Below are 57,499 nucleotides of genomic sequence, written 5' to 3'. Positions count from 1 at the left end.
TGATATTCGCATAGACGAACGCTTTGCGGTCCGTGTTATCTGTTGAAGCAATGAACCCAGCCGTTCCGGAAATGGCGACAGGACCCACCGTACCGAACAGACCAGCGAAGAGTTGTCCGATACCAGCCGTGATACCAGCTGTTCCGACTTGTCCTTTGACGGTTTCACCACGCTTGGCACTGATGATCCGTTCGATGACCTTGATGTTCGCTAAGACGTTCGTCATTAACAACAACGAGATGATGAGAGCTGTCGGTAATAAGCTCCAGTCGACATGAATACCGCCGAACGGCAATAAACTCGGTAAAGTGAACAGTGGACCATCGAAACTTGGCATCTCGGCACGACCGATCAATGCAAACATGCTCCAACCGACGAGTAGCGTGATTAATAAAGCGTACTGGCGTAAGCGATCACTTCGTTCTAAATAAAGCGAGATCAAGACCGTCAGAATCGAGATGACGGCAGGTAATACTTGAATTCGTCCATCCTCGATATTGAGCAATCCTTTCATGACGGATCCGGACAGTTGTGCCGACAGCAGTAGCATGTAGACACCGATGACTTGCGGTGTAAAAAGAGGGACTAAGCGCCGTAAAACACCCGTCATCGTCAAGACGATACAGATGATACCGCTGAGTAGGAGTAAGAATCCAAGCGACTGTAAAGTGTTTGAATAACTGCCGTACAATGTGACACCAATCGACGAATAGAGGGCAAATACACCCCACCAAATTCCAGCAGGACCTTCCATGATCGGTAGACGGTGTCCGAGCAGGACTTGAAAGAGACTTAAGATGGCAAATACGAATAGACAACGAGATAAGAAGGAAAGCGTCTCGGCACCCGAGAGTTCAAACGATGCTGCGATGGCAAGGGGCGGGGCAATGTTAGTACAGATGATGAATAAAAACCATTGAATCGTAGACACAAGGGTACGCGGCAAAACGTGAATCTCCTTTCGAAAAAACAATATTGGTTTCATCTTAAACCAATTCATGAAAAAGCGATAGGGATGCTTACAATGACTGAAAATTCTAATATTTGTTTTCATATGTGATTTAACACATAATATGGGGTATAACGGTAACGGGAGGGAATGAAATGAAAAAATGGAGTATAAGAATCATTGGAACGATTGCTGCGCTGTTGGCACTGCTCGTATTTGCATTCATGATCTGGGCGCAGTTCGATTATGATGCATCTCCCCAAGCGATATCTTACGTGGAGACAGCTACACCACGTGAAGTGACATTTGGAAAAAAGACGAGTGACGTCGGATTCATCTTTTATCAAGGGGCAAAAGTCGATGCAGCGGCCTACAGTTATTACGGCAAGCAACTAGCGAAAGACGGGCACTTCGTCGTCATCCCGAAGCTACCGTTTCGGATTGCGTTGCTTGACTCAAGCGAAGGACTCGATGTCATCGAGGAGTATCCACAGGTCAAAAAGTGGTATCTGATCGGGCATTCGCTCGGTGGAAGCGCAGCTTCGACGATCGTCGAACAACATCCGAAAATTAAAGGAATCGTTTTCCTCGCGTCCTATCCGATTGATTCGATTGATGTGCCCTCGTTGACGATTTATGGTGGACGAGATGGTGTCTTACCAGTCGCTGATATCGAAAAAAGTAAACAGGACGTTCGAAAAGATGCCGTATTCCATGAAATCAAGCAAGGGAACCATGCGAACTTTGGTATGTACGGTCGACAAAAAGGGGATAACAGCAGCCCATTAACGCCAAAAGAACAACAGGACGAGTCGTTAGATGAAATCAAACGATTTATCGATACACCTTAATCAATTCTCTAGTGAATAAACGACTCATCAATCAAATGAAAAGGATGGAGAGATTCTGGCACTGGGTCCGGAATCTCTCCATCCTTATTTCTACTGAGTCATCGATTCAATTCAAGCGATGAGCGACTTCGTCGAGCGTTGGCAAAGCAGCCATCGCTCCTTTGACGGAAGCAGCAAGTCCGCCTGAAATCGCTGCGAATCGACCGATGTCGCGAAGTTCATCTTCAGACCAATCAAACGAAAAATCGCGTAACGCGCACTGGTAGAGTAAACCGGACATGAAGGCATCTCCAGCTCCTGTCGTATCGATTGCGTCGACCGTAATCGCATCGATGACAGCCATCGCACGATCCGTATAGAGAATCGATCCTTCACTTCCTCGCGTGATGGCAAGAAGACGAATCGGATATTCAGCTAACAATTCAGCAGCCCCGTCATCAAGATTCGTTTGTCCAGTTAGAAACGTCAATTCTTCCTCAGCAAGTTTGACGATTTGTGCATCCGGTAGGACAGACCGGATCGTCGTCCGCGCTTCGTCAAGATTCGGCCATAGCGACTCTCGTAAGTTCGGATCGTAAGAGACTGGTACTTGGTGCGCTTTTGCACGTGCGATGGCTTTTCGTGTCGCGTTGACGGATTCTCCAGTGATCAAAGAGATCGAACCGATGTGTAATAAATCGACGGACGTGAAATCCTCCGGTACATGTGTTTCGTGGAATTGCATATCAGCGCGCTCCGCGTTGATGAACTCGAACGACCGCTCTCCATCCTGACCGTTCGTAACGAGCACAAGTCCTGTTTTTTGCGTCGAATCGTGGACGAGATGATCGGTACGAACACCATAATGATGTAACGTATCTTTCAAGAAGTGTCCCATCGAATCATCACCGACAGCTCCAAGAAAATAACTATCAGCGCCTAATCGAGCGAGTCCGACAGAGACATTGGCAGGAGCACCTCCAGGATTTTTTTGAAACGTCATGTTTTCAGCATCAAGAGGAATCAAATCAATCAATGCTTCCCCTAAACTAAAGATTTTCATACGTAGAACTCCTTTCAAGATCCGGACGAATCCGTTCGATGTGTAAAGCCATATAGCCGATTTCTGATTCAGGTACACGTGTATCGAGTTCGACAGTCAACCAATTGCCCATTTGACTCGCACAGGCATAAGCCTCAGCATAACGTGTTTTGACGGCAGATAAAATCACATCATCCATGTCGTGTAAGGTTTCTCCTTGTTCAATCCGGGCGAGGACCAATTTCATGTGCGTAAAGAAACGATAATACGTCATCGATGAGGTCTCGATCGTTTGTCCAAAAAAGACTTCGATCTGTTCACGTAGTTCATTGAGTAACGTAACCGTCTGCAACGCAGTGGCCATATTCGGATGCGTTTGGCGTGCATTGTATAAGTGAAGCGCGATGTTCGCAGCTTCTTCTTTCGGTAGCGTGACCTGTAAGGCACGCTCGATCTCAAGAACTGCCCATTCTCCAATCGCATACTCCGGTCCATACAAAAGGCGAATCTCTTCTGCCAATCGATTATGCACGACGAGTTGTTCACGTGCTAATCGTACGGCATGAGCAAGGTGGTCCGTCAGACTGACGTGAATATAGTCATGAAACGGCGTTTGGAGCTCACCTTCTGCATGTGAGATGATGCGTTCCGATAAATCAATGATCTCAAGTGGTGTCGTTGTCAGAATCTCTTTGAACTGTTCTGCATTTTCAAATGAAGGGATGAACATTTTTTCGATCTTCGTCGCTTGAATCGGATCTTTTTTCTTTTTTCCAAAAGCAATGCCTGGTCCCATGACGATGCGTTCCTGTCCATTTTCTTTGACGACAACAGCGTTGTTATTGAGGATCTTATGAATAATCAGCCTGACGTCCTCCTTTCCGATCTTTTCTTTTATTATAAAGCGAACTTCAGCGCTTTGCGAACCGACAAATGCGACCACCGAGCCCGAGGACTCGGTTTGGTCGCATGAAGGATTAAGCAGCAACGTCCGTTTCTTTTTGTTTCCGTGCATCGAGACGCATCAAGACGACAGTCGAGATGAAAGCAGTGACGACTGCAATGGCGAACCCAACGAGATAGTTGATCAAGTTTGACGCACCGAGTGGCGCGACGATCGCAATCATCGGAATTCCAGTTAATCCATAAGCGTTCGCAGCGACTTGTGTCAAGACGACATAACCGCCACCGATCGCACCACCAATGGCACCACCGATGAATGGTTTTCCAAGACGTAAGTTGACACCGTAGATGACGGGTTCTGTGATTCCGAGAAATGCTGAGAACGCAGACGGTAGGGCGAGTGCTTTGAGTTTAACGTTCTTCGTCAAGAAGTAAACGGCAAGTCCGGCACCACCTTGAGCGACATTCGCCATCGACCAAATCGGTAAGAGGAAGTTCTTTCCGATACTCTTATCTGCAAGTAATCCTGCTTCAATAGCATGGAAACTATGGTGCATCCCTGTGATGACGATTGTCGAATAAAGTCCACCGAAGAGAAGACCGGCGACGACTGAGAACTGTTCATAGAAGAAGACGAGTACGAATGAAATGCCTTTTCCGAGTAACGTTCCGATCGGACCAATGACGATCAATGCCAGGAATCCAGTGACGAGAACCGTAACGAACGGTGTCACGAGTAAGTCAAGCGTTTCGGGTGTCCGTTTCCGGACTTGTTGTTCAATCTTTGCCATGACCCAAACGGTTAAGAGAACCGGGAAGACCGTTCCTTGATAACCGATCAACTCGATGTTCATTCCGAGGAACTTCATGACTTCCGGATCACTATTACCGAGCGTCCAAGGGTTTAAGAGGGACGGGTGTGTCATGATCCCCCCGATGACGGCACCGAGGTACGGGTTCGCACCGAATTCACGGGCTGCCGAGAAACCGATCAGGATCGGTAGGATGATGAAGGCAGAAGACGAGAACATATCCAGTAGTTGGACGATCGGTGAATCACCGTCAACCCAACCGAAGGCCTTGATCATACCGAGTAATCCCATCAAGAGACCGGCTGCGACGATTGCCGGAATGAGTGGAACGAAGACGTTCGAGAGCGAGCGGGCAAGACGGGCGAACGGATTTAATTTTTGCGATGCAGCCTTTTTAACGTCGAGTGGTTCTTCTCCATCGACCTTTACACCGGCAAGTGGTGCAAACGCAGCAAATACCTTGTTGACGGTACCGGTTCCAAAGATGATTTGGTATTGACCAGAACTTGAGAAGGCGCCGCTGACACCATCTAAGTCTTCAAGTGCTGCTTGATCGACCTTTGATTCATCATGCAAGACAAGACGTAAACGCGTCGCGCAATGAGCAGCAGTGATGATGTTCTCGCGTCCACCGACGAGTTCGAGCACACGTTTAGCAGTTTGTTGATAATCCATCGGAAAAGTCCTCCTTTTTCATAAAACGTGCTGAATGAGACAAAAAAAGGCAAGACCGAACAACACCTCTCCTAACGAGGTGTCATTTCGGTCTTGCCAGCCGTACTGTCACAATCCGCACTATTGATTTGATTTCATCTTAAAGGAGAAAAGAAAGCGTTGTCAATACTTAATGTTCATTTTTTTGAATCTGAATATCGACCTCAACACCGTAGTGATCGGAAACGACGGGACCGTGAATCCCATCGAATACGACCCCGACGCGTTCGACGTCAATTTTCCGATTCGATAAGACGAGATCGATCCGCAATCCTTGTTGATTGTCTTCCCATCCATCGATGTTGCCATTGATCGTCTCAATTCCGACCGTTTCCTTAGCTAGCAGGAAGACGTCGTGTAATCCTCGTTGCATCATATAGTCATAACCTGTATTTCGTTCTAAGGCATCGTTGTTGAAATCACCGAGGAAGAATGTCCATTCGAGTGGATCCATCCGGGCCATCAAATGATTGAATTGTTCCTGGAACGGTTCGACTTCATCTGCCCACCAGCCAAGATGGCATGTATTGAACGTAATCGGTGTACCGTCGACTTGGATCGTCGCACGGACGATTTTTCGCGATTTCCAATCGAATGTATCTTGACTGCGGCTGACATAATAACTGTCCGATTTTAAGATTGGGTGTTTCGTCAAAAGAGCGAGTCCTTCTTCATACTTATCATAGCCGATATGAGCAAAATCCCAGACGAGGGAGTAGGTTTGACCTTGTTCTTTTAACGCTTGCTGGATCAAATAGGCAAAGTTATCGTTGCGCACATCATCATAGACGATGGGTGTATCCATCAATTGACTCACTTCTTGCAGTGCGACGACATCATAATCTTGAGCGAGAATTTGTTGAACGATCTGGTTTAATTTTTCGAGTGGCTGTTCTTCCTGCCACGAATGACAGTTTAGTGTGAGTAGACGCATGAGTGGTCCTCCTGATTTTTCAAATAAGAAAGGTGAAACTCTTATAAAAGAGCTTCACCTTTAGGTAGTTCCCTAATCTCGCAGGTTTATGCGCCGATCCGGTCTTGGATATCTGATTTTAAGATATCGGCTTTTGGACCGTAGATGGCTTGCACGCCATTGTTCTTAAGGATCAGACCAAGTGCACCGTTTGCTTTCCAGTCTGCTTCTTTTGCAACAAGCGCTGGATCTTTGACAGTGACACGAAGACGCGTCATGCAGGCATCGACGTCCTCGATGTTTTGCTGTCCACCAAGCAAATCGATGATTTGTGAAGCTTGCGAACCGTCGGCAGGAGCTGATGTCGCAGCAGCCTCACCTGAAGCTTCAGTTGTAGATACGTTGATATCGTCAAGATAGTTCCCGTTACGACCTGGTGTCGCATAGTTGAACTTCTTGATGACGAAACGGAACGTGAAGAAGTTCAAGAAGAAGAAGAACACACAGACACCGATGAAACGAATTAAATCACCAATTAATCCAGCTTTTGCAATCAATGGAATCCGCGTCAAGAGTTCGATCGCACCGAATGCGTGAATCCGAAGATGCATGACATCTGCTAGTGCGAAAGCAACACCCGTGAGCACAGCATAGATGACGTAAAGAACAGGAGCGATGAACATGAACATGAATTCGATTGGCTCCGTGACACCTGTCAAGAAAACTGCAAGTCCAGCAGATAAGAAGACAGGTTTGTATGCTTTCTTCTTATCTTCATCAACTGACATGTACATTGCGACAGCGATACCGATCAATGAAGCAAGTGATGTGACGACTTGTCCTTCTTTAAAACGAGCAGGAACGACACTGTTGATCAAGTCATTGTATCCTTGTGTGTTGCCGGCTTGTTTTAAATTAACGAGGTCAGTGATCCAAGCTAACCAAAGCGGATCTTGACCAGCAACCGTCGATCCTTGAGCAGCACCTGTCAGGATTTTGTACGTTCCACCGAGTTCCGTGTAGTTCATCGGGACAGTCAACATGTGATGAAGACCGAACGGAAGTAATAGACGCTCGAGTGTACCGTATACGAACGGTGCAATGATCGGTGCAGAATCACGTGAAGAGGCAATCCAGCGACCGAAGTCATTCAATAAGCCTTGAACGAACGGCCAAACGAGTGATAAGGCGAATGCTGCAACGACTGATCCACCAATGACGACGAATGGTACAAAACGTTTTCCGTTGAAGAATGCAAGCGCATCTGGCAATTTACTGAAGTTATAAAATTTATTAAAGAGAACGGCACCAAGGAAACCAGAGATGATTCCGACGAATACTCCCATGTTGAGAGCAGGTGCCCCTAAAACTGAAGTGAAATAATCTTTTACGATGAGCTCAGAACCAAGTAATGAATCGACCGTTGCTTTTGGGTCCGCGATCATGTCAGCGTTGACACCGAAGATAGCTCCTGTGACACGGTTGATCAAAATGAAGGCGAGTAACGCTGCGAACGCACCACCAGCACGTTCTTTTGCCCATGACCCACCAATCGCGACGGCGAATAAGACATGAAGGTTCGTAATGATAGCCCAACCTAAATCTTCAACGATTCGAGCAATCGTTTGCATTAACGCGATATCGCCTCCATACATGCCGATCAGTTTCCCGACCGAGATCATGATTCCTGCAGCAGGCATAACCGCGATGACGACCATCAACGCTTTACCGAGTTTTTGCCAAAAATCGAACGAAATAGCATTTTTCAAGATCATTCACTCCTTTTTATCTCTTTTTCTCTAATATGTGTGTAAGAACAGTGCAATAATGTAAGCGATTAATGCAACCGTTTGCATATAGAATTGTAAGCGATAACTTTTTAAAAAGCTAGTGTTTTATAAGAAAAATATTTGAAATTTTATTTTGATTAAAAATTGATAGTTCGGAAAGGTATTCAGATTTAAAAAAAGTGGGAATAAGACTACAGTGAACGTTGTCTGGTTTTAAAAGAAGAAAGGATGTTTGAAGCGGATGAAAGAAGGGATTCAACCGATCGGACAGTACGGACAGCGGATTCGTACGTTACGAGAACGTCATCAGTTAGATCAAAATACATTAGCAGCGTTAACTGAGACGACACCTGAGATGATCCAGCGTATTGAAAGTAGCATTGCCCATCCCTCATTTTCAATGATTGAGCGACTGGCCCGTGTCTTACATGTCCCTTCGGATCACTTAATTCGGCATATCTGGCCACCTGAGGTCATCCGTCAGCAGGATAGCACGTCCTTGATCGACCTTTCATCTAGTTGATGGGCATCAAAAGGGGGAACAAAGGGATTTCTTCTTGTAGATTGTAGACAAATGGGCTGACTCAAAAAATGACGCGTCTTTTCACGCCCTTTCCTCAGGCGAGACACAAGCCAGTTTTCCCACTCTATTTGAGCAGAAAAACGGGTCTTGTTTGTCTCTGACAGCGCAAAATCGCGCTTTTTCCTGTAGGAGTGGCGTGTAACGCGTCATTTTTTTATATCGAAAGAACAATCAGGGAAGCGCCTTGTTCACTCGGCATCGATTCCTTGGGAAAAACAAGCAAGAGCGACCCTGCAGCGAAGTGAAGCGGCGCGATCTTGTCCCAGGAAAACGGTTCGAGACGAACAAAAAAGCGCAATCCTTCTCGTTAGAGAAAAATTGCACTTTGTCTTCAGTCTCAAAGGGATTTCCCCTTGTTCCTCTTTTAGTCGTCTTAACGATTATCGATCGTTTCAGGATAGAGATCGTGATTGAATAGACGATGCTCTGCCATTTGTTCGTATTTTGTACCAGGCTTGCCGTAATTGTAGTACGGATCAATTGAGATTCCACCACGTGGCGTGAATTTACCCCATACCTCAAGGTAACGAGGTTCCATCAATTTCACGAGATCTTTTCCAATGACGTTGATGCAGTTCTCATGAAAATCACCATGATTACGGAAGCTGAATAAGTACAACTTCAGTGATTTTGATTCGACGAGTTTTTCGTCTGGGATGTACGAGATGTAAATCGTCGCGAAGTCCGGTTGATTCGTGATTGGACAAAGACTCGTGAACTCTGGTGCATTGAATTTCACGAAGTAATCATTTTCTGGGTGACGATTCGGGAATGCTTCGAGAACTTCTGGTTGGTATTCAAAAATATATGGTACGGCTTTTTGGCCGAGTAACGATAAGTCGTTTAAATCTTCAGGTCGCATGAATCATTTCTCCTTAGACGCCACGATCGTTCGCGAAAACGAGGGCGTGTAGTTGTGGTAGGACGCGCGCATGATTGAAGCGTTCATCACGGGCGACGCGTTCCCAAAGTGTTTTTAAATCGTGTAGCATGCGTGGAGCGATCGTTCCTTCTTCATGCGGATCAGGATTACCGAGCGATAGATAAAGTGTCTTTAGCGCATATCGTTCTGAAATCATCGCTGCGAAGTCGAGGTCTTCCTCATTAAAGATGACGATTTTAACAGCACGCTGTTGTTCCGGTAAACGTTTAAAAAAGACATCCAAGCGATCGAAATCAATCTTCATCCCACTTGAAGGTGGTTTAGGACTGAGTGTGACGTCATCGATATCAATCAACCAATTTTGCCAGTAGGAGCCTTGGGTTTCGACAGACATCGTGATATTTCGTTCTTTTAATGCCGCAACCAATGTGCCGATTGATGCATGAAGTAACGGGTTCCCACCAGAAATCGTGACATGTCCGTAAGAGCCGAGTGCATCAAGACGTTCTATGATCGTCTCTGCCGTCAAGAGTTCGGGTTTTTCAGAACCATCCCATGTGAAGGCGGAATCACACCACGAACAAGAGTAATCGCAACCACCGGTCCGGACGAACATCGTCTTTTGACCAATCGATCGTCCTTCTCCTTGAAATGTTGGTCCAAAAATCTCGAGAACCGGAATTTTTGGTGTTTTCGTTAAGGCACTCATGCTTCGTTCATCCACTCACGACGGACTTCAGCAAAAGCAGTCGGTGTCTCATAGAGCTTAACGAATTCGACACGAAGTCCACGCTCATCCGGAAGGTGTTGTCCGAGCGTCTCGAAAATCCAGGCTGCCATGTTTTCAGCTGTCGTATTCATGTATGGTAACGATTCATTCAGGTAGCGGTGATCCAATAGTGGTTCGAGATGTGTTTTGAAGATTTTTTTGAGATCACCAAAATCGAGTGTCATACCGCGGTGATCCAGAAAACCACTGATCCCCATATCGACATGGTACGTATGACCGTGAAGGGCACGGCATTTTCCATCATAATCATATAGGTGGTGTGCTGAGTCGAACGTTAATTTTTTTACGATCATAACGCGGGATTTCGTATAGATAAGCGAGTCGCCAGTCGGGCGCTCGACCGTTTCAGGTGCTTCGTAATTGAATGTCATGTGTGTTGAACCTCCTTGATGTATGCATCTAAGCCATTTTTCCGTAATTCACAGGCCGGGCATTCGCCACAACCATCTCCAATGACGCCGTTGTAACACGTCAACGTGCGATTTCGAACGAAATCAAACGCACCGAGCGAATCGGCAAGCGCCCACGTCTCTTTTTTGTCGAGCCACATGAGTGGCGTGTGAAGTACGAATGGATAGTCCATCGCAAGGTTCAATGTCACGTTGAGTGACTTGATGAAGGCATCACGGCAGTCAGGATAACCGGAAAAGTCCGTTTCACATACGCCAGTGACGATATGACGGATTCCGCGTCCTTTCGCAAGGACGGCTGCGAACGAAAGAAACAGGTGATTTCGTCCATCTACGAAAGTAGAAGGAAGACCATCTTCATTCGTCGTGATGGTTTGGCTGTGGTCAGTCAAGGCGTTACTCGTCAGTTGACTGAGAAGAGAGAGATCAAGCTCATGGTGTTTGACACCGAGCTCAGAGGCGATGTCGCGTGCGACTTCGAGTTCTTGTGCATGACGTTGTCCGTAATTAAACGTCACGACTTCGACTTCTTCGTATTGTTTCAATGCCTGAAACAAACAAGTCGTTGAGTCTTGGCCGCCACTAAAGACGACAAGAGCACGTTCGTTTTTCATAATGTACACTTCCATTCCTAGTTTTTGTAACGGAGGAGGTTACGAACTCCGGAGACATAGTCTCAACTATTCACACTAGCAGAAGCCATTGAAAAAGTCGACGTTTTCTGATGAAGACAAAAAAAGAGATGCGTATCGTCGATCGGACGGTACGCATCTCTTGCAAGAAGATTAAAGTGGATAGTGATAGTAGCGTTCTTTGACGAGTAGATCTCGAATGTTCGAATCTTCCGAGATGACTTTCATCAGACCACCTGTTTGTGAAGCATGCGCTTCGAGTGCTTTGATCTTTTGATCCGTATAGGCACTGACATCATGAATGAACGTTCCTTCCCCGAGCTCTTCTTTCGTATTGTTCGCAAAAGCGACCGCAAGAAACTCTGGGCGATCAGCTGGATCCATCATCCGAAGGGCACGAACGACGGCACGAGCTGTCGCTTCATGATCGGGATGGACCGCGTAACCCGGATAGAACGAAATTAAACGAGTTGGTCGTGTCTGTTGAATCAAGGCAAGAATACGGTCAGCAAGTGCTGCTTCATCCTCGAATTCAACGGTCTTATCACGAAGTCCCCACATTTGGAGATCCGAAATCTTCATTTTTGCAGCAGCATCAATCAACTCACGTTTACGAATCGTTGCGAGCTGTTCCCGGTTCGTAAAGACAGGACGTCCCATGTTACGACCCATCTCACCAAGTGTCAGACAAGCGTATGTGACAGGACCACGGTTTTCAGCGTGTTCGATGATCGTACCGGCAGAACTGAAGGCTTCGTCATCCGGGTGAGGGAAGACGACGAGTAAATGATCTTCGTGTGTCATGCGTCTACCTCCTCTGCACCTTGAGCGAATGGTGTCGGGCTAAGTTCAAAAGCAATCGCAAGACGTCCTTCGATATCGTGACCGGCAATCAACAATTGATCCCCAGCAAATTCGAAGTCAGTCAATCCTTCACCGTATAACCAGCCGTGTGCAAGTTTCAAACCAATCCGGTAAGGTCCGTTTCCTGTGATCAGACCACGTTCGTAAGTGATTTCCGCATTACGGAAAAACATCCCTGCGCTATGGAAAGTTGGATCTTGGTGCGTCGCGTATGCACCGTTCGTCGTCTCGACGTGTACATATAACGGTGTATTCGCATGTTCGTCGATATAACGCTGTATTTCTTGTAAATCAATGGCTTGCATAAACTTTTCTCCTCTCCTATACAGAAAGAAGTCCGCGGATATCGCGGACTTCTTAAGCGGATCAAGACTGGACTGTACGATGTGCAGCGTGATCAGTTGGTCCGACGTATTCATTCAAACGGAATGAATGACGAATCGCGGAAGTGATGAAAGATTTTGCTGTACGGACAGCAGCTTCTACCGATGCACCTTTTGCGAGTTCGGCCGTGATTGCTGCAGAGTACGTGCAGCCAGCACCGTGCGTGTACGGTGTCTCGATTCGTTCGTCCTCAATCAGGATAAACTCTTTTCCGTCATAAAGCACGTCAACTGCTTGTGGATGATCAATCTTGCTGCCACCTTTGACAAGAACGTATTGCGCACCTTTTTCATGAATCCGCGCTGCTGCAAGTTTCATCTCGTCGATCGTTGCTGGTGTTTTACCAAGACCCGACAGTTGTCCGGCTTCGAAGACGTTCGGTGTGACGACCGTCGCAAGTGGTGTCAAGACATCACGAAGTGCGTTTGCTGTATCAGGGTTCAGCACTTCGTCTTCGCCTTTACAGACCATGACAGGATCGATGACGACGTTTTGAACGCCAGATGATTTGATTTTCTCAGCAACGGCTTCAATGATTTCGACAGTCGGGAGCATACCCGTCTTCATCGCATCAACACCAATACCTCCAAGGACCGTGTGAATTTGTGTCCGGACGAGTTCTGTGTCGATTGGGTAAACCGCATGGTGCCAAGAGTGATCAGGGTCTTGGGCGACGATGACCGTCAAAGCATTCATTCCATAGACACCAAGTTCTTGGAATGTTTTCAAATCGGCTTGAATACCAGCTCCACCGCTCGTGTCGGAACCAGCAATCGTTAAGGCTTTACGTTTTGTCATGGGGCATTCCTCCTAAAGAAATAGACAATCCTTCTTGTTCTTCATCATAGCGAATTATGGGAAAAACAACAACTATCGACGCTTCTGACGTACACAAAACCCCACCTCTTTTGAGTAGGCGGGGCAAGTACTTATTTAATGAATAAGAAGTCGAGAATATAGTAGATCAAGGCAGCGAAAGCCATCGAAATCGGCAATGTGATGACCCATGTAATGAGCATACGTTGTGCTGTTCCCCACTTTACACCTTTCTTACGGTGTGATGTACCTACACCCAAGATGGCAGAAGAGATGACGTGTGTCGTCGAAACCGGAAGATGAATCGCTGTCGCTCCAAAGATGATTGCTGCTGATGTTAAGTCAGCTGCAACCCCGTTGACTGGACGGATTTTCATGATTTGACCACCGACGGTCTTGATGATCCGCCATCCACCGACAGATGTTCCGAGACCCATCGCGATCGCACACGAGAGTTTAACCCAAGTCGCAACTTCGTGATCTGTTTGATAACCAGATGAGATCAAAGCAAGCGTGATGATCCCCATCGCTTTTTGTGCGTCGTTCGTACCGTGTGTATACGACTGCAAAGCAGCGGTTGCAATTTGAACATGACGGAAGCGACGATTCGTCTTCGCCAAGTTCCCTTTTTTGAAGATGACTTTAAAGATTGCATAAACGATGAAACCGAGTGTGAATGCGAGCACTGGTGAAATGAGCAAGGCTTGAACGATTTTCAAGAAGCCTTTTGCTTCGATTCCTCCGAATCCGACAGAGGCAACAGCGGCACCAGCAATCGAACCGATCAGTGTATGCGAAGAACTTGACGGAATACCGAAGTACCAAGTCAAAAGGTTCCAGGCAATGGCTGAAATCAAGGCAGCGATGACGACGTAGCTACCATGTTCAAGTGTTGACGGGTCAACGATGTCACCAGAGATCGTTTTTGCGACTCCAGTGAACGTGATTGCACCTAGGAAGTTCATCGATGCAGCCAAGATGATGGCATGACGTGGTTTCAAAGCACGAGTCGACACCGAAGTCGCGATCGAGTTCGCTGTATCGTGGAAACCATTGATGAAGTCGAAGCTAAGTGCGAGAATCACGATTATGGCGGTGATGATAAACAGGCTATCCATCTCGTTAGCTCCTCACTTAAGCGTTTTTCATGATGATCGTTTCAATGACGTTAGCTGCATCTTGGCAGTAGTCCGCGATTGATTCGAGCGATTCATAGATTTCTTTATATTGGATGATTTTGATCGGATCTGTTTCTGTTGCGAACAATGCTTTGATCGATTTACGGCGTAGGTTGTCACAAATCGTCTCTTGTTCTTTGATTTTGATGACGTGTTCACGCATCGGTTGCAATTTACGTGCAACAAGAAGATCCATTGACATCGCGAGTTCTGTGACAGCAATGTTGATTTCATCGACGAACTTGATCATGTGCTCGTCTGCTTGAACGATATTGTAGATTTCGAAGATCGCTGAACATTCTTCAAAACCGTCTAAGACGTCATCAAGTGCGTTAGCAAGTGCGAGTAAGTCTTCACGGTCGATCGGCGTGATGAACGCATTGTTCAAGTCGATGATCAACTGGTGCATCAAATCGTCCCCAGCTGTTTCGAAGTCTTTTACTTTATGTGCAAATTCTTTTACATCCGCGATGCCGTTGATTTTAAAGTCAACGAAGAATTGCGAAGTCGTTTTTAAGTGTCCTGCGATTTCGGATAATTTCACTGCGAATGGATCTTGTTTTTTACTAAACATTTCTTCTGCCTCCATATTAAGAACAAGAATAGAATAGTGAAGTAACTTCACGAGTTCGATTGTAGCAGACGATATTATAAAAGAATACATTTATGAAGCGTCTTTACGAAATCTTAATAAATCTTAATATGAAGGTGATTGTAGATTTAATAAATTGTCTGACAATGGAAAAATAAAGTGTACTTGATTGAAATGAGTTGGATTACGTTGTGATTGCAAGAAATTGTCTTGTGATTGTAAGAGTAGAAGCGCATCAGAAGTGGGAAAAGAGGATATGGCGCACGAAAATCGAATGATATGATTAAGTCTGCGTAATCAGGTAAAAGAGGAGGATTTTATTATGCTCGTACAAAGTTTATGTATTCCGAAGCATCAATGTGTCACGATTTCTGAAACAGCGACGATTCGGGAAGCACTCGACACACTTGAAAAAACCGGATACCGATGTGTCCCTGTCCTTGACCAATCAGGACAGGACTTCAAGGGTAACATCTATAAGATGCACATCTATCGGCATGGGATGAATGGTGGCAGTTTAGACGACAACGTCATGTCGCTGATTAAGAATACATCCAAATACATCTATACAGGAAGTAATTTCTTTGAAGTCTTCTTCTCAATCAAGGAATTACCGTATATCGCTGTCTTAAATGACGATGGTCATTTCTTCGGTATTCTACCTCACGGAAAAATGCTTGGAATGCTTGAAGAAGCGTGGAACCGTGATTCTGGAAGTTACGTCTTGACAGTAGCCCTAAGTGAACAAAAAGGGGCACTTGAGAAAATCTCGAAGATCGTCAACAAATATTCAACGGTCGCGAGTCTGATGACGCTCGATGCGAAGAGTAGCGTCATGCGTCGTGTATTGATTACATTACCGACGGATTGTGACGAGAAGACGAAGAAAAAAATCGTGAAGAAACTTGACGACAAGGGACTTCGTGTCGTTGCTGTCGAAGATTTAGCCGTTCGTGTATAATGGACCCGCACAAGACCAGTTCATGACTGGTCTTTTTTTGAGGGAAAGGAAGGATAGACGATGAAACTATTAATAGTAGGAGCCGGTGCGATGAGTGAGGCACTCGTTCAAGGATGGGTCACTTCTGGATTTGCACGAGAAGATATCACGATGACGAATCGAAGTGGCGGGGCACGTTTGACGGAAGTTGCAGCGCGACATGGCGTTCAAACGGTCGAGCAGGAGGACGTCTCCTTATACGATATCGTCATGCTGGGTATGCAACCCGATGGTGTACTCGACTATGTAGCGAATCAACAATGGACGAATCAGACGATCGTTTCGATTGCTGCACATATTACACCATATGAAATCGAACAGTTGGCAAAACGTCCGACAGTCGCTGCCATGCCGAATACTCCAGTCGCACACCGTTTAGGAATGACTGGACTATGGTTCGGCTCACGCGTGAATGAAGAGATCCGAAGTGTAGTCGAGGCATTATTTGGACGTGTCGGAGAAATTGCGGAAGCAAATGAATCGACGATGCCTGCATTCATGGCGGCAGCTGGATGTAGTCCTGCTTTCTTCTATGAAATCGTAGCTGGCATGGTGCCGGTTTTGACGGATGCTGGTTTTGAAGAAGAAAATGCACGCCGAATCGTTGCTCAAGCGATGAAAGGTTCGGCTGAAATTCTCATGCGCTCCGACGCAAGTAAGGATCGTCTCATTGCTGATGTTGCGGCACCTGGTGGACCGACAGATCGTGGCGTCCAAGTGCTACGGGAGCATCACTTATTCGATACGATGCAAGCGGCACTACGAGAGAGTGCACGCGAAGCAGACGAATAATGGATTCAAAAGAGGCTGACTCAAAAAGAATAACGCTTCTTTTCACGTCCTTATCTTTGTAGAGACTGACATTTGAGTCAGTCTTTTTTTCGTTCACGAAAGTTTCACGTGAAACATAAACAAAGCGATTGCATCTTCAAATAAGAATTCGTACACTGTAAAAAGAAACCGTCCAGACGGTACAGTAAATATGAGGGAAGGGGGAGACTATTGGCCAGTGCAAAAGCGCAAGAGACTCGTCGTCGGATTCTTGAAGCAACGACGACGATTATTTTGCAACAAGGATTCACCCAATTGACGCTTGAAGAAGTAGCGAAACAAGCAAATGTCTCAAAAGGTGGACTATTGTATCATTTCGCTTCGAAGGAAGCTTTATTAATGGGGGTCATCGAGGCGCAAGAAGCACGACAATTTGAACTATATGCCCAGCATCAGTTGACGATGGGACCGATGGAAGCGTTCGTGACGTTGCAAATCCAGCAACAAGAGGAGTTCCATCTCGACATGGATGCGCTTCTTTACTTGTTGTCCTTATTAAAGGATCATGCGGCGTTCGTCGAGGAACGAAAGCGACAAGCGGAGCAGTTCTTTCGCCAACTGACAGAACAGATGGATCCGGTTGAAGTGTTATCGATTCGCTTTACATTAGACGGTTTGAAATTGTCGGAGCATTTTCAGTTCGGTGCACCGTCTCCAAATGTGCGACAACGATTAATTCAGCAATTAATAGAACGTGCACGACGACTAGATAAACAAATTGAAGAGTGAGGGAGAACCATACGATGAAAAAGATCATCCAGTTTTCGGTGAACAATAAGTTTGCCCTCTGGCTCATGACGATCATTATCACGGTTGCCGGTATTTATGCGGGAACATCGATGAAGCTCGAGACATTGCCAGACATCACGACACCGACCGTGTCGGTGACGACGATTTATCCAGGTGCTACACCAGAACAGGTTCTAGATGAAGTCAGTCGAGAACTTGAAAGTAAGGTCGAAAATTTATCAGGAGTCGATACTGTACGTTCGACGTCCTTCCAAAATGCATCGAACCTACAAATCGACTATAACTTTAGTACGGATATGGAAGAAGCCGAGCAAAAAGTAAAAGAAGCTCTTTCAAACGTCGAACTACCAGAAGGTGTCCAGGAACCACAAGTATCACGGATCTCCTTTGATGCATTCCCAGTCATCGGTTTTGCCGTTTCGGATAAGGAACGTTCCCTATCTGAATTAACGAAACTCGTTGAAAACGAACTTCAACCGAAGCTTGAAGGAATCGAAGGGGCGCAGACGGTTCAAGTCGCGGGTCAAGAGATTCGCCGGATCGAAATTCGCTTCGATGAGAAAAAACTCGAACGTTACGGTTTGACCGAAGAGAATGCGAAACAATTGATCCAAGCTAATGATTCACGTTTAGCGCTTGGCTTGTACGAGTTAGGAGATAAAGAACAAGCGGTCGTATTAGATGGAAAAGCAACGACGGTCAAGGAATTAAAAGATCTTCGTCTTCCCTATACACCACAAGCATCGAATACTCCTGAAGCAGGACAAGCAGGACAAGCAGGACAAGCAGGACAAGCAGGACAAGCAGGACAAGCAGGACAAGCAGGACAAGCTCCATCGTCAGCTCCTGCGGCATCTCAAACGACACCATCGACAGGTGCGGTGTCAGGTCAGGCAACACAGACGGCGCCAACGCAAGTACCAACTGTCACGTTGTCGCAAGTCGCGACGATTGAAGATAAAGGAATCGAGGAATCGATCTCGCGTTCGAATGGTGAACGATCGATCGGTGTTCAAGTGACGAAGTCGCAAGATGCGAATACGGTCGATGTCGTCAATGCAGTGAAGCAGACGATCAAAGACTTTGAAAAAGAAAACGGTTCGGTCAAGGCATCTGTGACACTTGATCAAGGAAAACCAATTGAGGAATCCGTTTCGACGATGATCAGTAAAGCATTGATTGGTGCGTTATTTGCAATCGTCATCATCTTGCTGTTCTTGCGAAACATCAAATCAACGATCATCGCTGTTATTTCGATTCCGTTATCGCTTCTAATGGCAATTCTTGTGCTGAAGCAGATGGATATTTCCTTGAATATCATGACACTCGGAGCCATGACGGTCGCGATTGGTCGAGTCGTTGATGATTCCATCGTCGTCATCGAAAATATTTATCGCCGTTTAACGGATCCGACGGAAAAGTTAAAAGGAAAAGAACTGATCATCAGTGCAACACGAGAGGTCTTCATTCCAATCGCTTCGTCGACAGTCGTTACGATCGCGGTCTTCTTGCCACTCGGATTCGTTACGGGATTCGTTGGTGAGCTCTTCTTACCATTCGCTTTGACAGTCGTCTTTGCACTGTTCGCGTCCTTGATCGTTGCGGTTACGGTCGTTCCGATGTTCGCCGATTCGCTCTTTAAGCGTGGTAAAGCACCAAAACCGGAAAAAGAAGAGGGCGGAAAGTTGGCGAACGGATATCGCCGTATGCTGAATTGGTCTCTCAACCATAAACTCATCGTCTTTGGTCTATCAGTCTTGCTGTTGATCGGTAGTTTTGCTCTCGTACCAACGATTGGCGTCAACTTCTTGAATCAAGAAGGAGAAAAGACACTCTACGTCACGTACAATCCAAAACCAGGTCAAACGCTGGATGATTCGTTAAAAGCAGCTGATCAAGCAGAAGATTATTTCAACAAACAAAAAAATATCGATAATCTTCAGTTTACCGTCGGTGGAGAAAATCCATTGAATCCAGGGAATACAAAGCAAGGGGTCTTTATCGTCCAATACGATCCAGACACAGAAGATTTCGCAGATGTTAAACAGACAGCCATCAAACAGCTGAATTCTGACATTCCGACAGGAGAATGGAAAGAGCAAGACTTCAGTGGTGGCGCAGCTTCGTCAGGCGTCTCGTACTCGATCTTTGCGAATAATATTGAAGATTTAGAAGCAGTAACACCGAAATTCGTTGATGCGATCGAAGGTGAATCGAAGTATGTTCGAAAAGTAACGACAGATTTAAAAGAAGCGTATACGCAATATACGTTCGAAGTCGATCAGCAAAAAGCGGCTGAATTCGGCGTTTCAACAGCACAACTTGCGCAAGGCATTGCCAATGTCCAAGGAGAAGAAAAACCACTTTCTACTATTAAGGTAGATGGGAAGGAACTCGATGTCATCGTTCCAAACGAACAGACGACATACGATTCCGTTCAAGATTTGGAAGAGACGGATGTCGTGACACCGCTTGGCGTTCGCAAACTGTCCGATTTCGTTGAAGTGAAGAAAGGGACGACTCCTGATTCGCTCAACGAACGTGATGGAAAACTCGTCGCTACCGTTACAGCAGAACTAAAAACGGATAAAGCAACAGAGGCTTCTCAAGCGATTGAAAAGTCCGTTAAAAACATTGATCGTCCGACAGGCGTCTCGTATGAGCAAGGCGGAGTCACAGAGCAGATCCAAGAGTCGTTCACACAACTTGGTCTAGCAATGGCAGCAGCTGTAGCGATCGTCTATCTTGTCCTCGTCATTACGTTTGGAGGAGCATTGACACCACTCGTCATCTTGTTCTCACTTCCATTCGCCATCATCGGTGGACTGGTTGCCCTATTGATTACAGGAGAGACGATTTCTGTGTCATCCTTGATTGGTGCTTTGATGTTGATCGGAATCGTCGTGACGAATGCGATCGTCTTAATCGACCGTGTCATTCATAAAGAAGCGGAAGGTTTATCGACGCGTGAAGCACTACTCGATGCAGCAGGTACACGTTTACGTCCAATCTTGATGACGGCACTTGCGACGATTGGTGCACTTGCACCACTTGCGCTTGGACTCGAAGGTGGCGCATTGATTTCAAAAGGGTTAGGTGTGACGGTCATCGGTGGACTCACAAGTTCGACGTTGTTGACACTCCTCATCGTGCCGATCGTCTATGAATTCTTAGCACGTTTCCGTAAAAAGAAGTCAATTGATTCTTAAAAAAACGATTAAATGACTCAAACTGACAGGTATGTAGAAATGGCTATCTTAAGCCATTCTACATCCTGTTTTTTTTATTTTGTTACAAAAGTATTACGAAAAATAGTTCGCGTTAAAGAACTGTAATATGATGAAAATCTGGAACGTGATAGGATAAAAACAGAAATTATCTGACAATTCAGACGTACAATACATTCATACATAAGAGGAGAATGAATCGATGAAAGCTGTCACTCGTGTTTTGTTAACCTTAACGTTACTCATCAGTAGTTGGACACTCGTCCCAGCATCAACGCAAGCTGCAACAAGTAAAAAAGTAGTGGTGTCAGTGGATGTGCTGAATATTCGTGCAAAAGCTGCTGTATCGAGTAAACGAGTCGGGCAATTGAAACTTGGACAAGCTGTAACCGTCGTAGGTCAGGTCAAAGAATGGTATCAAATCCGTCATCAGGGGAAATCAGCCTATATCGCCTCTACATACACGAAAGAATATAACGCTAAAGCGACGAAAGGTCTTAGTAAAACAGGATCAACGATCGTTTCGGTAGCAGAAGGTCTCAAAGGACGTCCTTATGTTTTTGGTGCGACAGGTCCTGTTAGCTTTGATTGCTCTGGATTTACACGTTACGTCTATCAAGCACTAGGAAAATCACTCCCACGTACGGCAGCGGCTCAATACTCAGCAACAAAACGTACGGCACCTGGCGCTGGGGATCTCGTCTTCTTTACACATGGAAGTGGGATTCAACACGTTGGAATCGCTGTCGATGGCGGTACGATGATCAATGCGAACTCGTATTATGGAAGAGTCGTCAAAGAATCGTTCCGTGGCGGTTACTGGGGATCACGTTATGTAGCGGCAGGAACTCTGTAAACGAAATGAAGCGACGAATTCAAATCGATGAACTCGTCGCTTTTTTATATGGATTCAGGTATGAGGAAGAACGGTCGTTCCAGCAATGAACGCCGAAGGTACTTCGATTTGTGGACGAGCAACGAGATCTTCGCGGACGGTTAATTGAAAAGCATGTCGCCCGATCGTGGCATAAGGGATCGCGATCGTCGTCATCGCTAAGACTTCAGCGAGTTCACTTCCATCAAAACCAATGACAGACAGGTCTCCAGGAACCTGATAACCTTGTTTTCGGAGTTCCAAGATCAGACCTGCTGCCACGTGATCACTTGCGGTCAAAATAGCGGTCGGTCGTTGTTTTTGTTGCATCCAGCGTCTTGCGACGGTCGCACCGTCTTCAATCGTCAAGGTCTGTTCATAGACAAATTCGTCACGTACGACCTCTTGATACGCATGTTTACGCGCCAAGCTATTCGTACTATCTGGTCGCCCAAGACAGATGCCGATGCTCGTATGTCCTTGTTGTCGCAGATGTGCAAGTCCTTGTTGGAAGGCCGTATAGTGATCGATATAGACGGCAGCGACATCTTCATGATGTTCACAAAAGACGATCGGTCCATAACGTTCATACGATAAAATCGCTGATAAGGGAAGACTGTGCGACACGACGATGAGTGCGTCGATTTCCTGTTGCGCCAGCGCATCCAGTGCCAGTTGCTCATGCGTTTCCACATAATTCGTTTGCCACGTCAAGAACCGATAGCTCGCGTCAAAGGCAGCTTGCGCAATGCCCTGAAGAATGGCAGCGTGATACGGATGATCAACGAACGGGAGCATGACTCCGACCGTTTTTGTCATACCCGTCGATAGATGAACGGCAGTCTGATTACGGATATATCCGAGTTTTTCGATAGCTTCTCGAACAGCTTGTCGCTTCTCGTTAGCAACGTAAGGATGATCATTTAGTACACGTGAGACTGTCGTAACGGACACGTTGGCTTCACGTGCCAAGTCTCGGATGTTCGTCATCGCGCATCCCTCCTGGATTACATCTTACGAGATAATCGTCGTTCAAGTCGGCGCCAATCCTGTCGGGAGACGGGAGCCGAGAATGGAGCTGTCTGCTCAGCCAATTTATTGATCTTTGAGAGCAGTTGTGTTTTTTCTTGAGGAGACAAATCAGGGTATTGATCGACCAACGTGTGCTGACACAAATAATAGCCTGCTGGTGTATGCAATTGTTCGATGGCCCACTCAAAAGCAACATTTCGTTTAAACAGTTGTGTTAACCGTGTATGAATCGACATGATGATTACCTCCTTTTTAGTGTATATCAAGACGATAGGCTATGAAACGCGTTTCACGGCAAGAACTATTTTTACGCAGTGGATCGATTGGAAAAATTCAGCAAGAATTGACCAGTTAGACAAAGAAGTCTATGATTGTGACGATACAACACAAAGAGGGGCGAACGTAAAATGGAATCGACAGACTCGAAGCTGGCATTAAAAATGCTCGTTGTTCTATCTCGGACGATGCATGCGGTGACGGAGCAAGTGAAGGCAGACATCAAAACACATCAGTTGAATTTATCGGAATTCGGAGTTCTTGAATTGCTGTACCACAAAGGGGACACGCCTCTACAACAAATTGGCGATAAGATTCTATTAACGAGCGGAAGTGTGACATATGTCGTGGATAAACTTGAAAAGCGTGGGTTGATTGCGCGAAAATCATGTGCGACGGATCGTCGTGTCACGTTTGGGACATTAACGGAAGCTGGACGCGAACTAATGGAAGAGACATTCCCGAAACATGAAGCCTTTTTAGCAGACTTATTTAAGGATTTGTCGGTTTCTGAAAAGGAACAGTTGATTGATCAGTTGAAACGAATCGGTTTACGAGCCGAACATTATACGCCACTCGAAAATGTGTAAGAATTAGCACTCATAAGATCAAGAAAGCTCAGGTCACGGACTTGAGCTTTTTTTTATTCGTTTGGAAGTCAAACTGATTGACAAACGAAAAGGTGGTTGGTATGTTTAGTTACAGAATTTACTTTAAATAAAAGGGAGAAATAATAATGACTAAATTACTTTATGTAACTGTTAACCCGAAAGCTACAGAACACTCTTTCAGCCTTCAAGTCGGTGAAGCATTCCTCGAAAGCTACAAAGCGGCGAATCCTTCAGCTGAAGTAGAAGTTCTTGATCTATATAACGAAACAGTCCAAGAAATCGATACAGATGTTCTTAGCGCATGGGGCAAATTCGCAACAGGCGAAGAGTTAACAGAAGTGGAGATCGCAAAAGTCGGTACGATGACAAAACATCTCGAGCAATACATGGAAGCAGATGAGTATGTCTTCGTCACACCAATGTGGAACTTCTCTTTCCCAGCACGTCTCAAAATGTACATCGACAGCGTTCTTCTTGCAGGTAAAACATTCGCTTATACTGCAGAAGGTCCAAAAGGCTTGATGGAAGGCAAAAAAGCACTCCACATCCAAGCAACAGGTGGCGTCTACACAGGATCTGGTCTAAACTTCGGTGATGACTACCTCCGTCAAGCACTTGCTTTCACTGGTGTAACAGACTACGATGCACTCTTCATCGAAGGTATGGCAATGAACCCAGAAAAAGCAGAAGAGATCAAAGAAGCAGCAATCGCTAAAGCAAAAGAACTCGGTCGTTCATTCTCGACTGTCAACGCATAAGATAAGCGTCAAAAAGGCTCCCGCCGTGTCGGGAGCCTTGAGACTGAAGACAAAGCGTAATTTTTCTCTTAACGAGAAAGATTGCGCTTTTTTGTTCATCTCGCATCGTTTTCCTGGGACAAGCATCGTGCTGCTCCTACAGAAAAAAGCGCCATTTTGCGCTGTCGAGACAAACAAGAGCCGTTTTCCTGCTTGAATGAAGCGGAAAAACTGGCTTGTGTCTCGCCTGAGGAAAGGGTGTGAGACGCGTCATTTTTTAAGTCAGCCCTTTTTGTGTGCGCTCAAGAGAGCGTTGATTTTTTACGAAGCACGAGCGTCAGGAAAAGTAACAAGTCCTTGAGTTTCTCGAATCCACGAGGATGCGTCGAGATACGATAGAGCCACTCTAGCTTGAAGCGACGGAATAATTTAGGCGCGCGTTTACTGTGTCCGGACCAGACGTCGAACGCACCACCGACACCGATGAAGATACCATGATCGACTTGATCATAGATGGAAGCAATCCATTCTTCCTGTTTTGGCGCACCGAGTGCGACGAGAACAAGATCAGCGTCTGCTTCTGTGATCGCTCGCGTAGCTTCTTCTGTCTTTCCAAAACCATGAAACGTTCCAACGAAGTGGATGTTCGGAAAACGAATCGATAACTGACGGATCAACGATTTCATGACTTCCGGACGTCCACCGAGTAAAAAGACGCGCTTCTCGAGTGCGTCTGCCGTCCGCAATAGTTCACGTGCGGTCTCGATTCCCGGCAATGTCGCAGTGAGCGGTGCTCCCATCCGTTTACTGGCAGCCGTTACACCGATCCCGTCTGGTGTAATGAACGTCGCCCGTCGTAAGATGGCATCGTAAGAAGGTTCACGCAATGCACGCAACACGAGCTCGGGATTCGCCGTGACAATAAAGGCTTTTCCGCGGTCGTGTAAGATTGTTTTAATATGGGTATACCATTGCGAAGGTGTCGCATCGACGAATGGTAGTCCGAATAATTGTTTTGTCTGAATCATAATTTTCCACCTCATCATCCATCATAGCAGAATCAAGACGGACGAACAGCGACTTGAGACTGAAAAAGGAGCGGATTCACGTGCATCCATCTTGGCAAACCGTGTTAAAAGAAGAAAAGGAAAAACCCTATTTTCAAGAACTGTGGGCTTTTTTGAAGGAAGCCTATCAAACGACGACCGTCTATCCTCCGAAAGAGCGGATCTTTCATGCGTTTGATGCAGTCGCGCCAGAAGACGTCCGGTGCGTCATCTTAGGGCAAGACCCCTACCATGGTCCGCGTCAGGCGAATGGACTCAGCTTTTCCGTCCACGACGGAGTTCCGATTCCTCCATCCCTTCGAAATATGTATAAGGAACTTGTCGCGGACATCGGTTGTCCAGCACCGACATCCGGCAATCTCGAAGCATGGTCCCAGCAAGGAGTATTCTTGCTCAATACGTCGCTAACGGTTGAGGAGGGGAAAGCGGGATCCCATGCTAAAAAAGGCTGGGCATCGTTCACGGATCGGGTCATCGAAGTATTAGGAACACAGACACAACCGATCGTGTTCATCCTCTGGGGAAATCATGCGAAAAGTAAAAAAGCACTGATCGATACGGATCGTCATCTTGTTCTTGAAGCCGTCCATCCGAGTCCCTTATCCGCGAGTCGTGGATTTTTCGGTAGTAAACCGTATTCTCAAACGAATGCTTGGCTGAAAGAGCAGGGAAGAGAGCCGATTGACTGGTGTTTGTCGTAAATCAAAAAAGGCTGACTCAAAAGTCAGCCTGAGACTGAAGACAAAGCGCAGTTTTTCTCTTAACGAGAAGGATTGCGCTTTTTTGTTCGTCTCGAATCGTTTTCCAGGAACAAGCATTGCGTCGCTGCAGGGTCGCTCTTACTTGTTTTTCCCTAGGAAGCGATGTCGAGTGAACGAAACGCTTCCTAAATCCTTCTTCCAGGTATAAAAAAATGACGCGTCACACGCAACTCCTTCAGGAAAAAGCGCATATTTGCGCTGTCAGAGACAAACAAGACCCGTTTTTCTGCTTGAATGAAGCAGGAAAATTGGCATGTGTCTCGCCTGAGGAAAGGGCGTGAAAAGACGCGTCATTCTTTTTTGAGTTACTTAGCGGCTTGAGATCGCCGGTTCTTCATCCATCATGAACTTTTCGACGACGAGAGCAACACCATCTTCATCGTTCGAAGCGGTCATATACTGTGCCTTTTCTTTGACGGTATCGGCTGCATTCGCCATCGCGACACCAAGACCTGCCCATTCGATCATCGATAGATCGTTGTTGCCGTCTCCACAAGCAATGACTTCTTCTTGAGCGATTCCCAGTTTTTCAGACAGTAAGGCAAGGCTTGTGCCTTTTGTGACACCATCTTCTGTGAATTCAAGGAAAAATGGCTTCGAGCGAGCCACCGCGAGTTCACCCTCAAGTTCCTGTTGAAGCGTCTGTTCGACGCGCGCGAGGTGCGTCTCTTCTGCCATCATTAAACACTTGACGACAGGTGTTTGGATCGCGGCTTTAAAATCAGCGACAGGGATGACCTCCATGCCTGTCAGTTGTCCTTCGAGAGTCGTATATTCATTCGGTTCCTCTGTCAGAATTTCATGTCCGACATACGTGTGGATGTAGACACCCTCCCGTTTACTCAAATCGTCGAGGCGGTGGACCGTCTCCGGGGAAAGTGTGCTGAGGAAGAGCGACTCGTTCGTTTTACAATCAATGATTGAAGCGCCATTGAAGCTTAGGATGTAACTGCCGTAGCGGGCGAGTTCCAGTTCTTTTGCGAGGTCGAGCATGGCAAACGTCGGACGACCGCTAGCGAGCACGACTTTCTTCCCGCGTCGCTGCGCAGCGAGTAAAGCTTCTTTCGTACGTGGTGAAATCGTATGGTCACTTGTCAACAAGGTATCATCTAAATCGAGAACAATCATTTTATACGTCATACATTCAAACCCCTTTCAATTATCTGTATATCGTAACAACTTGTCCCCCGTTCGACAATATACTCTCCTCGAAGAGAGTATGATAAAGTGGAAACAGAGCCCGTACGGAAAGGATTCCAACTTTATGAAATATCTCTTCATGATCATATCAAGTCTATTATTAGCAGGATACAGTACGATGTTTCCGCATCCCGCCTCTTTACTCGAACATCCGTCCCTTCCGGCATGGGAGCAGTCGTTGAAAGAACGGATTGACCGCGATTTGCCGAAACAGGCAGAGATCGTGGCACCACGAAATCAAGCGGTATCCCGCCTATACGAACTCGTCGACTTAGATCGAAATGGTAAAGATGAAGCGATCACCTTCTACCGTAGCGAGCAGGACGGGCGCTTCACGATTCATCTTCTCGTCCATGAACGACAAGGCGAAAAATGGCGACTCGTGGCGCGACAGACGGTAGCTGACGGTCGATCCATCGATCGACTCGAAGTCATAACTGACGCACGACATAAACAAAACCACCTGGTCATCGGTATTACCAGTTATGGTGAAAATACGTTATACATCATTGAGCAGTTACTATCGAAGCAACGAGACGTCACGACAGTCGATCGGTATGATCGTCTGTCGGTAGCTGATTTGAATCAAGATCGAGAGCGGGATATGGTGCTTCTGCAAAAGGGCAGTCCGTCTCGTCTGATCTATTATAAAGACATCCTGTCGAAAGAGCACCAAGAGACGACACTTTCAACGCAGGATGGCGATTTATTCGCAGAACATGATTTATTTGAAGTCGATACGATCAATGCCGCTCGAAATAAAGGCTTGATCGTATCGTATACACGAGATGCGAAAATGCACATCGCATTATTCCGTTTAGCGAACGATACGTTGGAACAGGTTCGTTTCGGTCAGATCGATGAGATCGTCGAACCGATGTATACCTTCCCGAAAGATGTCGATCAAGACGGAATCGTCGAGTTTGGTCATCAATATACGCCAGAAGGCAGTAAAGGGCGTGAGGATGAACCGAAACCACACATCACGGCATACTACACATGGAATGGGTCAGATAATCCGCCATTTCTCGAGAGTGGATTCGAATTGCGGGAAGAGCAGTACATCGATCAAGAATACAATTTCGTCATGCGGTTCCCTGCCAACTGGGCGACGCGTGAAACGATCGAGAAACGCGAAAATCGTGTTCGGTTCATCAATCGAGAAACGAAGCAGATTGATTTCGAATTAGAGGTCATTCCGAAGAATCAATACATTGCGAGTGATCAAAAACGAAAAATCAAAGAAGGTATCGATTATGTCTATGTGATTGATGCGAGGAAGGATTATGAAGTGTTCGTCAATCGTGTCACACTTGTGGAATAAAGAATCAGGGGGAGAAAAGAATGACCAAAATACTAGTAGCCGAAGATGAACATGCGATTCGTAGTTTCATCGTCATTAACTTGAAACGGGCAGGCTATGATGTCATCGAGGCGGAAAATGGGAAAGAAGCGCTTGCGCAATTTGATCAACAAACCTTCGATATTCTGTTACTCGATATCATGATGCCGGAAGTCGACGGTTTTGCCGTCTGTGAACAGGCGCGGGCAAAGGATGAAGTCGTCGGGATCATCATGCTGACGGCACGGACACGAGAAGAGGATAAAGTCATGGGACTAAGCGTAGGCGCGGACGATTATATCGCGAAGCCGTTTAGTCCAGCAGAGCTTCTTGCGCGCATCCAGTCACTGTTACGACGGGTAGAGACGTTACGCCGGAGAAAACAGCCACGTGAACTCGTCTCTGGACCGTTCCGGATTGATTTAGGGGCGAAGCGCGTCCAAAAAGAAGGTGTTGACGTCGAAGTGACACCAACTGAATACGATTTACTTTGCCACTTCATCAAAAACGAAGATCAAGTCATGTCGCGAGATGAGTTACTCGATGCGGTATGGGGTGAGAATTACTTTGGTGATCGGAAGACGGTCGATGTCAACATTCGCCGTCTTCGTCAAAAAATCGAAGAGAATCCAGCGGAACCGAAGTTCATCGAGACATTGTGGGGACATGGATACAAGTGGCGTAACGAAGAATGAAGCGCCAAATATTGATGCGGTTCATGACAATTATCACGGTGACAGTCTTACTCGTCATCGGGATCCTCTCGTTCGTGACCTATAACTATTACTACGTGACGGCGACAGATGTCTTAAAACGTCATGCGAATGCGAGTGCTGTCTTATTTGCGAATAGCGGTCTTGCTTATGATTACGCTGATTCAGAAGCGACGATTCATGATGTACTCGATTCTTACGCTTATCCGGACGCCGAGATCGAAGTGTTGGATGCGACAGGGATTCCGCGTTACTCTTCGACCGGATTCATCTCGGAACGTAAGTTGACGCGAGCAGCGGTCAATCAAGTAAGGGCGGGACAGACCGTCACGAAACGATATGACGATGAAGCGACGGGAGAACATTTACTGGAAGTAACAGAACCTGTTGTATCGTTCGGTCAGACGACGGGAGCGCTTCGTTATACGACGTCGCTTGAGCGAATCGATCGACGTGTGATCGAAATTTGTTTAGCGATCGTCCTCCTGGGTACAGTTATTTGGGGACTTGCCTTCATCTATTCCTCACGTCTCGTCTCGTCGATCGTCCGACCGATTCAAGAAGTCATCGGTGCATCGGACCAAATCGCGAAACAGCATTACGACGTCAAGGTGAACGAGGAATACTCGTTCGAGCTTGGAGAACTAGCGCGGACGATCAATTATATGGGGCAACAGATCAAACAGCAGGAAACGTTGAAAGATGAATTCATTTCTGGTATCTCTCATGAATTACGGACACCGCTGACATCGATCAAAGGCTGGAGTGAAACGTTACTCGTCGAACAGGATCAGTTGCCGGAAGAGGCGTCGCTTGGGATGGGCATCATTCATTCGGAGACGGAGCGTTTGATTTCGCTCGTTGAGCAGTTACTCGATTTCTCGAAACTCGAGACGAGCCGCCTCGTCTTATACCGTCAGGAAGTCAACTTGACGGAAATCATCGAGACCGTAACGGCGCAACTTCGTCAAAAGCTGGAAGAAAAAAATGTCCAGATCGTACAGAAGTTACCGGCGCAAGTCGTCGGTCTATACGACGAAAACCGATTGAAACAAGTCTTCTTGAACCTGCTTGATAATGCGATCCGCTTTTCTCCAGTCGGTGGCACGATCACCATTCGACTCGTTCGTTCAGAGCGTGTGTTGTTCCTCTCCTTCAGTGATGAAGGACCTGGCATTCCGAAAGAGCACTTACGTCACGTCACAGAAAAGTTCTATCAAGTGCAAAAAGGAAAGGGCGGAACAGGGCTCGGACTATCGATTTGCCGAGAACTCGTCGAAGCACATGAAGGCAAGCTATTCATTGATAATCAGCCGGAAGGCGGCGTCATCGCGACGATTCTGCTACCTGTCACGAAAGCGTAAACACTGAGACGGGCAGAGTGAAACAGAAACTGGTAAAGTTAAGTGGATTATAGTACGAAATGGATCAGATGATAGGAAACGGAGGAATCAGTCATGGCACTTGGTGTTTCAAATGGTACGCTTCAACCGCTCTCCGGAAAACCGAACGCGGTATCTACTCAAACCGATCTACAGGATATGAAAATGCGTCCGCTCCCGTTCAAAGGAACGCTTGCAGATTCGAAGTTTCAATTACTACGTATCCTACAAAGCCTCGACCGCGTCAAAGTCGTCAAGGAGGAAGGGACATACATCCACGCCATCTTCACGAGTAAAGTCTTTCGCTTCAAGGATGACGTCGAATTTTACTTCGATGAAGCTGCACAGGTGATTCATTTCCGTTCGGCATCACGTGTCGGGTACTCCGACTGGGGCGTCAACCGTAAACGAATGGAAGACATTACACGTCGCTACGAGGAGGGATCACGATGAAGAACTATCAATTAGTCGTCATCGGTGGTGGTGCAGCCGGAATGACGATTGCTGCCGGTGCAGCAAGTCTTGGCGCACACGTCGCCCTGATCGAACGCCATACGCATCTAGGTGGAGATTGTCTTCACTACGGTTGCGTTCCTTCAAAGGCTTTGATCGAAGCGGCGCACGATGTTCATGTCATGAAGCGGACGGCTGAAAAGTACAACGTGACGCTGAACGGAGACGCGGTCTATTCCAAAACGAAGGCAAGCGTCGACCGGGCGCGTAATATCATTCAATCACATGATGGCACAAAACGATTTGAGGACCTTGGCGTCGATGTCTATATCGGAGAAGCGACATTCCTCAGTGCCCATGAAGTGGAAGTGGCGGGACAGCTTGTCGTAGGTGAGAAGTTTGCGATCTCGACTGGATCTCAACCAATCATTCCACCGATTGATGGACTTGATACGATTGATTATTTAACGAACGAGACGATCTTCGAATTGACGGAGCGTCCGGAGCGTCTGCTCGTCATCGGTGGTGGTGCGATTGGTCTTGAGTTGTCGCAAGCTTACGCGCATCTCGGAACGGAAGTCACAGTTATTGAGGGAATGAAGACGTTACTCGGAAAAGAAGACCGTGACATGGTCGAAGTCATTCAACGTCAGCTTGAACAAGAATTAACATTACATCTCGATACGAAGGTCACGCACGTCCGCAAGTCAGCCGGGGGCATCGAAGTGACGGTCGAAGCAAACGGCGAATCACGTGTCATTGAAACGGATGCCGTGCTTGTCGCAGTCGGTCGTAAGCCACGTATCGAAGCACTACGTCTCGATCGAGCTGGTGTACACGTCGAAAAAGGATTCGTCCAGGTCGATGGTTCACTTCGCACAAGTCAACGACACATCTTTGCGGTCGGAGATACGATCAACTCGCTCCCATTTACGCATGTCGCAGGGCTTGAAGGAAAAACGGTCGTCACGAATGCTTTATTCGGTCTACGGACGAAGCCGGATTATCGGGCGGTTCCATGGGTCACATTCACGACGCCTGAATTATTCCATCTCGGATTGACGGAAGACGAGGCACGCAAGAAACATGGGGAGATCAAGGTCTATCAGACCGGTCTCGATGAAGTCGATCGTTTCGTCATCAATGGTCAGACGGAAGGGCGCGTCAAGCTTATCGCGGATAAGCGTGGAAAACTGATTGGAGCACATGCAATCGGAGAACAAGCGGGTGAGTGGATGCAAGAAGTCGTCTATGCGATGGCACGTAAAGATAAGGTCGGTCAATTGTCGCGTGTCGTCCATCCATATCCGATCCGTGGTGCTGCGGTTCAGCGAGCTGCTGATGTCTACTGGCGTGAACGTCTATTCGCTGGTCCGATCCCAAAATGGTTGAAACGTTATTTCGACTGGAAACAAGGAGAATGATTCATGCAACAACCTGCTACTAAACGGAATTTCGTTCCGCTCGTCATCCTGCTGACGCTTGTCATCAACTTGCTCGTGGCGCTCCTATTCTTTGCGCCACCTGTACAAGTCGATTCAGGATTCGATTGGACGTTGCTTCCTTTTTTGAATGCCATCTTCAATAGTTTTACCTTCATGCTGTTGCTCGGCGCTTGGATTTCCATTCGTCGTGGCAATCGGGTGAATCATCGTCGCTTCATTGGTGGTGCGATGATGACGACGACTTTATTCTTAATTTCGTACGTCACGTATCACGCCGTCAGTGAATCGACGAAATTCGGGGGCGAAGGTTTCGTTCGCCCTGTCTATTTCTTTATCCTGATTACGCACATCATCCTAGCTGCAGTCATCGTTCCACTTGTCTTGATGTCACTCGCGCACGCTGTGAATCAAAACTTCGAGAAGCATAAAAAGTGGACACGCTTTACGATGCCGCTTTGGTTATACGTCAGTTTGACCGGTGTTATCGTCTATATCATGATTCGTCCGTATTATTAAAAAGGCTCCTTCGTGGCAACCACGAAGGAGCTTTTTTACGTTCAGGATTCGACTTTTGTTTCGTCGAGTACATTCGCTTTTAAGTCGATCAATGGTCGAATCAACACTTCGACGCGTCGATTCTGACTGCGACCTGCTTCCGTTTGATTGGACGCGATTGGTTGGAATTCACCGTAACCGCTGACGGTGAAGCGTTTTGGTTCAAGCTTTGGATTCCGTTGTAAGGCACGCATGAAACTGATCGCCCGGTCCGCACTCAGTTCCCAGTTCGACGGATACTGTGCTGTGTTGATTGGAATATTATCTGTATGGCCAGACACTTGAATCTGACGTTGCCCTGCTTTGACGAGTAGTGCACTCATCCCCTCTGCGATTTGAAGCGAGCGTCCTCTTACTTCTGCTTGAGCTGGTGAGAACAACGCGCGGTCGCGAATCGTAAAGACAAGTCCTTCATTCGTGATTTCGACCTTGATGTCTTTTTCAAGTTTTTCATTCTTAATGTATTGATTGGCTTCTTCTTTGATTTTTTCGAGTTCTGCGATTTCATAGCTTTGTGCCTTCGTCCGCGCATCGAGTTTTTTCGAATCCTCTTCTTCTTGAGTAGAAAGTGAACTGTTCGTGATCATCCCTGATCCACCGTTGAAGACAGAGCTAAACGATTGGGACATCGCTTTTAGCTTGACGGCATCGACACTACTCGAAGCAAAAAGTACGATGAAGAGTGCCAGAAGTAAGGTCAATAAGTCGGCGTACGGAATTAACCAGCCTTCGGAGATATGTTCGTCATGCGGCTTCTTTTTCCGCTTCATAGTTCGCACGCTCCTTCGGTGTCAAGTACACAAGTAGCTTATCCTCTAAGTTTTTCGGTGACTCACCGTTTTGAATCGAGAGAATCCCTTCAATCATCATCTCGTATAATTGAATCTCGTTCGCTGATTTTTGCTTCAGCTTCGTTGCGAACGGGAACCACAGGACGTATCCGGTGAAAATCCCGAATAGTGTTGCGATGAAGGCACCTGAAATGGCGTGACCTAATTTTTCGATATCCGATAAATCGGATAAGGCGGCAACGAGACCGACAACGGCACCGAGAACCCCGAGCGTTGGTGCGTAAGTACCGGCTTGCGTGAAAATGTTCGCATTTGCATGATGGCGTTCCGTCATGTTTTCGAGATCACGTGTCATGACGTCCTCGACATATTCGGATGGTTGTCCATCGATGACCATCATGACGCCACGTTTCATGAAGGCGTTATCGACTTCTTCAAGTGCTGACTCGAGAGATAACAGACCTTCTTTACGTGCTTGTGTCGAGAGTGTCAAAAATTGTCCGAGCAACACTTGTTTCGTCATCAGCTTTTGTTCGAATAAGATGACTTTAAACAAGGCAGGTAAGACTTTCAATCGTTCCTTCGGGAAGGAGATCATGATGGCAGCTGCTGTCCCGACGAAGATGATGACGAGGGCTGCTGGGTTAAGCAAAGCAACGGGAGGCGCACCTTTTAAGATCATACCTCCGACTAGTGTGATGAGACCAAGAATGATCCCGATGATCGACACGATATCCATGATTGATGTGTGCCACCTTTCTGTATGTAATCCGTGTAGGAACGAAAAATAAAAGAGCAGAAGACACTTCTTCTGCTCGGAAATCCAAAAACCGAGAATCAAGCGCCGTTTTCGTCGATTAGCATTTGAATGCTTTCGTTTCGTTCGTCACGCTCTATATCGGTCAGTACGTCGTATTTTTTTAACACTTGATACAATTCATTTAGAATCGGTTGCTCCAAATGTAATGATAAGAGTTCCTCGAATTGATAATACAATTGCGCAGGCATCCATTGTGATTGTCGTTCCAGCCTTCGCCAGACATCCTCAATCGAATGATCAGCCGTCTTAGGGTCCACTGTTTCCCTCAACCTCCTTTAATGATTACACGTCCACTTTTATCTAGTTTACCAAAAAAATACGAAAACGTTTAGTCGATTGCATATTTCGATAGAACTTCTTAATTCGAGGGAGTATGATAAAGACAATTCTGTCTGAAAACTATCTAGGGGGAGTAAGATGTTCTCGCATAAAAGACGTTCACGACTCGCACGCTTCGGGCGTTTAGGTGAATTGATGTATCATCAGCTGTTCGATAAACCGGCACGTTTTATCGCAACTGGCTTTACATTGACGATTTTACTGGGTGGTTTTTTATTGTGGCTTCCGATCTCGCAGCAAGAGGGGCAAGATGTATCATTCATCGATTGCCTATTCGTTGCGACATCGGCAGGAACCGTCACAGGACTGTCACCGATTAATATTGCCGAATCCTATAATTTACTCGGTCAAATCATCATGATGCTCTTAATTCAGGTCGGTGGACTTGGATTCATGACGATCGCGCTCGTCTTGCTCAGCGTCACGGGACGAAAAATCGGGATTCGTCAGCGGATCATTATCCAAGAGATGTTTAATCTCGATAGTCCGGGCGGAACGATTCGTCTCGTTCGTAATATCATCGTCACGACGGTCCTCGTTGAGATCGTCGGCATGTTTTTGATTGCGCTTGATTTGTTCATTCAATACAAATACAGCTTCGGAAAAGCACTCTATTACGGTTTGTTCCACGCCGTATCTGCCTTCAACAATGCAGGATTCGCACTATGGGGTGATAATCTAATCGGTTTCCAACAAGATACGACATTCATTCTGACGATTGCAGCGCTCTTGATGATTGGTGGTCTTGGTTTTACGGTTATCGCGGATATCGCTGGTAAACGAAACTTCAAGAAAATTTCGCTCCATTCTAAATTGATGGTGCTATCACTACTCGTCATCAATGGACTAGGTGTTTTAGCAATGATGCTCTACGAATGGGTTTCGAACTTGGGTTCGTTAAAAGATGAATCGTTCTTCAGTGCGCTCCATATCGTATTTTTCCAAGTCGTCACGACACGAACGGCTGGTTTCCAGACAATCGATTTAACGACGATGGTGCCGCTCTCGATCGGTTTGATGATGGTTTTGATGTACATTGGGGCAGGTTCCGCATCAACAGGTTCCGGGATCAAGGTCACGACGGCAGCGGTCATCTTGAAAAATGTCTGGACGTATCTCCGCGGACAGCGTGAAACGGTTCTGATGCGACGGACTGTTCAGACGCAAGCGATTCAAAAGGCATACGCGATTGCTGTCTTCAGTTTATTGTTCATCGCTTTAATTACGACGTTCCTGGCGTTGACCCAGCCGAATATTTCCTTTATTGGTCTATTCTTTGAGACCGTTTCGGCATTTGGAACAGTTGGTCTTTCTTTGAACGTAACAGCTGAGCTCAATAGCTTTGGTAAGTTTTTGATCATGTTTATGATGCTACTTGGACGTGTCGGCTCCTTGACGATTCTGTTCACGTTCGCGACGCAACGAGACCGGACGATTCGTTATCCAAAAGAAAATATGTTGATCGGGTAACCGATAAAAAAGTCCAATCGACTTCCCTTGTGGAAGAACGATTGGACTTTTTTAGTGTGTCACGTGTGTTTGATAATACTGGACGAGTCGAGGCATCGTTTCTGCAAGATCTGGACAAATAATACCAGTGTCCCGTAAGTCACGTAAGGCATGTGTCGTATCATAATGAACGGGATGAATGAAGTAGTCAAGTGTCTGCCGTTGCATCTGAAGTCGTTTTGCGACAGCTGGAGTCAATGCCGTGCTGACGAGTCGAAACGGAACGATTCCGCGCGGATAACGTCCATAATAGGCGACGTGTAACATCTCAAAAATCGCGCGTGCGCCATGTGGGAATGGATCTGTCAGATGATAGGTCTTATTTCTTCCGACAGGTGCATGACTGAGATAAGCGGTCGCTTCAATGACGTAATCATAGGGCACGAGATTAACGAGTGCGTTTGCTCGACCTGGGTACGGAAGAGGGGCGAAGGATTGCAGGAGACGCATCGCGTTCAAAACGAAATACACCCCATCCCACTTCGGTGTTTCGCCCGTTTCGGAATGACCGACGACGATCCCAGGACGGATGATCGTATAGGGAATCGTTCCGATTTCTTTACGGAAACGCACTTCTGCTAAATATTTCGTTTCTTCATAAGCATTTTTAAAGGTACTAGCTTGTAACTCATCTTCTAGAACCATTCCGGAACGAAGACCCGAGACATACGCTGTACTGAAGTAAATGTAGCGCTCTAAGGCCCGACACGTATGAGCAAACTGTGTCACGTTCGCGGTACCGATCACATTGATTCGAAAGGCAGGTTCATATGCTGTTGCTAAATCATATAGCGCCGCGAGATGAAAGATGTGTGTGACGTCTTGTTGCAACATCATTCGAGCCTCTGATGATAAAGCAAGCTGTTCGACCGTGATATCGCCTTCGTGCAATACAAGTTGCTCCGGTCGTAAGGATGTACGTTCTAGAAGATCCTGGCGTCGCTTAACAGCTGCGTTTCGCTCTGACGGTAAATGAAGCAAATGAAAACAAGCGATTTGGTCCGGAACACGTGCCAGTTGTTCGATCAGTTTGGTCGCTAAAAAACCGGGGAAACCCGTCATGAAGTAGGTCCGCATCAATTCCATTCCTTTCTTGGATCACGTTCGAGTACAACGGTGAAGGTCGAACCATCATTGATTTCTGATTCAACGGAAATCGCACCTCCGTGCGATTCGATGATTTCCTTACAGATGGCAAGTCCGAGGCCGGTTCCGCCGATTTTCCGGATGTCTGAGTTATCGACCCGGTAAAATTTCGTAAAGAGCTTTTCAAAAGCATTTTGTGGAATACCGAGTCCATAATCCGTCACAGAGAACGTTGCTTGTTCCGGATTGGCTGAAAGAATGACTCGAATATGATCCGCCTGTGGAGAATACTTAATGGCGTTCGAAAGCAAGTTCAAGATCACCTGCTTGATTTTGTGCTCGTCCGCAAAAATCAGAACAGGATCCTCTGGTAGTTCTAGATCAATTCGATGCGTCTCGACGGTCTCGCCATAGGCATCGACGGTTGATGCGAGAAGATCGCGCAACGAGAACGACGTGAAGGTATACTCCTGTTTTCCACCTTCTAGACGCTGAATGTCTAAAAACTCATTTAATAGCTTCGTCAATCGTTTCGTCTCTTCGTGGACGATCTCAACATACCGTTCGATTCGATCAGCCGATTGTTTTTTATATCGTAGTAATTCCATATAGCCAAGAATGGAGGACAGTGGCGTGCGCAACTCATGCGATACTGTACTGACGAGTTCGTCCTTTACTTGATCCATCTTCGCTTCCTCTGTCCGGTCACGGAAAACAAATAGGAAGCCATGACGAGAAATGCGACTCTTCTCCTTTTTGATCGCAGTCGCATAAAATTCGAAATAAAGTGGACTGGACTCATTTGGTCGCTGTAACGTGAAACGAAACGATAGTTCAGAATGTTTTCCGGCGAGTAATTCTTCTACTTGTCGGAGCATCTCGAATCGAGTGTTCAAATCGAGATTCGGAATCAGACTGATTCGTTCTTGAATCTTACTTGGTGCAATGCCTGGGACATCGAGTAATTTGCGTGCTTTGACGTTCATGAAGATGAAACTCCCATCCTCTTCTGTCAGTAGGAACCCTTCATTGGATGCTTGAAGAATCGATTGTGTGATATCACGCTGACGCATGATGGCATTTTTTTCGCGTTCAAGCATTTTCTCAATCTTTTTTCGTTCGGTAATATCACGAACGACGGCGACACGCATCCGGATGTTGTTGTAGATGATTTCACGCGGGAAGACTTCGATTTCGACAGAGGTTCCGTCGGCACGTTGACCGAGAACTTCGTACGGTTCTTCTCGATGCTCCTCGATGCGTTGTAAGACACGCGCGTGATGATCCGGATGAATCAATTCAAGCGTCATCTTACCTTTCATTTTCTCAAGTTTCGTCCGGAAAATGACTTCTGCTGCGCGATTGGCATCGATGATGATGCCGTGGTCATGAAAGATGACGGCTTCAACGACGGATTCCGAGAAGAGTCGGAAGCGGCGTTCGCTTTTCGTTAGATGCCATTCGATTTGTTTTTGCGGTGTGATGTCCTGAATGAGCAGGAAGTACGTATCGTTTGGTAACCGTGTCATATAAAGGCGTCCATGGAACGTTGAGCCATCCAAACGATGATAGGTCCATTCATTTTCGGCTTCCCGTCCATGCAGTAAAAACAGTTGCGCGTCCGATAAGTCTTTTAAGTTCAATTGTTCGAGATGTTGACGGCGGGTAGCGATTTCCTTCGCATCATGTAGAATCGTCGCTTGGAGACCAATGATGTCTTCGGCATGCTCGAAACGGAATAAGGTGCTTGCCACTTCGTTACAAGTTTGAATCCGAAACTCCGAGTCGGTGATGAATAGAGCAGTATCTAGTGTTGAATTGAATAAGTCCTCGATTTTCAGGGGAGCGACATGGACAAGAAAATAGTCCGTGGCTTCAATCGCTGTGACTGTTAATTGATGTGTCGTTGAAATGACGGCTTCCTTCTGTAATGGAAAGAAATCATCCGTGATGGGAAACAGCTCCTGAACGGTTTCGATATTTGGAGTGTTCATGAACTGGTGTTGAAACGCGTCATTATGAAATTGAATCCTTCCATTTGCATCGACAAGAAGAACAGGGTCTTTCATAGCACGTAACGTCGCGTGAATGATTCGTAGCGATGAAGGAGATGAATGTTCTGCCATGAGCTACCTCCTGACTGGTCTTCGACCATGGATTTTAAGACAGTCTTTCCTCGTTAGTTTACTTCTGCAAGACGAGTCGTGTTTCCTGTTGAAGGAAGCAACCGACGAAGAATTTTAGTATAGTGAAAAAAAGGTCACGACGAAGTAGAGGGGAAAAGCACGATGAAACGATTAAAACGAAAACGATTGTTACTAGCAGCTTTGTTTGCAATGATAGGAATTTTCGGAACTTATTTTTTTTCGAGTTCTTGGGAACCTTTAATCTTAATCATCAGTATAGTAGGGTGTATCCTTTTTCTTCTTTTGTCCATTTTAACGCCGTCGCTTGAAAAACGACTCGATCGAATGGAAGGACGAGAATTTGAAGAATGGCTTGCCGATTTATTTGAAACAGCAGGATATCGGGTCGAGTTGACACCTGCTTCACGCGACTTCGGAGCAGATTTGTTGATAGAGGATGAACGAGGGTATAAGATTGCCATCCAGGCAAAGCGATATAGTGCGGCTGTAGGGCTCGAAGCGGTTCAACAGGTCGCTGCCTCGGTTCCATTCTACGGGATGGACGAGGGGTGGGTCGTTACGAATTCGACCTTTACGGAAGCTGCGTATCAGCTAGCTGAACCAAATCAGGTTCGCCTCATTGATCGGGAAGAATTGCTCGCATTTGCAAAGGAGATGAACCTGCATTGAACATGTCGAATGATTGTCGACAAAAGGGGGTTGTCAATTTGGAGAAACGGTGCAATAATCATTTTCGTTAACGAAATATCATACAGATAAAGAAAGTTAAACTATACAGGATGTCTAAATAAACTGGGGACGAAAAACCAGCACGTTTTAGCAGTGAGAGGAGAATTTCTGTTGCGCAAAGTTGTCTATGTGCAGGGTTGCGTTTTTTCGCAAGGTCATGCCGCGATTTATGATGAAGCGCACCAAATGATCGGTGCGGTTCAACACGACGAGAATGGTCGTGTTCAAGTAATGAATGGTGAAGGTAGAGGGGTAGCGTTTGGTAAGTTCATTCCGACGTGTAAGAAGTGGGTCGTGATGAACCATGATGGACAAGAGGTAGGTCAAATGCGTGAGAAGTTTTCGCTCTTCTCGAAGAAATGTGAGTACAACGTGTATGAGCGTGGTACATTCACGATTTCCTTCGACCTGACAAAAGGAAAATTCTCCGTACGGAGTGCAGCTGGAGAAGTCGTTGCTGAATTGTTGCAAGACGGTGATGAGTACCGTCTCGTCAAGGATGCGGACAAACTCTCGATGTACGAACTACTCTCTGTCTTGAAAAGTCTGACGAACAACGTCCACTATAAATCACTGACAGCCGTCTAAATAAAAAAAGATGCCTTCCATGACATGGATGGCATCTTTTTTTCATCATGTCGTTTGCAGAACATGATGGAGGCGTTGTTTCGCTTCGTGTGTTAAATGCGATACACGACGGGCATAGAGACACAGTTGGAGAACGTGGACAGTTTCAGGGCGGTAAGCGTTAATGCGCTCGAGCGAGCGTCTGAGACGCTTCTCCGTCAATTCGATCGGACCACTTGTCTCCGCGTGTTGCGTATAGACGAGATAAAAATTAAGCGGACTGATTAAATCATCCTCATCAATATTCGGATTCTTGAAGACGATCGTCAGCAGTTCTCGTGTTTCTTCTAACGAGAAGAGGTGTTTTAAATCATCCAGTAAATAGATGATCGAAGCCTGATTGATCGAGTACTTCTTTCCGCGATGCGGTACGCCGATGATGTCCCGGACTTCACGTTTCGTCCAGTTCTGGATCGTCGTCGCTGACATATGTTCACCAATCAGGGCATTTGCCAAATGAACGATTTCATTGATGGATAGACCATTTTTTAATGGATCGAATTGCTTCAAGCGATTGATGACCTTCGGCAATTCTGTGCCTTCCGTTGCGACGAGGGGTTCGATTCCTTTTCCTTCATTTAGGCGTTGCAGACAACTTGATAATGTTTGGACTGCTTGAGCATCATACATTTCCAAAACTTCCTCTCTAGGACGTCATTTGACCTTATGTTATCAAATGAAGGTTCAATAGGGCAAATGGCAACTGAAACAACGTACAATAATAGGAAAGAAAGGGGGAATGACGATGGAATGGATAGCTGCTCTTGGCACGATTGGAATCGTCGGGCTAGCTCTCGTCATCCTGGAAGTCATTGGACGCCGTTTCGGCTTTTCTCCCGAGACGGTTCGAAAATGGATTCATATTGCTGTCGGTCACTGGGTATTTCTTGCGCTGCTCTGGCTGGATCACTGGTACGTTGCGATCGTACCGTTGTTATTCTTTGCTGTCGTGAATCTAGTGACACTACGAAAAGGAATCGGTCAGATGCACGACGTCGATCGTCCTTCTTACGGAACGGTCTATTATCCACTCGCTCTAGCGGGACTTGTCCTGTTCTTCTTCGAGCGACAGCCGATGGCGCTAATTGCGGGAAGCATGGTGCTTGCTTGGGGTGACGGTCTCGCGGCTCTCGTCGGAAAACGCTACGGAAAGACGTTTTACGTCCGTGGTGAGACGAAACGATCCTTTGAAGGAAGTATCGCCCTATTTTTGGCGTCATTCCTCGTGTTGACCGTGACGTTCTTGTTTTATGGACAACCGGTTTGGCTCGCTGTCAGTTATGGCTTCTTGCTTGCGAATATCGCAGCCTTGATCGAAGCCATCTCATATCGCGATCTCGACAACTTGATCTTGCCATGGACGATCGCGGCACTCGTCGCGTTTGCTTTTTGACGTTCAGTCGCGTAACAACAATTGTTTGAAATAGAGAAAGCGTAATCGAATATAGTCCGGATACGCACGCCAACCTGCATGACGGATGGTCATATCCCGACACATATCCTGAAAGACATGACGATAGATCTTTTCTTCGGAATCGTCATAAACAGCTGCGAACAAGCCATGCTCGAGCATGTTGGAAAGGCATTCGTCGAGCTTAGCGTAGAGGGTCTCGTCGCTGTCTTCGCGCAATGTAGCATGTAGCTTCTCATATTGAATACTTTGATTGACAGAAGCTGTCGCATGAAAGACGGTGGTTTTGTCGAGATGGGGTACGCCAAGGATTAATGCATAGAGTGCTTCCAACATGTCAATCGAATGACCGTCCAGTTGTTGGATGGAATCAATGGCCATCAGCGTATCGATTCCAGATGCGCCAACCTTCTTTAAATATGTAAACGCATGAATAGCTGACTCCCCATAAAATTGACGATGATTGTAATGGACGGCAAGGAAACGATGTCCTGCTGGCTCTTCAGGGAACCGTGTGATGGCTGAAAGGAAAAACTGTTCTGCTTCGTGCATATATCCTTCATCTTCACTGATGATACCGAGGAGGATGTATCCGTGCACATGCTCACCGAGTTGCTGATGTGTCTCTTCGATCAGCCGGCGCGCTTGAGTGTGTTCGTTCTTGAAGTAAAGGGAATGAGCTGTAGCAATGTTGAGCAATGGATGAGATGGGATGAGAACACGTAAGCGCTCAGTTGCGGCAATACGTACGCTCTCTTCTGTATCGGATGTCAGTGTTTCGAGTAACGCGACTTCAGCGACGTGGCTCTGAAGTTCATGAGAATGAGCGGTTATGGTTTGTGTCATGTAATGAGATCCCCTCTACTAGTTCAAAATCATAAGTCTTCGTTTCTCATCATATGACAAGCCGAGTGGCGCCTCAAGAAGTAAAAAAAATAGTCGATGGTTCCTCAAAAAGGAATCATCGACTATTTCTACTTTCAAGATTATGCGTGTAGGTGAAGCACATCTTCAACGGATTTGTACGTGTATCCGAGATCGCGTGCGACCGCTTCGTACGTGACGAATCCTTGTGCGACATTCAATCCTTTTTCGAGAGCCTCGTTTTCAGCAAGCGCACGGTGTGTGCCTTTGTTCGCGAGTTCAAGGACATACGGGAGCGTTGCGTTCGTCAATGCAAGTGTAGACGTGCGTGGAACGGCACCCGGCATGTTCGCGACTGCGTAATGAACGACACCGAATTTTTCGTACGTTGGGTCATCATGCGTCGAGATACGATCGACCGTTTCGAAGATACCACCTTGGTCGATGGCAACGTCAACGATGACAGCGCCCGGCTTCATGCGTTTGACCATGTCGGCAGTGACGAGTTTCGGTGCTTTTGCACCTGGAATCAAGACAGCACCGATGACGAGATCACTTTCAGCGACCGCTTCAGCAATCGTGTACGGGTTTGAGATCAATGTGTTGATCGAGTTACCGAAGATGTCATCCAACTGGCGAAGGCGTTCTGGGCTGACATCGATGATCGTGACATCCGCACCGAGACCAACCGCGAGTTTCGCAGCATTCGTTCCGACGACACCGCCGCCGATGACTGTGACTTTTCCACGACGAACCCCAGGAACACCTGCAAGCAGGATGCCCATACCACCGTGTGGTTTTTCTAAGAACTGTGCACCGATTTGCGATGCCATACGTCCTGCGACTTCACTCATTGGTGTTAACAATGGAAGCGTGCGATTCTTTTCAACTGTCTCATAAGCGATTGCTGTGATGTTCGAATCAACGAGTGCACGTGTCAGTTCTGGCTCAGCCGCTAAGTGAAGATACGTGAACAATGTCAGATCCGGACGGAAGTATTGGTACTCTGAAGCGATCGGCTCTTTAACTTTTAAAGCGAGTTCGGCTGTTGCCCAGACTTCAGCAGCAGTCGCGATGATTTCAGCACCTGCTTTAACGTACTCTTCGTTCGTGAAGCCACTCCCCATACCTGCCATTGATTCAATGATGACACGATGTCCTTGTGCATGTAACGCTGCTACCCCGGCAGGTGTTAATGCAACACGGTTTTCGTTGTTTTTGATTTCCTTTAATACTCCAATGATCATGTGAACGCGATCCCCTTTCGCAAATAAACAAATCAATTTCTCTTCATCTTCAGTATACGAGAAATGAAAGCGTTCTACTTTATCGGTGTTTTCAAAAATAACCGATATCCTTTGTGAAAAATCACAAAGGATATCGGTCTGCTTTTAGATACAAATAAAGTAAGGAGCGTTCAGGTAAAGATTCCATTCGAATGCCCGCTTCTTCCTCGATCCGTCGCATCCGATAGAGGATCGTATTCGGATGGACATGGAGATGGGAAGCGACTTGTTTGACGTTTCCATCATAATGAAGGAACCATTCTAGCGTCTCACATAAGGACGAGGCATGTTTCACATCGTAAGCACGCAGCCGTTCGATTTCTTCCAAGCGAACCGTCCGCCGTCGCAGACGCTCCGAGAAAATCGGTAAGAGCTGGAATAAGCCGAGGCGTTCGTAACGAGTCACGTTCTTCAGCTCAAATGGGAAGGCGTCTTTTAGACGCAAGACGATGCCCGCTTCTTCATAGCGCTCGGGAATCGCTTGGACGCCCGTGAAGACTTCACTACTTGCTGCGACGAAGTCCGTATAATCAAATCGCTCTGCGAGTAGTTGTCGGAATGACTGGATGAAGGCATCGAACTGCAGACGCTCTTGTTCTGCGTCGCGATCGTTTGTGCTGATCCACAAGATGAAATCCGTCTCATCATACGCATAAAGTAACGGACGAACCGTCTGCTGGATCGTCAATAAATAGCGCAGGCGATCGGCGAGACGCGGTGTGATCGCTTCCGAAAAACGGATGACCGTCAAACGACTGATGCCGGGTGGTGCGACATGGAGTTTAGAGAACATCTTCAAGATTTCCGACTCGGATAGTTCTTCATGTAATAACTCGAAGAAGAACTGTTCCGTCTGTTCTTCCTTCCGTTTTTTCTGCATGTCGATCGCCAGCAACTGACGTTGAGCAAGTAGAGCTCCTTTCTTTAAATCGGCTAATTCCGACGGAGTAAACGGAGTGCTTCGCGCAATCGACCAGATATAGCCGAGAATTTCTGAATCTTGCTTGATCGCAATAGCGACACGGTCATTCAGTCCGACACCGGTACGTGCAGAAATAATGAGTGGATCATCTTGTGTAGCAAGGCTCTGGATGACTTCATCTTTCCAGAGTTGGTCGATGACTGATTCTGGTACCCGGCGACCAATGATCGTTGCGACACGGGCAGGGTCGGTATCAGCTGTATGTGTACTATACGCAAGAAGGCGGTGATTGCGATCTTCAATCGTAATCGGGGCATTCAAGGCAATACCGATCGCTTCCGCTAAGTCGTCTAAGGAATGATATGAAGCTTCTAACATGGGATTTCCCTTCTTTCTCTTTCACTCGATAGTTTTAGTATATCTTCTATTGTGTAAAATCACAAAAAGTATTCTTTTGTATTGTAAGAAAACACAACTACATGCTACGGTAAGCCTCGGAAAAGAGAGAGAGGATGAAATGGCATGGAAGTATTACGTCTGATATCGGCTTGGGTCTGGGGGATTCCGAGTATGATGTTGTTGGTAGGAACAGGAGTATACTTTACGATCCGCTTACGCGGTCTTCAGTTTCGACGTTTAAAACAAGCGTTTCAATTATCTGTTCAAAAATCAGGGCAAGGTGAAGGTGAAATCAGTAGCTTTCAGATGTTGATGACGTCCCTCGCGGCGACGATCGGAAACGGAAACATCGCAGGGATCGCAGTCGCCTTGACGATGGGCGGACCGGGCGCAGTTTTTTGGATGTGGGTCATCGGTTTAATTGGAATGGCGACGAAATATGCAGAAAGCCTCCTTGCCATTCTCTTTAGAAGTCGAAACGAACGCGGCGAAGCCGTCAGTGGACCGATGTATTATATCGAGAAGGGACTAGGAGCTAAATTTAAACTACTCGCCATCCTGTTTGCGGTATTTGGTTTGATCGCATCGTTTGGTGTCGGGAACACGGTGCAAGCGAATGCGATGGCAACGGTGCTTGAGCAATCGTTCCGTGTGCCGCTGCTATTGTTCGGCATTCTGCTCGCGATTGCGGTCTATGTATCGATTCGTGGTGGACTTGAACGCGTCAGTGCGATCTCGACGATCTTTGTTCCGATCATGAGCTTACTTTATATCGGTGCCGCTTGTGTCCTTTTAATATTGAAGGCGGATCAGATTCTACCAGCCTTTGGTTTAATCTTTGAGTACGCTTTCCAGCCGCTTGCGCCTGCAGGAGCCTTCACCGGTGTATCGATCATGATGGCGATGCAAGTCGGTGTAGCACGTGGTATTTTCACGAACGAAGCAGGACTTGGGACAGCAGCATTGATTGCCGGATCTGCGAAAAGTGAGCGTCCGGTCGAACAAGGATTGATTTCGATGACGAGTACCTTTATCGTGACCTTGATCGTTTGTACGATGACGGCACTCGTCCTTCTGACGACAGGCTTTTGGGATCCGTCAGGCGGGCTACATTCAGGTATGACGCATGATGCGAATCTTTCCGGGGCAGCACTGACAGCAACCGCCTTTGCGAGTGTTCTAGGATCATTTGGAGAATGGACGGTCGCTTTCTCCGTCTTCTTCTTCGGTTATTCAACGATCATTGGTTGGTATGTCTATGGAGAGAAGTGCTTGGAGTACTTGAGCGGTACGACACGCTTCAACGAAGGATACCGCGTGTTCTTTGCGCTCGCAGCCTGTTATGGTGCGGTCGCGCAATTAGAACCGTTGTGGCTGGTCGCAGATATTGCAAATGGATTAATGATGATTCCGAACTTGATTGGAATGTTGTTCTTGTCGCACTTAGTCATTGAACAAACGAGAGACTATGAACGAGCCGGTCACAAACGAGTGGCTTAACGGAAAAAAGCGGTGATGCCTGATAGGGGCATCACCGCTTTTCTGATGAGACGATTTATCCATTCGTTCGACGACGGCTGTAGATGAGGAGTGTCAGTAAGAAAATCAAACTAAGCGCAACGAGAACGGAGAGTGAAGCGACGTTCCAGCCGATGACCTCGAGTAACACACTGACCGCAACCGTCAAATAGAAGATACCGAGGTACTTTTTGACGAACGGACTTTCGAAATGCGTCAACTGCTTCGCGCCAATCGGTGCTCCGAGCAAGGCGCCGACGATTAGCATGATCCCGACGAGGATATCGATATTCGTACTCGCGACCGTATAGTTGACGAGTCCCGATAGAACGATCAGTAACGCGGAAGCAATACTCGTTCCGACCGCACGTTTCAACTCATAGCCAACGATCCCGACGAGTAACGGTGTGATGATGAATCCACCGCTGACACCGAGGAGCGAAGAGATGAATCCAGCGAACAGACCAGTGAAGGCAAGGGCAAGATATCGATTTTTCCAACCCGTCTGTTCACCGGTCGTTGCTTTCGGACGTAAGAACTTATTCGCGAAGTAGAGTAAGAGTCCGATATAAACGATTGAGATGACGAGATGGGCACCGTTGACTTCCTCTAAACGAAGGACGAGTGGTGTCGCGATCGTCGAACCGATGATTCCAACGCCCCCGACGACAAGACTATCGCGCCAGACGACATTTTTAAGGCGTAAGTGAGAAATCGTACCTGAAACCGTTGATCCGAGAGTCAACATGAGACTGGTCGCGATCGCAACGCTTGGAGCATATCCTAAAATGAGTAGTAGAGGCGTCAAGATGATACCGCCACCGATTCCGAAAAAGCCGGAGATGATTCCAATGAAAAATCCGAGGATTAAGAAATAATAAAAAGCGAGATCCATGTACAGTCTTCCTTTCTTTTTCTTCTCTATTCTTCACTTAGTATGGCAATGAACGAGAAGAATGTAAAAGGGGACGGCTCCTTCAAGGGGGTTGAAGGAGCCGTTAAGGGGAACTTATTCTTTTGACGCGGCGACTTCTGCAGCAGCATCGATACCGGTATTGGCCTTGACTATGATACGTTCGAAGTTACCGGCAACTTCGTTCGATTTCGTCAACAGTGTCCCGACGATGGCTCCGAGGAAGCCAAGTGGGATGGAGACGATTCCTGGATTCGTCAGCGGGAAGAGGGCTTCCCCGACGAACAAGGCTGAACCGTCGACTGCCCAAAGGTTTGGACTGAGTGCGACGAGAATCAGTGAAGAGAATAACCCGACGACCATACCAGTGACAGCTCCGCCAGTATTGAAACGGCGCCAGAAGATCGTCAAGAGAATGACTGGCAAGTTAGCACTTGCCGCGACAGCAAAGGCAAGCGAAACGAGAAACGCGACGTTCATCGTTTGTGCGAACAATGCCAGTACCATCGAAATCAAGGCGACGGCGATGGAAGCGAGTCGTGCGGCCGTCATCTGTTCTTTTTCCGTTGCTTGTCCTTTACGTAGAATATGACTATAGAAGTCATGGGCAAAGGCGGATGCTGCGGATAAGACGAGTCCTGCAACAACGGCGAGGATCGTCGCAAAGGCGACTGCAGCGACGAACGCGAAGAGTAAATCGCCACCGAGTGCTTGGGCGAGAAGTGGTGCCGCCATGTTACCAGCAGCATTGGCAGCGATGATATCTTCAGAACCGACGAAAGCAGCGGCACCAAAGCCGAGGAAGATCGTCAAGATATAAAAGGCACCGATGATCCACGTCGCATATACGACGGATTTACGAGCAGTCGGAGCATCCTTAACAGTAAAGAAACGAATCAAGATATGTGGTAATCCAGCCGTTCCGAGAACGAGTGCGAGATTCAATGAAATCGTATCGAGCGGTAACTTGAACTTGTTTCCGGGATTCAAGAATGAATCACCGAGCGGTGTCGCTTGTTTGACTTCTGCAAACATCTTGAAGATCGAAAAATCGAACTTGGCGAATACCATGAAAGAAATGACAGCTGTTCCTGCCATCAAGAGGATCGCTTTGATGATTTGGACCCATGAGGTCGCTGTCATACCACCGAAGACGACGTAGACGGTCATCAAGATACCAACGATGATGACACTTGTCGTGTAAGGAATTCCTAATAACAATTCAATCAAGGCACCCGCACCGACGAGTTGGGCAATCATATAGAAAATCGAGATCGCGATCGAGTTCATGGCAGCGACTCCGCGAACTTTTGATGCGTTAAAACGAGCAGCGATCATATCCGCCATCGTATATTTCCCGAGGTTCCGAAGTGGTTCGGCAACGAGATACAAAACAACGAGATAGGCAACGAGGAAGCCGATCGAGTAGAAGAATCCGTCGAATCCAGCTAAGGCGATCATCCCGGCAATTCCGAGGAACGAGGCAGCGGACATATAGTCGCCGGCAATCGCCATCCCGTTTTGCGCACCAGTGAGTCCGCCATCCGCTGTATAAAAATCGTTAGCTGTTTTTGTTTTACGAGCAGCAAAGTATGTAATGACGAGCGTCAAACCGACGATCGCCGCAAATAAAGCAACGGCAGTATAATTCATTTCGACTCCTCCTTGATCTGTTCGACGAGTCGATCAAAGGCATGTGCTTTTTTGCTGTACATCATGCAGAACGTCCACGTCATGATGAACTGAGCAAAAGCGAAGATCCAAGCACCTGTAATATCACCGAACACCGGCTGATTTAAAATCGTGAAGTAGCTTGTTAAAATCGGAAGCGTAAAATAAAAAATAAGACAGAAACTGATGGCTGGAAGAATGAAGCCATTCTTTTGACGCATCAATTGTTGAAAGGTAGCGCTCTCGACGATTGCTGGAGCGGATTGAGTCGCTTCATTTTTTTGAACTTCGGACACTTGATGCATGAGGACGCCTCCTTTAAGGAATGAATGTAAATTCATTATAAGGATGTCGTTTCTGGAAAAGCTATCCTAATTTTTAAGAAGAAAAGCTCATTATTATATTAATATTGGTCATACCAATTTAATGTAAGCGTTTGCAATATTGAACATTGTTTGAACGTTATTTTTATATATTAATTATGTCGGAAAATGATTCAAAAGACCTAGTACCCGGAAAATGAGAACAACTTAAAAAGCCTGCCTATGGAAGCATAGACAGGCTTGAGTCATTTTTCAGATGGACGTTCGATCTTATCTTCGATTTCCCGTAAATGATCCGCACGTTTTGAGAGCGCACGACGCTTCAGCCATTCTTCCGTACCGCGACTGACTCCCCAGATGACGAGTAAAATCAAAAATAGAAGGACAAGACGCATCGGACGTTCAAGGAACGTGGACCATTCCTTTCCGATTAGCGAGAAGATGATGACGACGATCAGACGACCGGCACCAGCAGCGATCAAATACGTCCGCAGCGATAGTTGAATCATGGCGGAAATGGACGTGATGATGAACGCAGGCATGAACGGAAGCGAGAAAAAGAATCCGAGTGAGATGGGACTCATGTGACGAACACGTTCGATCCACTGTTGTGCGGCATGGTGTTTTTCAAGCCAACGCGTAACCGGACGACGAAATAGATATCGAATACAAGCGAAGACGACGAGTGATCCAAGCATGCTCCCGACCCATGATACGAGAACACCCATACCAAAACCATAGGTTGCCGCATTCGCGGAAATGATCAGGACGAGTGGCAGGAAAGGAAATAGAGACTCAAGAAACGGGGCAATCAAACCGGTGGCAGCTCCTCCAGGTAAGTCTTGGAGAAAGAAAATCATCTGCTCGATCCAGTCACGAAGTGTATGGAGCATTCGGAATCCTCCTTGCGAGATGTACTACTGTGTTTTATTTTACATCTTTCTGATTCAGAAAGGGAATGAAATTCCTTGAAAGGGATTCAGGAATTGTAGATTGTACATTCGAAAGGGAGTTGGTATTATACTTAAATGGGTGCGTTTTGCAGGCGTTCCCAGCTAGTCAATAGCTAGACGCTTCGTTTGCCAACGTTCGTTTTACTGCAAAAAACTGACATGGGGGCTAATGAGGAATATGAAACCTTATCGCGTACTATTATTTTATAAGTATGTTCCGATCGAAAATGCGGAACAGCTAACGAAAGAGCATCTTGCTTACTGTAAAGAGCTCGGTATTAAAGGTCGGATTTTGATCGCACCAGAAGGAATCAACGGCACACTCTCTGGAACGGTCGAACAAACGGAACAATACATGAAGGACTTGACGGCAGATCCACGATTCGCTGACATCGAATTTAAAATCGATGAAGTCGAAGGGCACGCCTTCAAAAAGACGTTCGTCCGTTACAAAAAAGAACTCGTCACATGGCGTTTTGAGGATGAATTCAACGTACCAGAAGAACACGCTGCGTATCTTGAACCAGCAGAGTGGAAAGAAATGATGAAACAAGATGATGTCGTCATTCTCGATGTACGCAACAACTATGAATACGACCTCGGACACTTCAAGAATGCTGTAAAAGTCGATGTCGAGGCTTCACGGGAATTCCCGGAGTGGCTTGACGAAAACGAGCATTTGTTTGAAGGAAAAAAGGTTCTCACATACTGTACGGGTGGTGTTCGTTGTGAAAAATTCACGGCGTACTTCCGTAAACGGCAACAGAGTGATGATATCTTCCACCTAAAAGGCGGAGTCGTCATGTATGGAAAAGATGAACAGACGCAAGGAGAAGACTGGGAAGGCGAACTATACGTCTTTGATGAGCGTGTACAAGTTCCTGTCAATGCCGTCAATCCTTCTGTCGTCTCAGAATGTTACTACTGTGGAAAACCGGAGACGCGCTACGTTAATTGTGCAAACCCGGAATGCAATCGACAGCACTTCTGCTGTGAAGAATGCGAACCAAAAGTCATGCGTTCGTGTTCCGATGAATGCCGGGAGCATCCGCGCAACCGTTATGAAAAAGAGCAACAAGAAGAATTAGTATAAGGCACGCGTAAAAAGCCGGAGGATTTCTTTAGTAGAAATCGCCCGGCTTTTTGTGTATTCACGAGGAAGGAAACAAGTAACGCAAAACATCCGGTAAACGCTCGGCCCAGGCCGTTTCATGATGAATCGCTTCCGGGATGATCGTATAGCGACTTTGAGTAAGTTTCTGTTCGACCGCACGTGCTAAGACGTCATTTGTGTGTAAATAATCCGTTTCGGTCATCGGACCACTCACTTCTTTTGTCCCGACATCCATATAACAGCGATGGGCAGTAGACAGCGATGGACTGCGCTCGATGAATTCAAGGAGTGAGGAGAAGTTTGCCCATCCGGCAGTCGACAGGGCAGCGACACGCGTGATGACTTCCGGATACGCGAACAATCCATAGAGCGAGATGACGCCACCCATCGAGCTGCCAATCATCGTCGTATCGTCAGGGCGTGTCGCGTAGTTGGTATCAATGTATGGTTTTAGCTCGCGGATGATCCAGTCCATGTAGACCTTACCGTTTCCCCCGATCGACGACCGATGTGAAGGATAGGCAGTCCGCATCAATAAAGCTTCATCACTCCAAGGAGCGTAGTCGTCGTAACGGTCCATGCCGTCTTCTGGACTGTCGATCGCGACGACCATTGCTGGAATCTGTGTTTGTTGTAGCGCAAGATGAATCTCCCAGCCTTTTCCGAACGAGGCGGTTTCTCCACTGAAGACGTTTTGTCCATCGTGCATATAAATCACCGGTAACGCTTCAGAAGGATCTAAATGGGGCGGACGATGAATCCGAATCGTCCGGTGAGCTTGTGATGTCGGTAGCGTCATTTCAATTTCCGTAATCGACAATAGAGTCACGACCTTTCAAAGATTTGCGTAATGCGCGGTACAATTGCGTCCGTTGTGTTTTCCGCCGACATAGAGTGCATGGTCGGCTTGACGGAGTGATTCTTCGAACGTTCGTTGATATCTTTCCTCCACTGTATCAATTCCGAGGCTGACCGTTAAGGACAGTCGGTGACCATCGACGAGGAAGGGACGATCCATGACCGCATGGCGGACCGTCTCGGCAATCTGGATAGCAGCCTCTTGACTACCATTTCGCAACAGAAGCACGAATTCCTCCCCGCCATAACGAGCAGCAAAGACATCATCATATTGCAATTGAATCGCCTGGATACGTCGACCGAGTTCACGAAGGACGAGATCGCCCACTTTATGACCGTACGTATCATTGACACGTTTGAAATGATCGATATCGAACAGGATCACGGAGAGCGGATAGCAGTCAGCGGCAAATTCCTGCCGACCGTGTTCATAAAAAGCACGACTATTCGGTAATTCGGTCAAGGCATCGGTCCGACTTTCCGTATAGAGTTGGACCGTTTCACGTGAGCGTTCTAAGACGCGACAAAAGATACGGAGCAAACGAGATAATTCGTCGGCATTTGTCGCATCATAGGCGTCTGCGACTTGATGGAATAGGATGATCGAAACATCGACCTCTCCGCTCGTAATCGAAGGAATCGCTAGCATCGAGTGACGATCGACAGGCAATCCGATCTGAATATCGTTTCCCCAGTCACAACGAAGACCATAGATGATTGGGGTATGCAAATCGTCGGCTGACAAGGAATGAAACAGTGGTAACACGTCGATTGGTTGTTTCGTCCGGATGTTATAGATGACTTGTTTCCGCTGTTGTTGAATCGAGATCCAACCTTCAGAAAACGGCAACAGATGTGGTAAATCGAGGAGCAACGAATCGATCGTCTCGCGCTCGAAGCGAGAAATCAACAAGTGTTCCTTCGCATCATCAAATCGCTTGGCATTATCGTTTGCTTCAAGGGAGTCACCACGCTCTTGCAACAGACGTTTGAACAAAAAGAGAATCAAAGCGGAAACTGTAGCCGCGACGAGCGGACTTTCATCGTAGAACCAGATTCCAAGTAAAGCACTTAACATGCTGATTCCGTAGACGAGGGACTGAAGCTTTACGAGACGTTGCCAATCGTATTTCAAGTAGAGGAAGCGATTGACGAATAGACATTGGAAGTAAGAGACAAGGAAGACGGTGATCAAAAAGCCGATGAAAGGAATCAAGGCTTTCGTATACGTAAAGTTTGAGCCGATTGGTCCGCTGAGCGCATAATACGCAAAGACCGGAAGCGAGATGTAGATTAAATCGAACAAGGCGTTGATCGGGTAGAGATAAACGAAACGTTTCCAACGAATCGCTTTTCGATGAGACATGAATTGAAAGACGAGAATACCGACTTGGCTTAAAATCAAGGCGTACGTTAAACCGTAATTGAGGAATAAAAATAAGATGATGCCTTCTTGGAATGTATAGTAAATGCCACCACGACGGACATTATCGAACTGAAACAGGAGCACAAGTCCGAATAAATAAAGAGTGTTGACGATGGAGACGGAAGGATGGAAGGTTGGTGGATGAACGATGCCGATCACTAATAATGTCAAGGCGACGAGACCGAAGACGATCCAGCTCGTCCGGGCTACATGTTGGTAGTAGCGCATGAAACATCCCTCCCCCTGAGAAGTATCTTTTATTCCTATACCCGAATTGTGGAAATTTTGATAAGAAATTTACCAAAAAAATAAGGTTGAGAGAAAAGAAAGAATTGCGTATAATGTGAAAGATATCGAATACAGTCGATGATGAAGAGAGTAACGGTTGATATTCGTCAACTAGCGAATCAGGGAATGGTGGAAGCCTGAGGACGAACCGGTCGTGAAGCGCACTTCTGAGACGCTGCCCGATTCCTGATGGAAAAGGCGTAGCCGGGGGAACCCCGTTATCCCCGAACAAGGTGGGTGTCGAAATGACACCAAGAAGAGTGGTACCGCGGTCATTCCGTCTCTTTGCGCGTGGCGCAAGGGGCGTTTTTTATTGCCAAAAAATCAGTGAAGCAGGAGGAAATAAAGATGAGTTATAAAGCGCAGTATGCAGAAGTATTACATCAAGTCATGGAAGGTGCCTTATCGGTTGAACAAATCGAACAACTGATCGAGCAACCGAAACATGAAGATCATGGAGATCTGGCATTCCCATGTTTCATGCTCGCGAAAGCATTCCGTAAAGCACCGAACATGATTGCTTCGGAGCTCGCAGAAAAAATCGACGCGCCGTTGTTCTCGAACGTTCAAGCTGTTGGTCCTTACATCAACGTCTTCTTGAACCGGGAAGTCGTCTCGCAAGAAATCGTCAACCAAGTCCTGACGGAGCAAGAGGCGTTCGGATCAAGTGAAGCGAATGGAAAAACGATCGTCACTGATTTTTCATCACCAAACATCGCGAAACCATTCTCGATGGGGCACTTGCGTTCGACGGTCATCGGGAACGCGCTCAACCAAATCTCACGTAAAAAAGGGTATGACGTCGTCGGTGTCAACCACTTAGGGGACTGGGGAACACAGTTCGGGAAATTGATGGTGGCCTACACGATGTGGGGTGAGGAAGAAGCGGTCCGTGCAGAACCAATCAAGGAATTGTTGAAATTATACGTCCGGTTCCACGAAGAAGCGGAAACAAATCCGGCACTTGAGGACGAAGGACGTCTCTGGTTCAAAAAACTCGAACAAGGTGATGAGCAGGCGACGACGCTTTGGACGTGGTTCCGTGAAGTCTCACTCGTTGAGTTCAACCGTGTCTATGAGATGCTCGGTGTTAAATTCGATAGTTTGAACGGAGAAGCCTTCTACAACGATAAGATGCAACACGTCATCGATTTGCTCGAAGAAAAAGATCTCCTCGTCGAATCAGAAGGGGCAATGGTCGTCGACCTCGAAGCAGAAGGTATGCCACCTGCCTTGATTAAAAAGAAAGATGGCGCAACGCTTTATGCGACACGTGACTTAGCAGCTGCTGTCTATCGTCTCGAAACGTACCGCTTTGAGCAAGCGTTCTACGTCGTCGGTGGGGAACAAGCGCTTCACTTCAAGCAATTGTTCGCAGTCTTGAAGAAACTTGGATTTGAGAACGTCGACGGAATGCACCATGTGCCGTTCGGTCTGATCATGAAGGACGGAAAGAAAATGTCGACGCGTAAAGGTCGGATCGTCTTACTTGAAGAAGTACTACAAGAAGCGATCGACGTCGCGAAGCAAAACATCGCGGAAAAAAATCCGAACTTAGCGAATGCCGAAGCAACGGCTCGTCAAGTCGGTGTCGGCGCCGTCATCTTCCACGACTTGAAGAACGAACGGATGAACAACATCGAGTTCGATCTTGAGCAGATGTTGAAATTCGAAGGCGAAACAGGACCGTATGTCCAGTACACGAATGCCCGTGCGCACTCGTTGCTCCGTAAAGGTGGCTATGATGGCACACCATTCGCTGGTAGTGCCGATGATCATGCATGGGGTGTCGTCTCGATGCTGAACCAATTCTCGACGGTCATCGATCGCGCGTTCACACGTCGTGAGCCATCAATCATCAGCCGTTACGTCTTAGATCTTGCACAAAGCTTCAATAAATACTACGGACACGTCCGTGTTCTCGAAGATGACGCAGCAAAACAATCGCGTCTTGCACTCGTCAAGTCGGTCACGATCGTCTTGACAGAGGGTCTTCGTTTGCTTGGTGTCGGCGCTCCAGAAGAAATGTAAGACCAATCCACGAATAAGAAGAGGTAGATTATGAAGACTGAGACGAAAGAACGATTACAGCAAGCTGCTTCACAGATGAAGCAGGAGCCTTTGGCAGAAACGGTCGCCTTCATGGCTGATTTTCACGGGAAAG

General features: G+C 46.8%; 58 protein-coding genes and 1 other annotated feature (2 of these 59 running past the window's edge). Of the genes, 24 read left to right on the top strand and 34 right to left on the bottom strand.

Features of this window, described 5'->3' with window-relative positions; translation table 11 throughout:
• On the bottom strand, nt 1-946 hold the 5' portion of the coding sequence (locus B3G15_RS07470) for a purine/pyrimidine permease (RefSeq protein WP_023469734.1). 326 nt of this gene lie to the left of the window's left edge; only the first 946 of its 1,272 coding nucleotides appear in the window; it begins with the start codon at nt 944-946; the stop codon falls past the left edge of the window.
• Nucleotides 947-1,104: 158 nt separating this feature from the next.
• Here B3G15_RS07470 and B3G15_RS07465 point away from each other — a divergent pair, with 158 nt between their 5' ends.
• Nucleotides 1,105-1,800 (top strand): alpha/beta hydrolase, encoded by a 696-nt coding sequence (locus B3G15_RS07465; RefSeq protein ID WP_064300700.1) that lies wholly within the window; start codon nt 1,105-1,107, stop codon nt 1,798-1,800.
• A 106-nt stretch (nt 1,801-1,906) separates the two neighbouring features.
• Here B3G15_RS07465 and B3G15_RS07460 read toward each other — a convergent pair whose 3' ends face one another.
• The 5 genes from B3G15_RS07460 to B3G15_RS07440 form a co-directional block, all read right to left on the bottom strand.
• On the bottom strand, nt 1,907-2,842 hold the full coding sequence (locus B3G15_RS07460; RefSeq protein WP_050677176.1) for a carbohydrate kinase family protein: 936 nt from the start codon (nt 2,840-2,842) through the stop codon (nt 1,907-1,909).
• Nucleotides 2,829-3,671 (bottom strand): PRD domain-containing protein, encoded by an 843-nt coding sequence (locus B3G15_RS07455; RefSeq protein ID WP_231681717.1) that lies wholly within the window; start codon nt 3,669-3,671, stop codon nt 2,829-2,831. Before B3G15_RS07455 ends, B3G15_RS07460 begins: the two co-directional genes overlap by 14 nt.
• Nucleotides 3,672-3,798: 127 nt before the next feature.
• Nucleotides 3,799-5,211 carry a sucrose-specific PTS transporter subunit IIBC gene (locus tag B3G15_RS07450; RefSeq protein WP_023469730.1) on the bottom strand — a complete coding sequence of 471 codons (1,413 nt, stop codon included), beginning with the start codon at nt 5,209-5,211 and terminating at the stop codon, nt 3,799-3,801.
• A 169-nt stretch (nt 5,212-5,380) separates the two neighbouring features.
• Nucleotides 5,381-6,184, bottom strand: coding sequence for an endonuclease/exonuclease/phosphatase family protein (locus B3G15_RS07445; protein WP_023469729.1), 804 nt, complete (start codon nt 6,182-6,184; stop codon nt 5,381-5,383).
• 86 nt (nt 6,185-6,270) lie between these two features.
• The gene (locus tag B3G15_RS07440; RefSeq protein WP_023469728.1) at nt 6,271-7,938 is read right to left on the bottom strand and encodes a PTS transporter subunit IIBC; all 1,668 of its coding nucleotides are present in this window, start codon (nt 7,936-7,938) and stop codon (nt 6,271-6,273) included.
• A 256-nt stretch (nt 7,939-8,194) separates the two neighbouring features.
• Here B3G15_RS07440 and B3G15_RS07435 point away from each other — a divergent pair, with 256 nt between their 5' ends.
• Nucleotides 8,195-8,476, top strand: a complete 282-nt coding sequence (locus tag B3G15_RS07435) for a helix-turn-helix domain-containing protein (protein WP_290719526.1) — start codon at nt 8,195-8,197, stop codon at nt 8,474-8,476.
• 433 nt (nt 8,477-8,909) lie between these two features.
• On the opposite strand, the gene queF is transcribed toward B3G15_RS07435, so the two are convergent.
• The 9 genes from queF to B3G15_RS07390 form a co-directional block, all read right to left on the bottom strand.
• Complete coding sequence (queF, locus tag B3G15_RS07430; RefSeq protein WP_023469726.1) at nt 8,910-9,398, bottom strand: preQ(1) synthase; 489 nt, start codon at nt 9,396-9,398, stop codon at nt 8,910-8,912.
• A gap of 13 nt (nt 9,399-9,411) precedes the next feature.
• Nucleotides 9,412-10,128: a 7-carboxy-7-deazaguanine synthase QueE gene (queE, locus tag B3G15_RS07425; protein ID WP_290719521.1), complete on the bottom strand. Its 717-nt coding sequence runs from the start codon at nt 10,126-10,128 to the stop codon at nt 9,412-9,414.
• On the bottom strand, nt 10,125-10,580 hold the full coding sequence (gene queD, locus B3G15_RS07420) for a 6-carboxytetrahydropterin synthase QueD (protein WP_290719518.1): 456 nt from the start codon (nt 10,578-10,580) through the stop codon (nt 10,125-10,127). The genes queE and queD overlap by 4 nt, the downstream gene beginning before the upstream one ends.
• A complete protein-coding gene (gene queC, locus B3G15_RS07415) occupies nt 10,577-11,233 on the bottom strand; it encodes a 7-cyano-7-deazaguanine synthase QueC (RefSeq protein WP_023469723.1) in 657 nt (218 codons plus the stop codon). Before queC ends, queD begins: the two co-directional genes overlap by 4 nt.
• Nucleotides 11,234-11,404: 171 nt before the next feature.
• The gene (gene bshB2 / locus B3G15_RS07410; protein WP_023469722.1) at nt 11,405-12,055 is read right to left on the bottom strand and encodes a bacillithiol biosynthesis deacetylase BshB2; all 651 of its coding nucleotides are present in this window, start codon (nt 12,053-12,055) and stop codon (nt 11,405-11,407) included.
• Nucleotides 12,052-12,420 carry a YojF family protein gene (locus tag B3G15_RS07405; protein WP_029342921.1) on the bottom strand — a complete coding sequence of 123 codons (369 nt, stop codon included), beginning with the start codon at nt 12,418-12,420 and terminating at the stop codon, nt 12,052-12,054. Before B3G15_RS07405 ends, bshB2 begins: the two co-directional genes overlap by 4 nt.
• Before the next feature lie 61 nt (nt 12,421-12,481).
• On the bottom strand, nt 12,482-13,297 hold the full coding sequence (gene pdxK / locus B3G15_RS07400; protein WP_023469720.1) for a pyridoxine/pyridoxal/pyridoxamine kinase: 816 nt from the start codon (nt 13,295-13,297) through the stop codon (nt 12,482-12,484).
• 131 nt (nt 13,298-13,428) lie between these two features.
• A complete protein-coding gene (locus B3G15_RS07395) occupies nt 13,429-14,433 on the bottom strand; it encodes an inorganic phosphate transporter (RefSeq protein ID WP_023469719.1) in 1,005 nt (334 codons plus the stop codon).
• A gap of 16 nt (nt 14,434-14,449) precedes the next feature.
• Nucleotides 14,450-15,067 (bottom strand): DUF47 domain-containing protein, encoded by a 618-nt coding sequence (locus B3G15_RS07390; RefSeq protein ID WP_023469718.1) that lies wholly within the window; start codon nt 15,065-15,067, stop codon nt 14,450-14,452.
• Between the two features lie 340 nt (nt 15,068-15,407).
• Here B3G15_RS07390 and cbpA point away from each other — a divergent pair, with 340 nt between their 5' ends.
• The 5 genes from cbpA to B3G15_RS07365 all read left to right on the top strand — a co-directional run bounded on the left by cbpA (nt 15,408) and on the right by B3G15_RS07365 (nt 21,749).
• A complete protein-coding gene (gene cbpA / locus B3G15_RS07385) occupies nt 15,408-16,046 on the top strand; it encodes a cyclic di-AMP binding protein CbpA (RefSeq protein WP_023469717.1) in 639 nt (212 codons plus the stop codon).
• A 60-nt stretch (nt 16,047-16,106) separates the two neighbouring features.
• Entirely contained in the window at nt 16,107-16,877 is a 771-nt protein-coding gene (locus B3G15_RS07380; RefSeq protein WP_290719504.1) for a pyrroline-5-carboxylate reductase family protein, read from the top strand.
• A 210-nt stretch (nt 16,878-17,087) separates the two neighbouring features.
• Nucleotides 17,088-17,645 (top strand): TetR/AcrR family transcriptional regulator, encoded by a 558-nt coding sequence (locus B3G15_RS07375; RefSeq protein ID WP_064300696.1) that lies wholly within the window; start codon nt 17,088-17,090, stop codon nt 17,643-17,645.
• A 14-nt stretch (nt 17,646-17,659) separates the two neighbouring features.
• Complete coding sequence (locus B3G15_RS07370; protein ID WP_290719501.1) at nt 17,660-20,875, top strand: efflux RND transporter permease subunit; 3,216 nt, start codon at nt 17,660-17,662, stop codon at nt 20,873-20,875.
• 220 nt (nt 20,876-21,095) lie between these two features.
• On the top strand, nt 21,096-21,749 hold the full coding sequence (locus tag B3G15_RS07365) for a C40 family peptidase (protein WP_290719498.1): 654 nt from the start codon (nt 21,096-21,098) through the stop codon (nt 21,747-21,749).
• Between the two features lie 54 nt (nt 21,750-21,803).
• Here the strand turns inward: B3G15_RS07365 and B3G15_RS07360 are convergent, their stop codons facing one another.
• Both B3G15_RS07360 and B3G15_RS07355 read right to left on the bottom strand, forming a co-directional pair.
• Nucleotides 21,804-22,757: a LacI family DNA-binding transcriptional regulator gene (locus B3G15_RS07360; protein ID WP_064300693.1), complete on the bottom strand. Its 954-nt coding sequence runs from the start codon at nt 22,755-22,757 to the stop codon at nt 21,804-21,806.
• A gap of 17 nt (nt 22,758-22,774) precedes the next feature.
• Complete coding sequence (locus B3G15_RS07355) at nt 22,775-23,035, bottom strand: hypothetical protein (protein ID WP_290719493.1); 261 nt, start codon at nt 23,033-23,035, stop codon at nt 22,775-22,777.
• 171 nt (nt 23,036-23,206) lie between these two features.
• Between B3G15_RS07355 and B3G15_RS07350 the strand changes: the two genes are divergently transcribed.
• Both B3G15_RS07350 and B3G15_RS07345 read left to right on the top strand, forming a co-directional pair.
• A complete protein-coding gene (locus tag B3G15_RS07350) occupies nt 23,207-23,665 on the top strand; it encodes a MarR family winged helix-turn-helix transcriptional regulator (RefSeq protein ID WP_029342913.1) in 459 nt (152 codons plus the stop codon).
• A 146-nt stretch (nt 23,666-23,811) separates the two neighbouring features.
• A complete protein-coding gene (locus B3G15_RS07345; RefSeq protein ID WP_023469709.1) occupies nt 23,812-24,444 on the top strand; it encodes an NAD(P)H-dependent oxidoreductase in 633 nt (210 codons plus the stop codon).
• A gap of 281 nt (nt 24,445-24,725) precedes the next feature.
• Here B3G15_RS07345 and B3G15_RS07340 read toward each other — a convergent pair whose 3' ends face one another.
• Nucleotides 24,726-25,451 carry a WecB/TagA/CpsF family glycosyltransferase gene (locus B3G15_RS07340; RefSeq protein WP_290719488.1) on the bottom strand — a complete coding sequence of 242 codons (726 nt, stop codon included), beginning with the start codon at nt 25,449-25,451 and terminating at the stop codon, nt 24,726-24,728.
• An 80-nt stretch (nt 25,452-25,531) separates the two neighbouring features.
• Between B3G15_RS07340 and B3G15_RS07335 the strand changes: the two genes are divergently transcribed.
• Nucleotides 25,532-26,191: a uracil-DNA glycosylase gene (locus tag B3G15_RS07335; RefSeq protein ID WP_208796370.1), complete on the top strand. Its 660-nt coding sequence runs from the start codon at nt 25,532-25,534 to the stop codon at nt 26,189-26,191.
• Nucleotides 26,192-26,560: 369 nt separating this feature from the next.
• Here the strand turns inward: B3G15_RS07335 and B3G15_RS07330 are convergent, their stop codons facing one another.
• The gene (locus tag B3G15_RS07330; protein ID WP_064300691.1) at nt 26,561-27,391 is read right to left on the bottom strand and encodes a Cof-type HAD-IIB family hydrolase; all 831 of its coding nucleotides are present in this window, start codon (nt 27,389-27,391) and stop codon (nt 26,561-26,563) included.
• 124 nt (nt 27,392-27,515) lie between these two features.
• Here B3G15_RS07330 and B3G15_RS07325 point away from each other — a divergent pair, with 124 nt between their 5' ends.
• The 6 genes from B3G15_RS07325 (at nt 27,516) to B3G15_RS07300 (ending at nt 33,302) form a co-directional block, all read left to right on the top strand.
• Nucleotides 27,516-28,775 (top strand): hypothetical protein, encoded by a 1,260-nt coding sequence (locus B3G15_RS07325; RefSeq protein ID WP_290719483.1) that lies wholly within the window; start codon nt 27,516-27,518, stop codon nt 28,773-28,775.
• A gap of 20 nt (nt 28,776-28,795) precedes the next feature.
• Nucleotides 28,796-29,488 carry a response regulator transcription factor gene (locus B3G15_RS07320; protein ID WP_023469704.1) on the top strand — a complete coding sequence of 231 codons (693 nt, stop codon included), beginning with the start codon at nt 28,796-28,798 and terminating at the stop codon, nt 29,486-29,488.
• A 23-nt stretch (nt 29,489-29,511) separates the two neighbouring features.
• Nucleotides 29,512-30,870: a sensor histidine kinase gene (locus B3G15_RS07315; RefSeq protein ID WP_251133726.1), complete on the top strand. Its 1,359-nt coding sequence runs from the start codon at nt 29,512-29,514 to the stop codon at nt 30,868-30,870.
• A 93-nt stretch (nt 30,871-30,963) separates the two neighbouring features.
• A complete protein-coding gene (locus B3G15_RS07310; protein ID WP_050678428.1) occupies nt 30,964-31,341 on the top strand; it encodes a DUF1499 domain-containing protein in 378 nt (125 codons plus the stop codon).
• Nucleotides 31,338-32,765: a dihydrolipoyl dehydrogenase family protein gene (locus B3G15_RS07305; protein ID WP_064300689.1), complete on the top strand. Its 1,428-nt coding sequence runs from the start codon at nt 31,338-31,340 to the stop codon at nt 32,763-32,765. Before B3G15_RS07310 ends, B3G15_RS07305 begins: the two co-directional genes overlap by 4 nt.
• A gap of 3 nt (nt 32,766-32,768) precedes the next feature.
• Nucleotides 32,769-33,302: a DUF420 domain-containing protein gene (locus B3G15_RS07300; protein WP_029342905.1), complete on the top strand. Its 534-nt coding sequence runs from the start codon at nt 32,769-32,771 to the stop codon at nt 33,300-33,302.
• 41 nt (nt 33,303-33,343) lie between these two features.
• Here B3G15_RS07300 and motB read toward each other — a convergent pair whose 3' ends face one another.
• The 3 genes from motB to B3G15_RS07285 form a co-directional block, all read right to left on the bottom strand.
• Complete coding sequence (motB, locus tag B3G15_RS07295) at nt 33,344-34,111, bottom strand: flagellar motor protein MotB (protein ID WP_214861158.1); 768 nt, start codon at nt 34,109-34,111, stop codon at nt 33,344-33,346.
• Nucleotides 34,086-34,871, bottom strand: coding sequence for a flagellar motor stator protein MotA (gene motA / locus B3G15_RS07290; protein ID WP_029342903.1), 786 nt, complete (start codon nt 34,869-34,871; stop codon nt 34,086-34,088). The genes motB and motA overlap by 26 nt, the downstream gene beginning before the upstream one ends.
• A gap of 98 nt (nt 34,872-34,969) precedes the next feature.
• Complete coding sequence (locus B3G15_RS07285; RefSeq protein ID WP_023469697.1) at nt 34,970-35,209, bottom strand: hypothetical protein; 240 nt, start codon at nt 35,207-35,209, stop codon at nt 34,970-34,972.
• 160 nt (nt 35,210-35,369) lie between these two features.
• On the opposite strand from B3G15_RS07285, the gene B3G15_RS07280 reads away from it, so the two are divergent.
• Nucleotides 35,370-36,761 (top strand): TrkH family potassium uptake protein, encoded by a 1,392-nt coding sequence (locus tag B3G15_RS07280; RefSeq protein ID WP_290719475.1) that lies wholly within the window; start codon nt 35,370-35,372, stop codon nt 36,759-36,761.
• Between the two features lie 51 nt (nt 36,762-36,812).
• Here the strand turns inward: B3G15_RS07280 and B3G15_RS07275 are convergent, their stop codons facing one another.
• Nucleotides 36,813-37,877 (bottom strand): SDR family oxidoreductase, encoded by a 1,065-nt coding sequence (locus B3G15_RS07275; protein ID WP_290719472.1) that lies wholly within the window; start codon nt 37,875-37,877, stop codon nt 36,813-36,815.
• Nucleotides 37,877-40,012, bottom strand: a complete 2,136-nt coding sequence (locus B3G15_RS07270) for an ATP-binding protein (protein ID WP_214858819.1) — start codon at nt 40,010-40,012, stop codon at nt 37,877-37,879. Before B3G15_RS07270 ends, B3G15_RS07275 begins: the two co-directional genes overlap by 1 nt.
• 162 nt (nt 40,013-40,174) lie before the next feature.
• Here B3G15_RS07270 and B3G15_RS07265 point away from each other — a divergent pair, with 162 nt between their 5' ends.
• A complete protein-coding gene (locus tag B3G15_RS07265) occupies nt 40,175-40,702 on the top strand; it encodes a restriction endonuclease (RefSeq protein WP_023469692.1) in 528 nt (175 codons plus the stop codon).
• 171 nt (nt 40,703-40,873) lie between these two features.
• The gene (locus B3G15_RS07260) at nt 40,874-41,350 is read left to right on the top strand and encodes a hypothetical protein (protein WP_023469691.1); all 477 of its coding nucleotides are present in this window, start codon (nt 40,874-40,876) and stop codon (nt 41,348-41,350) included.
• A 45-nt stretch (nt 41,351-41,395) separates the two neighbouring features.
• Here B3G15_RS07260 and B3G15_RS07255 read toward each other — a convergent pair whose 3' ends face one another.
• Nucleotides 41,396-42,019 carry a DUF1836 domain-containing protein gene (locus tag B3G15_RS07255; RefSeq protein ID WP_023469690.1) on the bottom strand — a complete coding sequence of 208 codons (624 nt, stop codon included), beginning with the start codon at nt 42,017-42,019 and terminating at the stop codon, nt 41,396-41,398.
• 115 nt (nt 42,020-42,134) lie between these two features.
• On the opposite strand from B3G15_RS07255, the gene B3G15_RS07250 reads away from it, so the two are divergent.
• Complete coding sequence (locus B3G15_RS07250) at nt 42,135-42,782, top strand: diacylglycerol/polyprenol kinase family protein (RefSeq protein ID WP_290719459.1); 648 nt, start codon at nt 42,135-42,137, stop codon at nt 42,780-42,782.
• A 3-nt stretch (nt 42,783-42,785) separates the two neighbouring features.
• Here the strand turns inward: B3G15_RS07250 and B3G15_RS07245 are convergent, their stop codons facing one another.
• From B3G15_RS07245 to B3G15_RS07235, 3 genes are all read right to left on the bottom strand, one after another.
• Nucleotides 42,786-43,646, bottom strand: coding sequence for a tetratricopeptide repeat protein (locus B3G15_RS07245; RefSeq protein ID WP_290719456.1), 861 nt, complete (start codon nt 43,644-43,646; stop codon nt 42,786-42,788).
• 140 nt (nt 43,647-43,786) lie between these two features.
• Complete coding sequence (ald, locus tag B3G15_RS07240) at nt 43,787-44,911, bottom strand: alanine dehydrogenase (RefSeq protein ID WP_023469687.1); 1,125 nt, start codon at nt 44,909-44,911, stop codon at nt 43,787-43,789.
• A 121-nt stretch (nt 44,912-45,032) separates the two neighbouring features.
• Nucleotides 45,033-46,250: a PucR family transcriptional regulator gene (locus B3G15_RS07235; RefSeq protein ID WP_029342896.1), complete on the bottom strand. Its 1,218-nt coding sequence runs from the start codon at nt 46,248-46,250 to the stop codon at nt 45,033-45,035.
• A gap of 144 nt (nt 46,251-46,394) precedes the next feature.
• Between B3G15_RS07235 and B3G15_RS07230 the strand changes: the two genes are divergently transcribed.
• Nucleotides 46,395-47,771 (top strand): alanine/glycine:cation symporter family protein, encoded by a 1,377-nt coding sequence (locus B3G15_RS07230; protein ID WP_214861165.1) that lies wholly within the window; start codon nt 46,395-46,397, stop codon nt 47,769-47,771.
• Between the two features lie 55 nt (nt 47,772-47,826).
• Here B3G15_RS07230 and B3G15_RS07225 read toward each other — a convergent pair whose 3' ends face one another.
• The 4 genes from B3G15_RS07225 to B3G15_RS07210 form a co-directional block, all read right to left on the bottom strand.
• On the bottom strand, nt 47,827-48,684 hold the full coding sequence (locus B3G15_RS07225; RefSeq protein ID WP_050678439.1) for a sulfite exporter TauE/SafE family protein: 858 nt from the start codon (nt 48,682-48,684) through the stop codon (nt 47,827-47,829).
• A 114-nt stretch (nt 48,685-48,798) separates the two neighbouring features.
• Nucleotides 48,799-50,355: a solute symporter family protein gene (locus B3G15_RS07220; RefSeq protein ID WP_050678440.1), complete on the bottom strand. Its 1,557-nt coding sequence runs from the start codon at nt 50,353-50,355 to the stop codon at nt 48,799-48,801.
• The gene (locus B3G15_RS07215; RefSeq protein ID WP_290719448.1) at nt 50,352-50,678 is read right to left on the bottom strand and encodes a DUF485 domain-containing protein; all 327 of its coding nucleotides are present in this window, start codon (nt 50,676-50,678) and stop codon (nt 50,352-50,354) included. The genes B3G15_RS07220 and B3G15_RS07215 overlap by 4 nt, the downstream gene beginning before the upstream one ends.
• Nucleotides 50,679-50,941: 263 nt before the next feature.
• Complete coding sequence (locus B3G15_RS07210) at nt 50,942-51,589, bottom strand: TVP38/TMEM64 family protein (RefSeq protein WP_290719445.1); 648 nt, start codon at nt 51,587-51,589, stop codon at nt 50,942-50,944.
• Nucleotides 51,590-51,827: 238 nt separating this feature from the next.
• Between B3G15_RS07210 and B3G15_RS07205 the strand changes: the two genes are divergently transcribed.
• Nucleotides 51,828-52,742, top strand: a complete 915-nt coding sequence (locus B3G15_RS07205) for a rhodanese-related sulfurtransferase (RefSeq protein WP_290719442.1) — start codon at nt 51,828-51,830, stop codon at nt 52,740-52,742.
• A gap of 58 nt (nt 52,743-52,800) precedes the next feature.
• Here B3G15_RS07205 and B3G15_RS07200 read toward each other — a convergent pair whose 3' ends face one another.
• Together B3G15_RS07200 and B3G15_RS07195 are read right to left on the bottom strand one after the other, a co-directional pair.
• Nucleotides 52,801-53,583 carry an alpha/beta hydrolase gene (locus B3G15_RS07200; protein ID WP_290719439.1) on the bottom strand — a complete coding sequence of 261 codons (783 nt, stop codon included), beginning with the start codon at nt 53,581-53,583 and terminating at the stop codon, nt 52,801-52,803.
• A gap of 15 nt (nt 53,584-53,598) precedes the next feature.
• Nucleotides 53,599-55,275 (bottom strand): GGDEF domain-containing protein, encoded by a 1,677-nt coding sequence (locus B3G15_RS07195; protein ID WP_290719437.1) that lies wholly within the window; start codon nt 55,273-55,275, stop codon nt 53,599-53,601.
• A gap of 129 nt (nt 55,276-55,404) precedes the next feature.
• Nucleotides 55,405-55,623, top strand: a binding site (T-box leader).
• 60 nt (nt 55,624-55,683) lie between these two features.
• On the opposite strand from B3G15_RS07195, the gene argS reads away from it, so the two are divergent.
• Both argS and B3G15_RS07185 read left to right on the top strand, forming a co-directional pair.
• Complete coding sequence (gene argS / locus B3G15_RS07190) at nt 55,684-57,366, top strand: arginine--tRNA ligase (RefSeq protein WP_058265680.1); 1,683 nt, start codon at nt 55,684-55,686, stop codon at nt 57,364-57,366.
• 30 nt (nt 57,367-57,396) lie between these two features.
• On the top strand, nt 57,397-57,499 hold the start of the coding sequence (locus B3G15_RS07185) for a hypothetical protein (RefSeq protein ID WP_050678446.1). 503 nt of this gene lie beyond the right edge of the window; the window shows 103 of its 606 coding nt (coding positions 1-103); it begins with the start codon at nt 57,397-57,399; the stop codon falls past the right edge of the window.

Origin of the sequence: Exiguobacterium sp. UBA1053 (assembly GCF_002316465.1) — a bacterium.
In the GTDB taxonomy this organism is placed as follows: Bacteria; Bacillota; Bacilli; order Exiguobacteriales; family Exiguobacteriaceae; genus Exiguobacterium_A; species Exiguobacterium_A abrahamii.
The sequence above is the reverse complement of the archived record's forward strand: the minus strand, read 5'-3'. Positions and strand labels throughout refer to the sequence as shown.

Coding starts and splice junctions, on each gene's coding strand:
- B3G15_RS07465 (WP_064300700.1), top strand. CDS start 1,105: ATGAAAAAATGGAGTATAAGAATCATTGGAACGATTGCTGCGCTGTTG.
- B3G15_RS07460 (WP_050677176.1), bottom strand. CDS start 2,842: ATGAAAATCTTTAGTTTAGGGGAAGCATTGATTGATTTGATTCCTCTT.
- B3G15_RS07450 (WP_023469730.1), bottom strand. CDS start 5,211: ATGGATTATCAACAAACTGCTAAACGTGTGCTCGAACTCGTCGGTGGA.
- B3G15_RS07445 (WP_023469729.1), bottom strand. CDS start 6,184: ATGCGTCTACTCACACTAAACTGTCATTCGTGGCAGGAAGAACAGCCA.
- B3G15_RS07440 (WP_023469728.1), bottom strand. CDS start 7,938: ATGATCTTGAAAAATGCTATTTCGTTCGATTTTTGGCAAAAACTCGGT.
- B3G15_RS07435 (WP_290719526.1), top strand. CDS start 8,195: ATGAAAGAAGGGATTCAACCGATCGGACAGTACGGACAGCGGATTCGT.
- queF (WP_023469726.1), bottom strand. CDS start 9,398: ATGCGACCTGAAGATTTAAACGACTTATCGTTACTCGGCCAAAAAGCC.
- queE (WP_290719521.1), bottom strand. CDS start 10,128: ATGAGTGCCTTAACGAAAACACCAAAAATTCCGGTTCTCGAGATTTTT.
- queD (WP_290719518.1), bottom strand. CDS start 10,580: ATGACATTCAATTACGAAGCACCTGAAACGGTCGAGCGCCCGACTGGC.
- queC (WP_023469723.1), bottom strand. CDS start 11,233: ATGAAAAACGAACGTGCTCTTGTCGTCTTTAGTGGCGGCCAAGACTCA.
- bshB2 (WP_023469722.1), bottom strand. CDS start 12,055: ATGACACACGAAGATCATTTACTCGTCGTCTTCCCTCACCCGGATGAC.
- B3G15_RS07405 (WP_029342921.1), bottom strand. CDS start 12,420: ATGCAAGCCATTGATTTACAAGAAATACAGCGTTATATCGACGAACAT.
- pdxK (WP_023469720.1), bottom strand. CDS start 13,297: ATGACAAAACGTAAAGCCTTAACGATTGCTGGTTCCGACACGAGCGGT.
- B3G15_RS07395 (WP_023469719.1), bottom strand. CDS start 14,433: ATGGATAGCCTGTTTATCATCACCGCCATAATCGTGATTCTCGCACTT.
- B3G15_RS07390 (WP_023469718.1), bottom strand. CDS start 15,067: ATGTTTAGTAAAAAACAAGATCCATTCGCAGTGAAATTATCCGAAATC.
- cbpA (WP_023469717.1), top strand. CDS start 15,408: ATGCTCGTACAAAGTTTATGTATTCCGAAGCATCAATGTGTCACGATT.
- B3G15_RS07380 (WP_290719504.1), top strand. CDS start 16,107: ATGAAACTATTAATAGTAGGAGCCGGTGCGATGAGTGAGGCACTCGTT.
- B3G15_RS07370 (WP_290719501.1), top strand. CDS start 17,660: ATGAAAAAGATCATCCAGTTTTCGGTGAACAATAAGTTTGCCCTCTGG.
- B3G15_RS07365 (WP_290719498.1), top strand. CDS start 21,096: ATGAAAGCTGTCACTCGTGTTTTGTTAACCTTAACGTTACTCATCAGT.
- B3G15_RS07360 (WP_064300693.1), bottom strand. CDS start 22,757: ATGACGAACATCCGAGACTTGGCACGTGAAGCCAACGTGTCCGTTACG.
- B3G15_RS07355 (WP_290719493.1), bottom strand. CDS start 23,035: ATGTCGATTCATACACGGTTAACACAACTGTTTAAACGAAATGTTGCT.
- B3G15_RS07350 (WP_029342913.1), top strand. CDS start 23,207: ATGGAATCGACAGACTCGAAGCTGGCATTAAAAATGCTCGTTGTTCTA.
- B3G15_RS07345 (WP_023469709.1), top strand. CDS start 23,812: ATGACTAAATTACTTTATGTAACTGTTAACCCGAAAGCTACAGAACAC.
- B3G15_RS07340 (WP_290719488.1), bottom strand. CDS start 25,451: ATGATTCAGACAAAACAATTATTCGGACTACCATTCGTCGATGCGACA.
- B3G15_RS07330 (WP_064300691.1), bottom strand. CDS start 27,391: ATGACGTATAAAATGATTGTTCTCGATTTAGATGATACCTTGTTGACA.
- B3G15_RS07325 (WP_290719483.1), top strand. CDS start 27,516: ATGAAATATCTCTTCATGATCATATCAAGTCTATTATTAGCAGGATAC.
- B3G15_RS07320 (WP_023469704.1), top strand. CDS start 28,796: ATGACCAAAATACTAGTAGCCGAAGATGAACATGCGATTCGTAGTTTC.
- B3G15_RS07315 (WP_251133726.1), top strand. CDS start 29,512: ATGACAATTATCACGGTGACAGTCTTACTCGTCATCGGGATCCTCTCG.
- B3G15_RS07310 (WP_050678428.1), top strand. CDS start 30,964: ATGGCACTTGGTGTTTCAAATGGTACGCTTCAACCGCTCTCCGGAAAA.
- B3G15_RS07305 (WP_064300689.1), top strand. CDS start 31,338: ATGAAGAACTATCAATTAGTCGTCATCGGTGGTGGTGCAGCCGGAATG.
- B3G15_RS07300 (WP_029342905.1), top strand. CDS start 32,769: ATGCAACAACCTGCTACTAAACGGAATTTCGTTCCGCTCGTCATCCTG.
- motB (WP_214861158.1), bottom strand. CDS start 34,111: ATGAAGCGGAAAAAGAAGCCGCATGACGAACATATCTCCGAAGGCTGG.
- motA (WP_029342903.1), bottom strand. CDS start 34,871: ATGGATATCGTGTCGATCATCGGGATCATTCTTGGTCTCATCACACTA.
- B3G15_RS07280 (WP_290719475.1), top strand. CDS start 35,370: ATGTTCTCGCATAAAAGACGTTCACGACTCGCACGCTTCGGGCGTTTA.
- B3G15_RS07275 (WP_290719472.1), bottom strand. CDS start 37,877: ATGCGGACCTACTTCATGACGGGTTTCCCCGGTTTTTTAGCGACCAAA.
- B3G15_RS07270 (WP_214858819.1), bottom strand. CDS start 40,012: ATGGCAGAACATTCATCTCCTTCATCGCTACGAATCATTCACGCGACG.
- B3G15_RS07265 (WP_023469692.1), top strand. CDS start 40,175: ATGAAACGATTAAAACGAAAACGATTGTTACTAGCAGCTTTGTTTGCA.
- B3G15_RS07255 (WP_023469690.1), bottom strand. CDS start 42,019: ATGTATGATGCTCAAGCAGTCCAAACATTATCAAGTTGTCTGCAACGC.
- B3G15_RS07250 (WP_290719459.1), top strand. CDS start 42,135: ATGGAATGGATAGCTGCTCTTGGCACGATTGGAATCGTCGGGCTAGCT.
- B3G15_RS07245 (WP_290719456.1), bottom strand. CDS start 43,646: ATGACACAAACCATAACCGCTCATTCTCATGAACTTCAGAGCCACGTC.
- ald (WP_023469687.1), bottom strand. CDS start 44,911: ATGATCATTGGAGTATTAAAGGAAATCAAAAACAACGAAAACCGTGTT.
- B3G15_RS07235 (WP_029342896.1), bottom strand. CDS start 46,250: ATGTTAGAAGCTTCATATCATTCCTTAGACGACTTAGCGGAAGCGATC.
- B3G15_RS07230 (WP_214861165.1), top strand. CDS start 46,395: ATGGAAGTATTACGTCTGATATCGGCTTGGGTCTGGGGGATTCCGAGT.
- B3G15_RS07225 (WP_050678439.1), bottom strand. CDS start 48,684: ATGGATCTCGCTTTTTATTATTTCTTAATCCTCGGATTTTTCATTGGA.
- B3G15_RS07220 (WP_050678440.1), bottom strand. CDS start 50,355: ATGAATTATACTGCCGTTGCTTTATTTGCGGCGATCGTCGGTTTGACG.
- B3G15_RS07215 (WP_290719448.1), bottom strand. CDS start 50,678: ATGCATCAAGTGTCCGAAGTTCAAAAAAATGAAGCGACTCAATCCGCT.
- B3G15_RS07210 (WP_290719445.1), bottom strand. CDS start 51,589: ATGCTCCATACACTTCGTGACTGGATCGAGCAGATGATTTTCTTTCTC.
- B3G15_RS07205 (WP_290719442.1), top strand. CDS start 51,828: ATGAAACCTTATCGCGTACTATTATTTTATAAGTATGTTCCGATCGAA.
- B3G15_RS07195 (WP_290719437.1), bottom strand. CDS start 55,275: ATGCGCTACTACCAACATGTAGCCCGGACGAGCTGGATCGTCTTCGGT.
- argS (WP_058265680.1), top strand. CDS start 55,684: ATGAGTTATAAAGCGCAGTATGCAGAAGTATTACATCAAGTCATGGAA.